This is a genomic window from Umezakia ovalisporum Ak1311 (assembly GCF_029891685.1).
Classification (GTDB): Bacteria; Cyanobacteriota; Cyanobacteriia; order Cyanobacteriales; family Nostocaceae; genus Umezakia; species Umezakia ovalisporum.
Map to the genome: position 1 here is coordinate 57,672 of NZ_JANQDJ010000067.1, position 42,997 is coordinate 100,668.

A 42,997-nucleotide genomic window follows, 5' to 3' on the forward strand; every position below is an offset into this window, starting at 1 on the left:
AGTAGCCTTCGTCTTCCTCGGGAAGAAAGCCTGTGGGTATGGTGATATAGAGCCAAGCTGTCATTCCCAAGGCCACCATGAATAGTCCCATAATTATGTTTTTAAAGCGGACTAGAAAATTGAGCCATCGCCCATAGCTTCTACGTACTGAGTCCACCAACTGATTCATTTGATCAAAAACTCCACCCAACCAACCAGTAGGTTTTTGTCCTTGACGTAGCAGTAACGCACACAAAGAAGGTGTCAAGGTCAAGGCTAAAAAGGTAGAAATGACAATAGAGAAAGCAATAGTTAGGGCAAATTGGCGATAAAGTGCGCCAGTAGTTCCCGGAAAAAACGCCACGGGGATAAATACTGCCATCAGCACCAAGGAAGTAGCAATCACTGCACTAAATAGTTCAGCCATTGATTCACTAGCTGCCCGGGGAGGACTCATGCCTTTATCCTGGATAAAACGGCTGATTTGCTCAACTATAACAATGGCATCGTCCACCACCATTCCCGATGCCAAAGTTAAACCAAATAAAGTCAAACTATTAATAGAAAAGTCAAAAATTTTCGCAAAAATAAATGTCCCAATGAGAGACAAAGGAACAGTTAACGCGGGAATTAAAGTTGTTCGCCAGTCCTGCAAAAAGACAAAAATTACAATTACAACTAGTAATACTGCTATCAATAGAGTCTTGATTACTTCTGACATCGACTCTTCCACAAAGCGTGTAGTGTCAAAGGCGACTTGATACTGCAATCCCGGCGGAAAATTGAGAGCTAATCGGGCCATTTCCTTTCTCACTCCCCGCGCCACCTCCAAAGCATTGCTCCCAGGAAGTTGATAAATACCTAAACCCACAGCATCTTTGGCGCGATATCGCAAAAATGAGTTATAGTTCTGTGCCCCCATTTCTATTTTACCGACATCTTTGAGCTTAATTAAGCTGCCATCATTATTAGTTTTCAGGATAATTTCCGCAAATTCCGATGAATCTGAAAGTCTACTGACAGCGCGTACATCAATTTGATACCTTTGTCCTTCCGGGGCAGGCTCTTGACCAATGCTTCCACCACCGACCTGCAAATTTTGTTCCGATAAAGCATTGACTACATCCTGAGTGGTCAGCTGCCGACTAGCCAGGCGATTCGGGTCTAGCCATATACGCATTGCATAACGACGTTCGCCAAAGATTCTCACATTACCAACACCTTTAACTCTTTTTAAGGCATCTCCTAAGTAAAGGTCAGCATAATTGCTTAAAAATACATTGTCATAGTCATCATTTTCAGCGAATAAACCAATTGCTAAGAGTAGATTGTTAGATTGTTTGGTTACCCTAACACCTGTGCGCTGTACAGATTCTGGTAGTTGCGGTTGAGCAACAGCAACACGGTTCTGCACATCCACAGCCGCAATATCTGGATTTCGGGATGAATTGAAGGTAGCTGTAATGTTAGTGGAGCCATCGTTACTACTGCTGGAAGTAATATAGCGGATACCTTCAACCCCGTTGATTTCCCTTTCTAAGATGTTGGTAACACCGTTTTCTACGTCCTCAGCACTACCTCCGGTATAGTTGGCGGTAACGTTGATTTGAGTAGGTGCAATATCTGGGAAACGAGCTATTGGCAATGTGGGAATACTAATCAATCCCAACAACAGCACAATTAATGCACAGACCGTAGCAAATACTGGTCTCTTGATAAAGAAATCAATAAACATAGACTTAGAGAGGTGAATAAATATAAATTGGTAGTTAAGGATGAATCAACCAATTTGGGATTTGAGATTGAGGATTTTTGATTGACAGCACATTGAGATCCACAAGCAGGGAGGAAAAAGATTCCCATGACTGTAAAAGTGCTTTTATACCTAAAAATTACGAGTTAATAATTAAGGTTTCCCCTTACCCATTTGCTCAGGTGCAGGTATGATAGGTGCGCCATTGGTGAGATTGAGAATACCTGCAACAACAATTTTGTCCCCGGCTTTTAGTCCCTCAAGAACTTGATAATCGTTTCCTTGAATATTTCCTAACTTCACCGGTTTTTGTTGAGCTATTAAGTTCGCCATTCCTAGCTGAGATTTTCCCGACTCTTGAGCTACAAACACAAAAGTCTGGTTGCCCATGCGAGATATTGCTTCGGTAGGAATTAGGATTCCCTGACTTTCATCCCAGATGACATTGGCTTGGACGTTGAGGCGATTGAGTATTCGGTTTTGGGGATTAGCAAAGCTGGCTTTCGCCAATATATTCTGTGTATTTACATTAATATTGGGCGAAATAAAACTTACCTTACCTGCGAGGGTGGGTTTGTTTTCAGCATCTAGTATTTGTACAGGTAATCCCAGACGCAACCTTTCGGCTTCATTGACGGGAACAGCTAAATTTAATTCCAAAGTATCACTTTTAGTCACTGTGGTGAGTTCATTTCCCTTACTAACAAAATCTCCCACTTTCACCGATATGTTACCGAGAATACCAGTGACAGGAGCTACAATTGTGATGTGTTGCTGCTGTGCTTCTGCTAACTGGACTTGAGCGGCTGCTTCCATAACTTGAGAACGGCCTTGGGCAATTTCTTCTGGGCGGGAACCGTTCTCTAGTTCTCTGAGACTTTGTTGTTCTAGTTCTACGGTTGCCACTAGTTCATCAATATCAAAACTTCTGCTTTTGCGGAATTCCTCGAGTCGTTTTTGGGCTGCTTGCAATCTAGCTTCAGCACTTCTTTGTTCTGAGAGAAATCCTTCTAGTTCATCTTGGGAAACAGCACCTTGTTTTCTTAATTGTTGGTATCTCTGAGCTCTTGATTGGGCTAATTGGAAATCAGATTGAGCTACCTTAATTTGAGCTTCAGCTTGGGCAATTGCTTCTGGACGTGCTCCACTCTGGGCATTTTTCAGGCGAGTTTCCACTTGAGCTAATCTAGCTTTGGCTTGAGCAATTGCTTCTGGACGTGTACCTGCTTTAAGTTCTGCTAGTCGGGCTTGGGTACGGTCTAATAATGCTTTTGCTTGTCGTAAGCGGGCTTGAGTCTCATCACTCTGCAAGCGCATTATAACTTGTCCTTGTTGAACACTATCGCCTTCCTTAAATAAAATTTCACTGATTCGCCCGTCAATTTCTGGCCTCAGTGCTACTGCGCCAGGAGCTTCTAAAAAGCCGTTAATAACCGAACTTTCTTTTATGGTTGCGGTTTTTACAGTGGCTAACTTCACAGGAATTCCCATGGGTGAACCAGCTGCTGTATTACCCGGAGCTCCATGACCAGCAAAGCTATTTTGCCACCAGCGCCAACCACAGCCGCCTGCAATCAACAGAGTTATACCTAAAATTAAAGGCCAACGTCCCTTTTGATTTGGCTTCAATGTTCCTTTTTGTTCTTCAATCTGATGAAAATCAGTTTCAGCACAAACTTCAGACTCAGGGAATTCAGAATTGAGCATTTTTGTTTTCTCATCTTATGGACAGATTGGGAAGTTGCTTATCTACTCTTCTGTTTCTGGTCAAACTGGATCTAGATTTGTTTAAGACAGTTCATCGGTGTATCTAATCACCCCTATCAATATTCTGCTTGCTGTTAAGAAATCAATTAAGAATGAAGCAATTGCTGACAAGGAAATTTGATCTCTTGCTTGAATTATATGCACTCAGCGAGACAATTTCTAAAAATCAGAAGGATTTGATAGCGATCGCATAAAAATGTGCAACTATAATTTAGTTAATGATATTTATGGGCAAAAATATAAGTTTTAGTTATTAATATTAGCCGGGGAAGGCTCCTGTGTGAGTCACAAATGAAGTATTTAATTTTGCAACCAACTAATTGCGTAAAATTTCGGTAAAGGTTTATGTCATGGAAGTTTTATCATCAAACTTCATGAATTATACTTTGGTAAGCCTTTAATGTTTCTTTAGCAGTTCTTTGCCAAGAAAATATTTTTGCTCTTTCTCTACCTTTGTTAATTAATTGTTGACGTAACTGAGAATCAATAATTACTTGTATAATAGCCTCAGCTAATTGCATCGGGTCATTGGGGTCAATTAATATAGCTGCATCTCCTGCAACTTCTGGGAGGGAGGAAGTATTGGCAGCTACCACAGCTGCGCCTAAAGTCATTGCTTCTAACAGAGGTAACCCGAATCCTTCATAATGGGATGGATAGACGAAGACATCAGCTTGGGAGTAAAATAATCCTAATAATTGGTTATTCAGGTATTCTAAATGGTGAATTTTGTTTTGCCAAGGTGAATTTTCAATAGCTGCAAATATTGGCTTGTAGTTCCATCCTTTTTTACCTATTAAGACTAATTGATGAGGAATTTTATATTTTTTGTTTAAAAAATTAAATGCAGTAATGATGTTCTCAATGTTTTTTCTGGGTTCTATGGTGCTGACAAACAAAATATAAGGTTGAGAAAAATCATATTTAATTTTTGTTTTTAATTGTTGAATATTTCCTGGTTCTAAGAAGGATGGATGATAGCGACTAGCTAAGGGAGTTACATAAATTTTTTCTGCTGCTACCTGCAAATATTCGATAATATCTTGTTTAGAGCTTTCGGAAATTGTTAATACTAAATCTGTCCACTGTAAACAGCGCCGTACTCTTTGTGTATATGTTTTGACAACTGCATCTACATACTGAGGATATTTGATAAATGTCAAATCATATATATTCATTACCTTGAGGCTATTTTGACAAGGATAGACTGAGTAATTAGTACCGTGTAAGATATCTGGAGAATCAAAATATTTTTCCCAGTAAGATAAACCAGGTCTAAACTCTGAAGCTAAGAGTAAATTTGATAGTCTTACCGGTAAAGGAAATACATGACTATGGGGGTAATGTTTCAGAGCATCAGGAAGGCGCAAATCACCCCGTAACCACTTTTTTAAACCTGGTTGATAAACTATCCCTAACTCAAAATTATCTGCTGTTTGTATTGCACTCAGAGCAGATATTAAATTAGCTACATAAAACCCAATCCCCCTCGGTTGGGGTTCTACTGGGGTAGCATCAATGAGGATTTTCACCATGAAAATTATCAGATTTTATCAAATTAATCGGTCATTTTTGCCAAACTACTAACTGGGTTTTAACCATTCAATTCAAAAACATTGAAACTGCACTCATTTATCAGAAATTCATAGATAAATTCGCCACCATTTCATCTCTCTGTCATTATGGAAAGCAATAATATCCAAGGATGAGAGTATAGTATTGGGCAGAAGTGTTGAATCCTGCAATAAAAATTTACAATTTTTGCGTTTTACCCAGATAAACTTCATTGTCTATTAAGAATAGAGTCATTAATTGCTCAAATTTTGTATCATCGGCGCACAACTTGGACAGTCAACAGTCAACATTTCTGAATATTGGGGCTATATTTCTCAATTTTTTCAGAATGTTTATCATATCTTTGATAAATTCCTTCATAGTGATCATCCTAAAAACTTCAAATAAAAATCATCAACTTTTACATTATATTTTTTCATCCCTCGGAGAAAGTTTTCCCGAAAACCCGGAGTATTTTTGTAGTGAGACTCACTTAAAAACAGTTCTCGGTATCTTTCTGGGTGTTTTTGCATCAATAAAACATCTTTCTCAAAAAATCGGTTTCTTTCTTCCAGACTTTCACCCTTATTAGTGCGGAGATGAGGAGGGTGAAAAACACAAACATCATGAGCGAAAGGAATTTTACCATACTGGGCAATTCTCCAACCTAAGTCAGTATCTTCACGAAAATGTGGATTATCAAAACGTTCATCAAATCCATCAACAGCCATAAATACTTCACGTCTAACTAGTAAATTTGCTGTCATAAACCCGATTCCTTCAAATCCTAAATTTGTTACAGGACGGTAATTTATATCGTTAACTTTATCAGAAATAATCAATCCTTCTACACCAACTACATCCAGAGATTCAAAGTATTTTATGCTATTTATCAGCCAATCGGAACTAGGTTGACAATCATCATCAGTGAAAGCTAAAATTTTTCCTCTAGCGTAGTAAGCTGCTGTATTTCTAGCTATTACTGCTCCTTTAATATTAGTATGGATATAAACAATGTCTAAATTAGAATAATCGTCTTTTTCCTTCCATGATGTTCTACTTTGGTCAACTATAATAATTTCAAATTCTTTGTATTTCTGATTTTGCAGTATCTCTAATAATTTTGCTAATTTAGCATGTCTTTCATAGGTAGGAACAATGACACTAAAAAAGGGGGTATTTTTACTTAGATTTGACCTATTTCTATGAAGCAAAAAACCTAAGTCGTGGGAGATTTTTTGCCAAGAATACTTTTTTTCTACTACACTTCTGGCTGCTGTACCCAGAACATTGCTATAGGCTTTATCTTGAATAATTACTGGGATAGTACTCCTAAAATCTTCTGCTGTGCAAATATGGATGGCTGTTTCTGAACCTTGAAAAATACCCCTAGCTCCCATTGGTGTTGAAATAACAGGTAACCCAGCAGCCATAAAGTCAAACATCTTAATATTTGTACCTGAACCCGAAAACATAGGGTTAATGGCTAGATCAGATGCAGCTAAATAGTTAAGTTTTTCACTTTCCTTCAAAAACCCTGTTAGAATTACATTAGTAATGTCTCTTTTTTGTAGTTCTCCTTGACTGAATTGATCACAGACACCGCCACAGATGGCAAACTGTATATTAGGTAAAGCTGGAGCTAATTCATCAATAATAAACCTGGCTGCTTCAATGTTGGGTAGATAAGAGCTACCCATAAAAATAGCCAGTGGAGTATCTCCTAAATTTAATTTTTTCTTGGCTATTTTTTTCTGACTACCACTTACATAGGGAATTTTATCTGTAAATACACCATTGGGAACAATGGCTATTTTACTAAAGGGAATATTATATAACTTATTAAATAATTCTCTATCTTCCTGGGAACAAGCCAGAATTAAATCGCAGGTATGACACAGAGCATATTCTATGGTAACTACATTTTGAGCAATTTCAGTTCCTAACCCACCATCATCTAATAAACTTGTTCTTAATAAACCTTCTACATTATGAGAATCGTAAACCACAAGCTGGGGACAGTGTCGTAGTGAATCCTTGACTAAGGGGTAAACCCAGGGATGAGAGAAAATAACAATATCTGATTCAGCGACTTTGCTGTTTGCTGTTTCGACAAATTTACCAGAATAATGCCCTAGCAAATTAAAGCAAGAATCTATAATTGTCTTACCACCCAAGCGGGACTGCAATTTAGCACATTCAACAAAGTGTTGCTCACTCAAAGGAATATCAATTTCCTCTAAATTTTTACTCAACCGATGATGTCGATATTTTTCTCCTTCCCAGTCATAGGACCCGATATATGTAGTAGGAAGACAGTCACCCATGCCGTGATATAGTCCTAGTAAGCGTAGCCTCCCACCCCCAATAGGTGGATCAATGGGTTGCATATCTAAAACAGTCACTCGGGAAATTTGTTTTTGCGTCATTTTGATTAACTTTTCTTATTCATTGTTATTTTGCAAAACACTTAATAACCTCTGAGATATATTTGACCAGTTAATGTGACTAATGGCAATTTTTCCCCGCTCACCCATGATTTTAGCTTGTTCTGGGTTGTTAATGAAGTATTCTATGGCTCTAGCGATTTCCTTGGGTTTAGGCGAAACTACTAGACCATTTATACCGTCTTTAACAAACTGTAAAGATTCTCCAGAATCTTGGCAAGTAATCACTGGTTTAAAATGAGAAAAAGCCTCTAAAGTCACATACCCATAATCTTCTCTTATAGGTACAAAGGGTACTACTAAGGCATTGGCATATAAGTTCAACAGTTCTTCATCGGAAACTCGACCCAAAAATTCTATCCGCTCATCCGTCTCACTGAGTCTACGTAATTCTTGCTCCTGTTCTCCCGTACCGACAATTTTGAGGTTCATGGGGTATCGGAGGTGAGCCATTGCTTTAATCACTAAATCTACGCGCTTCCAGCGGTGTAGCCTTCCTGGTAAAAATATATGGTCATATTTCCCCCTGGTAAAATTATTTAATACCAGTGCTGGATGTAAAACTTCACTCTTTACACCGTTCCACTGCATTAGTCTTTGACTAACTTCGTTACCAATAGTAAAAACTTTTTTAGTTCTTGGAGGTCGTAAGGCTCCTGTGTCTAGTTTTTGAATAGTTTCTCTTTGAGTTGTTAAAACTTGATTCCCCTTACCAAATTCCTGCTCAAACATATCATAAAATACTCTGATTGTATGAACCAAATAGCATATATGATTAGGATGACGCAGCAAAAAAGTAGGAGCTTTGGTAGAAATTACTCCATCATAAGCAGAAACGTCTAAATCATAGCAACGTAAATATGATTCTTGTATGCTTTCAAAGCTAGATTCATCAATTAAGACTTCAACAATATCGGCGGATGTAGTTGTGGTATTGAGAGAATTGACGAGACCTGTAAAAAATCTTTCTGCTCCTCCAGTTTCCCGATTGAGCATACGTGGTACTACAACTGCAATTTTATAGCTACTCATGTTTATAACCTACAATTGCATAATCTTGGCAACCATAAAAGTAATGATTAAAGCGTTGGGCTAAATCTTCACCTTTGACTTGTTGATTCTCTGGATATGGATGTAATTTCATCACTTGGATATTACATAAACCAGATATTTCAGCCATAAACCGAATTGTAGCGCTAGGTAATGGATGGTGATGGGTGGGATCTAAATAAAAATTATTGCTACCTACCAAAATGTTCTCAGGATTGGGAGTTTCAAAAATTACTAACCCCTGGGGTTTCAACACCCTGACTGTTTCTGCAAATAACCGCATCAATACTTTAAAGGGTAAATGCTCAATAATATGAAATCCTGTGATAGCACCTAAACTGTTTTCTGGTAAAGTTTGTAAATAATCGATGGCATCTGCGGCCATAACATCCAAGGCTCTGGCTTGACATTGCTCTATCATCACTCTATTGATATCTATACCTTTAGATATATATCCAGAGTCCCTGAGTAATTCTAACCATTCACCCCGGCCACAGCCTACATCTAAAATAGGTGCGTCTGGTGTACCAACATTGCCTTGTTCAATCAGAGGTAAATATACTTTTAATCTATTCAATATATCTTCATGGCTACCCCGGAAATAATCTTCAAAAGCAACATAGAAAGCATCTAACAAATGTTCATCTTCATTGACAAAGGTTTGCATCTGTTCTTGATCAAAGGGTGCGGGTAATCGTCGCCGTGCTTCGTCGAAAAATAATCCTATTAACCGCTTCTGCTGCATGAGATCATTTTTCACATAGCTGTCATTTCTGATATAATTCTCACGGGTGGTTTGTAATTGAGTATCTACTGTTTGTAGGCGCTCATGGGTGGTTTGTAATTGAGTATCTACTGTTTGTAAATGTTCATTAAGTTGTGTTTTTAAGCTAGAGATTTCTGCTATTAATTGTCCGTTAATAAATACAGATTCTCTGAGAGCTTGGAGCAAATTAAAATTTATTTCTCTTTGGTCTTTAAAGAGAAAATTTAATAACTTTAAAGTGGCTTTTTGGAACTTTTTGCTCAGATTAAAAGGAAAGCGGTTGAGTTTATCAGGCCACTTGGTGCGGGTATATGCCCTATCCTCAGCATTTTTGAGGAAAGATTCAACATAACTCAAGTGTAATGTCAGATTACTTGTATCTGTATTAGATGATTTGATCACTCGTTGAGGTTGACCCTTGGGTTTAGCCACCTCATGGCGGATCTTGGCCATTAATTCATCAACGTTAATTTCGGGATTGTTTTCTCCGATCATGGCTCAAAGGTTGTTTTATAACTTTATTAGAGAAGTAACACCGGAACGGTGAGTAAAGGGGAAAGCAGCAAAATCAATTTTCCTCCTCTTCCAAGGGGAGGGTTAGGGTGGGGTCAAACGATATTTTATACAGTAATCATAATTTTTAAAACATCCTTCTTTCAACAGATATAACTAAATTAGGATGTATTCTATCATCACATAAACAGTGGCTAACAGTGTTTAAAAACTAGTTCTAGCTTTCCCTTAAAGATAGCTGTAGTTTGACTGTATCATTTCTGGGTAAAATTTCAGCAATTTTGGGTAAATTTTGGCAGCATTTAAGTATTATTCTCAACCATCACCATGGCCTTTGACTGGACTTAAGTGATGAGAAGGTTAATTTAATTCCCCCCCAGGGCTTCATGGTAATCTGTAAACAATACATCCCCAGCCCATTGGCTTAACACTGTAGCTAAAATATCCAAAAACCACCCGTGAGACGGGACTCTTTTTTTTTACAAGTTATTTAAGCAAGTTACTGGTTTATTGTTTGAACTAGTGGAACCACCCCCAGGAGCTACTAATTACCAATTTGAGCCTGTGGAAGTCAAAGAAACTTCCTTCCCCATTGATAGAGTATTTCTACCCACCCACGATGATGTAGATTATCAGGTAGTATTTTTAGCTGAGGTAAAGTTTCAAAAAGATGAAGATTTGTATTTTGGTTTCTTTTCAGAATTATCTCTGTTTTTGTACCGTCACCCCATTCGTTATGATGACTGGGTAGGGATGATTATTTTTGGCTCTCGCAATTTAGAAACCAGTAATTTAAACATTCATCGTTCCCTGCTGTTGGGAGGATAAATACACCGAATTTATTTAACAGAAGCCATAGACACCGCCAGGTTTTTACTCACACAAGCACAGCAATAGTCACAAACAGCCATAATAGATTTAGTCACAACAATTATTATTTACAAGTTTAAAAACTTAAGTAGAGAGTAAATTGTCTCTATGTTGGGATTGGATTTGGTGGAACCTGGAGGTATACGGGAAGCTAAGGAAGAAGGTTTGGAACAGGGTCTGGGAGGGGGAAGCTTAAAGGAAGCTTTATCCTTGGTGATGGGGTTATTAAATCGTCCCTTGGGTGAGGTTTCCCCCCAGTGTGTATCACAGATACAGGGGTTATCTTTGTCACAGATTGAGACTTTGGGTGAGGACTTGCTAGACTTTACCACTGTGGCTGATTTGCAAATATGGTTACAGTGTCATGTGTAGTTGACCAGTCACATACCGGATTTTTATGAGAAATCCGGTGTTTTGGGCATTATAATCAGAAAACGCTATTAGTAATCAGTTGTGAGTGAGGATTAATTAGTGGGAATTATGGGACACCCAGGGAAGCTGAGGAGTATACTGCCAATAAATCAGCAGTTAAGGGCTAAGTTCGATTTACTCAGAACCCTAGTCAGGCGAGATTTAGAAGCCCGGTATAAGGGGTCAATCCTGGGGAATTTGTGGCCCTTGGTGAATCAGCTTTCACAGTTACTAATTTATACTTACGTATTTGCCATTGTCCTGAGAGTTAAGTTAACCCTCACCAGCCTACCGGAAAATAATTTTACCTTTGGATTGTGGTTATTTGCGGGCTTGCTTCCTTGGATTGCTTTTTCTGGAGGACTCATCCAGTCCTCTGGTTGCGTGGTAGGACAGCCAAATTTAGTTAAAAAGGTAGTGTTTCCCCTGGCTTTATTACCCTTGGTACCAGTTTTATCCACGTTTATTGAAAGTTCTTTTGGTTTAATGGCGCTGATTGTATTTGTAGCTATTCAAACTCACACATTACATCCTACCCTGGCGCTGTTACCCTTAGTTTGGTTAACCCAGTTGCTGCTTACTACTGGTTTGGGTTACTTAGCTGCGGGGTTGACGGTTTTTTTGCGTGATGTTCCCCAAACCCTGGGGGTAGTTTTAAATATCTGGTTGTATCTAACACCAATTATTTATCCCGCTACTTCAATTCCCCAAGGGTGGCGCAATTGGGTATTTTGGTTAAATCCCCTCACCCCCATCGCCGAGGTATATCGTGATTTAATTTTAGTGGGAAAGGTGCAACATTGGGGAGAATGGGGAATTGCTAGTGTAGTCGCCTTGATTATATTTGGTTTTGGGTTTACCGTTTATAAAAAGCTGCGTCCGGCTTTTGCTGATGTCCTGTAGCAAAGTTTTTACCAATTAATTAGGATGGTATGGGTGAGGAAATTGCCATTTCACTAAAGAACATCTCCAAGTCTTACAAGCGTTATCCTCGTCCAGTAGATAAGCTCAAGGAAATTTTACTACCCAATAAAAACTACGCCCAGGAATTTTGGGCGCTCCGGGATATTAACTTACAGGTTCCCCAGGGGGAAACTCTAGGAATTATTGGTCAAAATGGTTCTGGTAAAAGTACACTCTTACAAATTATCGCCGGAACCCTCACCCCCACTACAGGTGAAGTATTTGTGAATGGTAGGGTATCCGCCCTCCTAGAACTAGGTAGCGGGTTTAACCCAGAGTTTACTGGGAGACAAAACGTATTTTTTAACGGTCAAATTTTAGGCTTAAGTCGAGAAGAAATAACAGCTAAGTTTGATAACATAGAAGCTTTTGCGGAAATTGGGGATTTTATTGACCATCCTGTGAAGACTTATTCTAGTGGGATGGTGGTCAGGTTAGCTTTTGCGGTGGTGGCTCATACAGAACCCAGTATTTTAATAGTAGATGAAGCTTTAGCCGTGGGGGATGCAAAGTTTCAAGCTCGCTGTATGAAGCGAATTCGTCAACTCAAAGAACAGGGCGTAACTATATTATTTGTTTCCCATGATGCCAGTAGTGTGAAAATGTTATGTCATAGCGCTATGTTGATGAATTGTGGCAGGATGCTAGAAATAGGTACTCCTAATGATGTAGTTAACCATTATATTGCCTTATTAAGCGCAGATGATGAGCCGGAAATAGAAACAAGAATCACCCAGACATGCCAATTAGTTGACAATCCTGATAATATAAGTCAAAATAATCACTATAAAAATCTAAGTAGGCATGGTAATCAGCTAGCAGTCATTCAAGAGGTAACTATTCTGGATTACCAGGGTGAAACAGTCACCAAGTTAGAAACAGGTAAGAGTTTTGAAATTAATATATTAATTCTAGCCCAAGCAGAACTTTCTGATTTAGTTGTTGGTATATCCTTAAGAAATCTCATGGGTTTAGTAATTTATGGCACTAACACCCACTTACAGCAGACTAAATTACCGAATATTCCACAACATCAACAATTACAAGTAGTGTTTCAACTTCCCTGCTTAATGAATAAGGGAGTTTATACCATTACCGTGGGTATACATTCCGAAACAGGAGTAAGTTATGACTGGGTGGATGAACTAATAGTTTTTGAAGTCTATAACGGTAGTTCCTGTGATGGCTTCATAGATTTAAAATCTTGTATTAAATTCAATCTTTGCCAAAACTCTGTAAATCCAGGAAAGAAAGAATAGTTACAGTGTCAAATATTATTTGACCCCTCCCTCACCCTGGGGAGGGTGAGGGAAAATGTCATGAGAATTAGCGCTGAAAACTAATCAAACAACCTGTGATATTCATCCTTCTTGATTACATCAAGAAGGATTTTCCTTTTTTTTATCGGGTAAATTATGACTAGGAGTGTTAGAAAGTCTATCTAGAGATAGATGACAAATGACAAAAAATAATATTTTACTCCCTTACTAAGAAAAGCATTATTGTCTAATATCCATATTTTACCTAGGTTTCGGGAATTTTGAATCCCGATCCATGGACATAGGCATCCGATCACGAGTATTCAATGAATATCCATCTAAAGATGGATGACAAGAGCCAATACAAATTTAAATATATCTCTTTAGATGGATGAAAAAAAAAGCAAAATGTTTGATGATGTCCCATGGCAGCATTTTATACTCATCCACAAATAGTGCTGTGGCATTATTTAACATAAGCTGTATGTAGCCTATGTAAAGCTAAGTATGTTTTCTTACAGGTGTGATGTTGTGTTTTATCCAACTTCAAAGGAGTGAAAATCCAAACTTATGACAGTCGAAAATATCAATAATATCCAGAGCCTGTATGTTGCCCTCCTTGGTAGAGAAGCAGAACCAGAAGCCTTTGCTTTTTGGACAAGGCGGTTAAATCTCGGTCTATCTTCTCTCACAACGTTGGCCACGGAGCTGACTAATTCACCAGCAGTACAAGCAAGAATTGCTAGTTTTACCTCTGGTGAATTTATTGAGTTTATCTACAGCAACGCCTTTGGTCGAGTAGCAGATTCAGGTGGTAAAGCTTTTTGGGTCGGGAGATTAGGCGCATCACCCACCGTAGATACACAAGCTCAAGTAGTTCGTGATATTATTGCTTCAGCAGCATCTGCTGATAAAGAAGCTCTAAATCGTCGAGTTGAGACTGCTAAGAATGATACCTATCGCTCACTTGTGCAATCCCTTTATGTAACATTGCTCGGTAGAGCAGCAGATGCAGGGGGTCAGGCTTTTTGGGTTTCTCAGCTGAATGAAGGTAAATCTATCGCTGATATCACCGCCAGTATTATCGGTTCAGAAGAAGCGCAACAAAGATATACTGGGCTGATTAACCGTGAATTTGTCGAGTTGCTCTACAGTAGTGCTTTCGGACGCGTTGCAGACGAGGGAGGTAGGAATTTTTGGGTTGAAAGAATCAACAATTCCTCCAGAGCGGAAGTTGTTCTAGAAATATTAGAGGCTGCTGCTCCCAATAGTCGAGATCGGGAGGTTTTGAACAATAAGGTAGCCGTTGCTCAAGGTCTGACTGATAACTTCCAAACACCCTTTACCCTAACCACCAGTTCTGATGAAAATCTTGTAGGTACTGCTGGTAGTGACGTGTTCATTGGAGACAATGGGAACCAATTTTTCGCCACTGTTCAAGTAGGGGATAAGATTGATGGTGATGCTGGTACAGATACTTTCGAGTACTATTACGCTAATAGGGTTTTACCCACTCTCCGAGGTATTGAAAACGTTGAATTAATCAACGCTCAAGGCGGAAATATTGACTTTAGCTCTCTGGCTGGTTCAGGTCTAGAAAGAGTTACTGTCAAGTTTAATCCGGGTTTTAATTTGACCGTTACCGGACTGCGGGATGTTGAACTTGGTATTGATAATGTCACTAATGGTCCTATCACTGGTAACTTTGGTAATGGAACGGTTGCGGCTGTTTCTATGACTGATTTTTCAACAAGCCTGACAATACAAGGTAATCGGGTCGAGACTGTTAATCTGAGGTCGGAAAGTGAATTTGACGATGGGGTTAATACAATTGATGGTGGAAGTCTACCAAACGATGCAACCCCAGCAGATATACCCGTCAGAAACATCAATATTAGCGGGGATGCAGGGCTAGAAGTTGTCACCCAAATTACTTTAAACCCCACTGCACAGACAACTGTTAATGCCTCTGCTAACAGTGGCGGTGTAGAATTAACCTTTAATAACGGTAGGGTTAACTTCACAGGTAGTTCCGGTGATGACACTATTGGGTTTGTGCTTGCCAACTTTGATACTCAGGACAGAGTTAGTGGTGGTAATGGTACAGATACATTACTATTGAGGGGTGATTTTAATGTTGTTATGAACAACACCAACGCTCCTTTACTCAATGCTGTTAACGCAGCTCAGAACACTGAAATCTTGCGCTTGCAAGGAAATATAGTTGTTAACGCACCTACTGTAACAGTAGACGCTAGCAGAATTACTGCTGTTGACAGATATGAGTTTGCCGCTAACACGGTTGACCTCAGCAATGCTGCTGCTAATGATAGGTTCACCCTAGATGGTACAGGAAGATTAAACCTCCGAGGAGCAGCACAAGCAAGTGTTGATTTGACCTTAGAAAATTCACCTCCAATTCTGGGTTTAACCTCTGACAGATTTAATAATGCTACTGTTGCCGGTAGAAATGTTATCACCAGACTAGTATCTGATGTTGATGGGTTAACAATTAACGTTTTAACAAGTCCAACAGGGGCTGATGCTTTGGGAACTCAAGAGAGAGCTTTAACCATCGGGGGAATTGAGCTTCCAGAAGATGCTGAAAACGGTGTTACTATTGATGCTAGAATCTTCACTGCGGACTTGAATGCCACTGGTACTGCCTTAGATGACACATTCATATTCAATGCAGGGCGATTCTTTGGGCGCAACGGAACTTTCCAAGGTGGGGACGGAACAGATACCTTAGAACTTGTAGGCGCTAACATTGCAGCTGATTTGACAGCTACAGGTAATGCTCAACTACCCGATAATGTCGCTGTCATCAATAACCGTGCTCAAGGTATTGAAATCCTGCGCTTGAATGGAACTACATTGACCGCAGATGCTGGGCAAATCACCGGTATTAACCGCTTTGAATTTGTAACTCCAGCAGCTCCAGCAGGTAATGTTACCCTCCGAGGTGCTGATCAAAATGATCGAATTAGCTTGGATAATACAGGGACATTAACCCTTCAAGGAGCACAGCAACGGGTTAACTTAACCTTAGATCAAAACATCCCAACTCTGACTTTATTCTCTGACCGGAATAATAATACCAGTGTAAGCACCACTCCCAATCGAATTGATACCCTAGAATATGGTAACGAGGCGTTAATTATCAATGTTATCAGATCAAGAAGTGAGCCAGGTAGAGATGGATTGGGAAATCAGGACAGAAACCTGATCATAGCAGCCCCCACACTGCCGGAAAATGCTCGCCAAGGTATCACAATTGATGGGTCTGGTGTTGGTGAACCTGCCTATACTGGACAGTTAACAGTTACTGGTACTGCTCTTAATGATACTTTAACAGGTGGTGATGGTAATGACACCTTAAGAGGTGGTGCTGGTAATGACACCTTAACAGGTGGTGCTGGTAATGACACCTTAACAGGTGGTGGTGGTAATGACACCTTAACAGGTGGTGTTGGTAATGACACCTTCATTTATACATCTGCTGCTGACTCGAACAGACAAACTTTTGATACTATTGCTGGCTTTACGGTAGCAATCCCGGGAGTAGGAGGAGCTGCAGCAACACGACAAGACCAGATTGACCTGAGAGCATTAAACCTTACTGCAGATGACTTTGCAGGACAAGTTGATGTTGATGTCCCCCCTGCGGGTCCGATAGCGGATGCTGCAAATAATGCAGCCACTCTCATAGGTGCTGATAGGTTTGGTTACTTTAATTTGGGAGGTAACACTTTCATCCTGGCTGCTAATGCAACACCTGATCTCACAGATGATTTATTCATTCAACTCAATGGTGACTTGGCTCTAAGCACAGCAGATTTCATTCTTGCGTAGATGAATAGGAACATACCTTTTTCATAAGTTTTTCTAGGGCATAATCAACTTATGCCCTTTTTTTTGTCAGAATTAGTACTCATATCCCCGAGTTCTGACTATGATCTTATTAGGTAGTGATAAATTTTCGTAGAAGTCGGGGATATTACCCAGCAGAGTCAACATCCCCAGTGAACACCCATCGCCGCCATCGCCCCTACCACAAAGTGCCATCGCCCACCCCGCCAGGGGTTAGAAACCCCTGTTTAATAGCTTAAGTCGGATTTATCGGACTGAGTGTTAAATACTCATATCCCCGAGTTCTGACTATAATCTTGTTAGATAGTCATAAATTTTTGTAGAAGTAGGGGATATTTTCCGTAGGAAAACTCACCCAAATAGGTCAATCATGGCTCAAGCACTCCTGAAAACCAAACCAGTAACTTTTCGAGAGTTTATAGATTGGAAACCAGCAGTAAACCGCTATGAACTAGATAATGGGGTCATAGTTGAAATGAATCAACCCCAGGGAAACATGAAGATATAACTTGTTTTTTAAATGAAAAAATTACTGCTGAATATCTGCGTTTAAACTTACCCTATGGTATACCCAAGACTGCTTTAGTCAAAGCATTCGCGAGTGAATCAGCTTAGTTTCCCGATGTTTTGGTGTTGAATCGTTCCAACTTAGTCAATGAACCATTATGGGAAACACAATCAACAGTTACTCAATCTCCAGAAGTGTTGAATCCTGCAATAAAAATTTACAATTTTTGCGTTTTACCCAGATAAAGTTCATTGTCTATTAAGAATAGAGTCATTAATTGCTCAAATTTTGTATCACCGATGCACAACTTGGACAGTCAACAGTGAACCTCAATCTCCATCTATATCTTTAGTATATGAGATTCCTGTGGGTTGGATTGTGACTTTTTATTGATTGTCAAAAGGAAACTCTTTTCCCTCATACCCCAAATTTATCACCCCAGGGACACCGATTCAGCTAAACTGAGACTTGGTTTATTGAATTGTGACTAAGTATGGAAATTGGACAAAAGGTTAAAGTTTTTCGTCTGCGGGACCGCGTACCTGCTACCATTGCCAAAAAACTGGGACAAATAGGCATTATTCAAGAGTACAAAGTCACCGATGGTAAGGGAATTGGTGTAGTGGTACTGTTTGACGACAATTCTTCCACTTGGTTCTTTGAAGATGAAATCAAACCAGTGTAATAGATCAAACTCAACGCGGAAGCTAAGAGTATTTGCCGAGTGCTAAGTTGGAGTTGAAAAGATTGGCGCTGAAAATAGGAATCAAGTAATGTCCCTGATATTGACATTTTTGGGCAAAGGCGGTGTAGAACACACAAAAATAGCGATCGCCGCCGCCAAGTTATTGGCAAGCCAAGGCAAGCGTGTGCTTCTAGCAGGGTTTGCAGAACCAGTTTTACCCATGTTACTGGAGCAAACCCTGAATCCTGACCCCCAGGAAATTGCTCCTAATTTAGAAGTTGTGCAATTTCAATCGTCTGTATTGCTAGAACGCAACTGGGAAGAAGTGAAAAAACTGGAGGCGCAATACCTCCGCACGCCCATTTTCAAAGATGTTTATGGTCAAGAACTGGTAGTATTGCCAGGGATGGACAGCGCCCTGTCCTTGAATGCTATCCGCGAATATGATGCCAGTGGCAAATATGACGCGATTATCTACCATGGCACAGGTGATTCCTTTACCCTGCGAATGTTAGGGATGCCAGAATCTCTCAGTTGGTATGTGCGGCGATTTCAGCAATTATTTGTCAACTCTGATTTAGGAAAGACTATTGCGGAATCGCCTTTAGTACAGACGATAGTTAACAGCTTGTTTAACATCAACTGGACAGCAGATAACTTTGCTCTCCCCACCAACCAAGTAAATAATTTTTTAGACAAGGGAAAAGCAGCCCTTGGAGATCCTCGTCGCATGGCCGCTTTCTTGGTGACCACAGCAGACCCCCTAGAAGTGGCAAATTCCCGTTATTTGTGGGGTAGCGCTCAACAAATCGGTTTAACTGTTGGTGGTGTGATTGTGGTGTCACCCACAGCCCAAGTCAACCTCAGCGAAGAATTTACACCTCTTCCTGTCAGTGTTGTTCTCCCATCTCCCAGGGGGGAATGGCAACCTTTGATAGATGCACTACCTAACTTTGTAGAACAAGCACTACAAGCTCCCAAACCAGTGGAAGTTGACGTCCACAATGGTCAAGTACGCTTATTTTTGCCGGGATTTGATAAAAAGCAAGTCAAACTCACCCAATATGGCCCAGAAGTTACAGTAGAAGCAGGAGACCATCGGCGTAATCTCTTCCTTCCTCCCGCACTAACTGGCAGACAGGTTAGTGGAGCGAAATTTCAGAATAATTATTTGATAATTTCTTTTTAAACACTAGGTACTGGGGATTGGGTACTGGGTACTCAAAAACATCTTTGCCCATTCCCTTTGCCTCCTCCCCACTTCCTACTTTCCATTCATAAGTCAGTCTGATGTCAGAATCAACTCCTACTAACCCTAATTCCCAACCAACAGAAGCTATGGCTTCTGTTTCACAGAATCAAGAAATCACCGCAGTTGACCACCGTAACGCCAAAACTCGCCAGTTGCTAGGCATGAAAGGAGCCGCACCAGGAGAAAAATCTATCTGGAAAATCCGCTTGCAACTGATGAAACCCATTACCTGGATTCCCCTGATTTGGGGTGTAGTGTGTGGTGCTGCTTCTTCGGGTAACTATACCTGGACTTGGGAAAATGTCTTGAAGGCAGCAGCTTGTATGCTTGTTTCTGGACCTTTACTCGCAGGTTATACCCAAACCTTAAACGAATATTATGACCGTGAAATTGATGCGGTCAATGAACCTTACCGCCCCATTCCCTCCGGCGCAATTCCCTTACCTCAAGTAACTACACAAATTTGGATTTTGTTAATCTTAGGAAATGTCGTAGCCTTCACATTAGATACTTGGGCAGGTAATCAATTTCCCACAATCACAACTATAGCTATACTGGGTTCATTTATTGCCTACATTTATTCAGCACCACCATTAAAGCTAAAACAAAACGGTTGGTTAGGTGGTTATGCTCTTGGTGCTAGCTATATGGCTTTTCCTTGGTGTACTGGTCATGCTTTGTTTGGCGAACTTAATTGGAAAATTGTGGTCATCACCGTGATTTATAGCTTGGCTGGTTTGGGTATTGCCATTGTCAATGATTTTAAAAGTGTCGAAGGCGATCGCCAGTTCGGATTAAAATCATTACCCGTAATGTTTGGTGTCACCACAGCAGCTTGGGTCTGTGCAGGGATGATTGATGTATTTCAAGCTGTGATTGCAGTTTATCTCATCACTATTCACGAAAACTTGTATGCAGCAATTTTGCTGTTGTTAATCATCCCACAAATCACTTTTCAGGATATGTATTTCCTGCGTGACCCTCTAAAAAATGATGTTAAATACCAAGCCAGCGCCCAACCATTCTTGGTCTTAGGAATGCTTGTAGCTGGTATAGCCATGGGTCATGCTGGCGTTTAACTAGATAGTCATGGTCCCTGAGTGGACTTACGCTATTCTTTAGAAAATACATCCCCACACCATGGGCCTTGCACCCAAGCTCAAATCAAAATAGCCCATGGAAAGGAGTTTTATTTTTTACAAACTATTTAAGCAATTTCCCGGTTTATTGTTTAAGCTAGTGGAACCCCTCCAGCAGCTACTAGTTACCAATTTGTTCCCATCATTCCAGAGAAAAGGGGTAAGGAACACAGTCTGCCAATTTGTCCCTCTGTAGTCAGAAGTTAGCAAGTAGGAGTTAGGAGTTAAGATACTTCTAACTCTGAATTTTAACTCTGAATTTTTATCAGGACTTACCGTGTTAGAATTGACAAATTTTTTCCTTCGTGGGACTCAACCATTATTAGTCCCTATTTGCTTTGTGACTGCTTGGACTGTAATTGTGCTCTTTGGTTGGAGTCTTTGGGTAGCAGCTCGAGATAGTGTCCACACAGCCAAGCAAATGCATCAAATTCCCTGTGCTAACTGCCAATTTTTTACTGACAACTACCGTTTGAAATGTACTGTACACCCATCTATTGCCAGCACAGAAGAAGCTATTGATTGTTCTGACTATCAACCAAAGACCAATCCTATGCTCTACTAGATAGGGAAGTTGAAAATTTTCAATCAAAAACCCACTGATGCTAGTTCAAAAACTTAACCACTGTCAAGAATTTATTGCTGGAGATAATACCATTCTGCGGGAACTGCTGCATCCCCATAAGCAGCCTCTGGCATTACGCTATAGCTTGGCTCATGCAACTTTACCTGTGGGGAAAACCTCTCAACCCCACTCACTTATTACTTCAGAAGTCTATTACATTCTGAGTGGACAGGGAGAAATGCACATCAACGACGAAGCTCAGACAGTTGAACCAGGAGACGCAGTGTATATTCCTCCCAATACACGGCAATTTATTCGCAATTCTGGTACCGAACCTCTGGTATTTATTTGTATTGTTGATCCCGCATGGCGTCAGGAAGATGAAACGGTTTATTAAAGTTTAACATCCCTTCCAAAAAAACAGACAAACCGACGAAGAACTGGGGCAGACTTAGTAGCCCCATCCTTTCATACTCTTTGTTTACTCAATATAATTAATTGATATTTTTTCTTAAACTTTCCAGAAACGGTGTAAACACTGCCACTAATTCCGGGCGACTCACCACAAGGGTGGGAAAAGAGCGATCGCTATAATCCTCCCCCGATAATAAAGGAAACGGTTCATTGTGGAGAGATATCCAACTACCACCAGCAGCCTGGACAATTACCCAAGCCCCGGCTATGTCCCAAACCTTCGGTGTGGCTTCAATACCACCTACCGCAGCTCCTGCCGCAACTGTGAGAAAGTTATAGCTAGCTACGCCCAGCATCCGAATTTTACAGGGAAAGCCCGGTTGAATCACTGAGGTGCTACGGGAACAGAGGTTAAAAAAGTGATTTTTACTGGGAGCATCACCACTGCTATGGATGAGCTTATGGTTAACAAATGCTCCTGAAGGCATTGTCAATCCTGATGAACCCACCCAGAAACCGTGAAAAGTTTGAGCCAGGGGTGGTACGTAAACATAACCAAAAACAGGAGTACCATGATACAGCAATCCCATAGAAATTGACCAAATGGGAAGACCCCTAGCAAAGTTGGTAGTGCCATCCAAAGGGTCTATGACCCAGCACCACTCAGTAACCGGAAAAACTTTGTTGCTTTCTTCGCTCAAAATGCCATGACCAGGAAAATGAGCGGTGATCCCCTCCTCAATTTCCTGATCTGCCCATTTATCAGCTTGTGTAACTAAACTACCATCAGCTTTTTGAGAAGCCTGCACTTGCCCAAAATCTTGCATCAGCTGCTGTGCCACTCTGGTGGTGGTTGTTTGGGCAAAGTCGAGAATTGTTGTCCAAAAATCATTCATGAATTAATTCTCGCCCAAAAGCGTTCCCTAACCAAGAAATCAATCTAAATCACTTTCTAACACAGAAGCCATCGCTTGTTTAGCACTGGTTTGAAATTCTTTAACGTTGACGCGGTTTAGGAACCAAATCGACACTACCATACCCACTGCTTCCAGAAAGAAAACCATTCCATAAGCTAGCTCTAAACTAGGTAAAAATTGACGGCCAACATCCAAAACAGTACCGCCCATCACTACAGCGATTCCCCTAGAGACAGATTGAGCTAATCCCCAAGCCCCAATAAAAGTACCTGCGGCCTCAGCTGCTGTGAGATCCAACATTAAACTAACGGCTGCAGTAGTTAAAAAACCGGTAGCTACACCAAACAATAACAAGCTGAATTTAAGAAAAGCTGGATTGGCTGTAAACCCTGATACGCCCAGCAATATTGCACATATCGCTACCATTACACAGCCTAGGCGTGCAGTTCTGCGCTTACCCAAATAAGGCACAACTAAAAAACCAGTGACAACATAGCCTATCAAGATACCCATACCGTAAAAAACATTCAATCTCGTGCTTTCCGCCAAAGACATCTTAAACACCTGACCACCATAAGGTTCCAAAATAGGGTCTTGCATAAATAAGCTGATGGTCATTACCAGCAAAAATGTGAAAAACAAACCTGTTTGCCGACTAGCTGTCAAAATTTTCCAAGCTCTACCCACACCAACGCTGTCTTCTCGATTCCTAGCGTCAGAACGACTAGAATATTGGGAATATTTTTTTTCTACACCTAATGTGGCAATGATTGCCAGGGCAAAAACCATAGCCGGAACCACAAAAAACAATCTGTTGACTGCTGTTTGTAAACTTTCTATGGGTCCTCCTGGAGTTAACTGTTTCAGTAAAATGGAACTAGTTATCCCCCCTACAATAATCCCCACCATCAGCATCGACCAAACAACACCAACGATTTGAGAACGGTTATTTTCTTGGGATATATCTACTAACAAAGCAGTAAAGGCCGTACTACTGGCACAAATTGCTAAACCATATATGGCAAAAATCAAAGATAGCAACCCTATCCAGCCGATTGTTTGGTTTGTCCATACCCAGCCGTTGTTGCTGTTAGCTGCTAAATTTAATTGCCACAATACTTGTATTGCTAAAAATGAAGCGATGGCAAATACTGCTGCTCCTACCCAAACATAAGCCGTACGATGGTAACCCCACATCGGTTTAAGGTCTGACATTTGACCGAACCAAATCCGGGCGGGTGAAACAAATGCAGGTAGTGCTAGTACTAAGGACACCAATGTTGCCGGAATTGCTATTTCTTGAATCATGACTCTGTTGATTACTCCCAGAATCAAGATTGACATCATGCTCAGTCCCATTTGAAACAAGCCCAACCGGAACATAGTGATTAAGTTCACTTGTACCACAGGCTGTAACTGACCTGATTCAGGATCGGGTAAAAAATTGCTAGTTGCCATTGCTACTTTAACCGCAAACACTACAGGATTTAGCCTTTAATTAACAATAAACCTTATCTTCACCAAGTCTGCCAATTTTCATGCAGTTAGCCAATGCCATAGCGATAAACTAGAAAAGTAAAGAAATGTAAATAAAATAAATATTCCCATATGGAAAGTATCGCAATAGGACAAAATGCCCTCACTGTTACACCCCTTTGTATTGGTACTTGGGCTTGGGGTGACAAAATATTTTGGAATTATGGCAATGGCTATGGTCAAGAACAATTACAAGAGGCTTTTGCAGCAGCATTAGAGGCTGGTATTACTTTCTTTGACACAGCAGAAATTTATGGTTTTGGGCTTTCAGAAGAATTATTAGGCAAATTCATGCAAACAGCCCAAAAACCTGTGCAAATGGCGACGAAATTTGGCCCTTTACCTTGGCGGTTTACAGGTCAATCTGTTTCAGATGCCTTAACCGAAAGTCTCAAACGCCTACAACGAGAACGCATTGAACTCTACCAAGTGCATTGGCCATTTGCCTTCTTTTTGAGTCAAGAAACCTTGATGAAAACCCTAGCCAATGAAGTGAAGCAGGGTAGAATTGCCACAGTAGGGGTGAGTAATTATTCAGCTACTCAAATGCGGGAAGCCCACCAAATATTGGCAGCCCAGGGAGTACCTTTAGCAGTGAACCAAGTGCGCTACTCCTTGCTGACCCGTCAAATTGAAAGCAATGGTATTTTGGCCACCGCTCGTGAGTTGGGTGTGACTATCTTGGCTTATAGTCCCTTGGCTCAAGGATTACTTACAGGTAAGTACACACCCGACCAAACTGAAATTCCCACTGGTGCGAGAACAATAGACCCGCGATTTAGTAAAGAAGGGTTACAAAAAATTGCCCCAGTAATTTCTTTACTCAATAGTTTGGGACAAAAGTACCAACGGACTCCTGCCCAAGTAGCCCTCAATTGGTTAATTGCTCAAGGGAATGTGATTCCCATTGTCGGGGTAAAAACTGCCGAACAGGTAAAACAAAATGCAGGCGCTTTGGGCTGGAGATTAAACAGCGACGAAATGGAGCAACTAGAACAAATTAGTGGTCCTTGGCTGAGTTGAAGTTATTAGTCATAAGTCTTTAGTAGATAGGTTTGACTAATAACTAATGACCAATGACTACCAACCAATGAGTTTATTCTCTAGCTGCATTTGAACCTAGCTTTTGATTGGTAGATGACACAGAAGCATCCCGGCGACTCCGGAGCTTAGGCTTTGGAGTACCTCGTCTGGTTTCATCTCCATCATTGCTGTCTGATTTGTTCCAAGAGGAACGGTTTCTGTCACCAGAAAGTTCTCCACTACGACGTTTGGCCAACTTGGGCTTGGAGGAGGGTGCATCGTCTTGGGGGTCTACCCCTGTTTGCAACCAAGCAGGACGAGTTTGATCATAAGCAATTTGTAATGCAGCAGCAGCGATGGCATGAGCATCATATTCTTGGCTCAGTTCACTGACTATGGACAAGAATGAAGCCAGGCGTTCCCCAGCTAAGGCTTCTTTGACCTGTCCTTGCAATTTTTGGATGTGTCGCGCTTCAATCTGAGCCCGTGTAGGAATTGACAGCAATTGCCAAGTTTGACGATTATGGCGCTCAAATGCTTGTTGTTTGCGCCGCTCAAAAGGTTGTACCAAAGAAATTGCTGTACCTTCTTTACCCGCACGACCAGTACGGCCAATGCGGTGAACATAGGTTTCGGCGCTATCTGGCAAATCGTAGTTAATTACATGAGAGAGTAGATCCACATCTAACCCCCGTGCAGCAATATCAGTAGCTACTACCCAGCGAACTTGACGATTACGGAACCGTGTCAATAGTCGCTCCCGTGCTTGTTGGGACAAGTCACCGTGGTATTCGTCAACGCTGTGACCAGCTGCTTGCAGTAGATTGGTGAGTTCTGCTGCTGTACGTCTCGTACGCACAAAGATTAAAGCTGTTTCTGGATCTTCCATTTCCAGAATTGGCTGTAATGCTTTAGCTTTTGTCCAGTGGCGGGGGATGAGATAAGCTACTTGGTTGATTTTGTTGGGTGTCGCTTTTGGCTGTTCAACGGTGACTGTTGCAGGGTTTCGCAAGAATTTATTCACAATCATGCGAATTGATGGTGGCATTGTCGCCGAGAATAAAGCGGTTTGCCGCTCTTTGGGGGCTTGAGATAAAATTTTAACTACATCATCAATAAAGCCCATGCTCAACATTTCATCGGCTTCATCTAAGACAAACCACTTTACTTGATCGAGTTTCAGACACCCCCGATCTAGTAAGTCGATCATCCGCCCTGGTGTACCCACAACCATGTGAACACCACGTTTGAGTTGCATCATTTGGCGTTCAATTGATTGACCACCATAAATTGCTAGAATCCGCAATCCCTCATTGCCTGCGAATTGGTTGATAGCATCGTGTACTTGAATTGCTAACTCACGGGTTGGAGCTAGTACCATTGCTTGTACGGCTTTTTGATTAACATCCAACCGCTCTAAAATTGGCAGGGAAAATGCTGCTGTTTTACCTGTTCCAGTTTGAGATTGACCCACCACATCCCGACCTGCTAGCAGTTGGGGAATGGCTTGAGCTTGAATATTAGTAGGTGTGGTAAAGCCGATTGTTTCTAATTGCTCAACACGTTTTTCTGAAATACCTAATTCTTGAAACGAAAGAGTCATTAATTCTCCTAGATTTTGTTTTTTTTAGTTTTAGATTTGTAAATCCGACGGCAGTTGCTTATAAACAGCACTTGCATTCAGTAGTCAGATTTAATGCCTGTGTGTGAAACCCTCGTCTGAGGAAGGGTCCCACGAGGAAAGAAAGTCAGCAATGCCCCAAGGGCTTGTCGTGACTTCTCTGTGGTGGAAACGCTGCGTCATAACTGGCGTGATGCAGGCATACGCAGTGCTTGGACTCACCCTGATGCCTCTACTTTGGGTAAGCATTGACAACTTGACCGTAGAGGTCGTATGTATCAGCTGTGTGGATCGCTACGGGCACGATGGTTCCTAATTTTGCCTCCCCATCGACATATACCTGACCATCCACTTCTGGGGAAAACCTAGCTGATCGACCTATGAGCTTTCCACTTTCAGGGTGTTCTTGTTCAATCAGGACTTCAACGGTTTTGCCGATTTCCTGTTGATTTTTTTTACCCGCAATTGGCCCTTGAAGCGCCATTAATCTATGCCAGCGCTCATCCATTAGTTCCTGGGGTAACTGATTGGGTAGCTTGTATGCGGGGGTTCCTTCTTCTGGTGAAAAGGTGAATACACCAACATGGTCAAATTCGTGTCGCTGGACAAATTGTAGTAGATGCTCAAAATGCTTTTCTGTTTCTCCAGGGAAACCAACTATAAATGTTGTCCTCAGTACGGCATTTGGTAGGGCTGCTTTGATGCGTTCAATAATCCCATCATTTACTCGTCCTTGCCAAGGACGATTCATGGCGCGAAGAATATCTGGATGAGAATGTTGCAGAGGCAAATCTAGATATGGTAAGACGTTATGGGTTTCTTTGATTGCCTCTATCACATCTGGGGTCAGCCCGGTGGGATATGCGTAGTGCATTCTTATCCACGGTACATCTACTCGACCCAGAGCATGAAGTAATTCGGCTAACTTTGGTTTACCATAGATATCTAAACCGTAATTAGTCGTAATTTGGGAAATTAAAATAATTTCCCGCACCCCTTCACTAGCTAGCTGCTCCGCTTCAGCAACTATAGATTCAATAGTACGCGATCGCTGGTTTCCTCGCAGATGGGGAATAATACAAAATGCACAACGATAATCACATCCTTCGGCCACCCGCAGATAGGCAACACCTTCGGTTGTAGTACGATAACGGGGTGTAGTTTCGTCGGCAATATAGGTTGGTTCTGAACTAACCTCTTTGACCTGTTCTCCTTTTTCTACACGCTCAATTACACTAACAATTTTGTGATAATCACCAGTACCTACTAATGCCACTGCTTCCGGCAACTCTTCCAATAACTGCTCTTGGAAGTGCTGCGCCATACAGCCAGTGATGACCACTTTTTTGTTCGCTTCTGCCAGTTCTACTAAAGTTCTGACAGATTCCTCTCTTGCTGCTTCTATAAAACTACAAGTATTAACTATAACGTAATCTGCTAACTCTTCATTTGTATCTACACCGTACCCTGCTTCTACAAGCAGTCCCAGCATATGTTCTGTATCAATTCGATTCTTCTCGCAGCCCAAGTGCGAAATTGCAATTGTTGGCTTTTCACCCATATTTTGAAAACATTTTCTGTTCTTTGTAGTCTGATATCCAAGCAGCTGCGATTTCGCTCCTTGTAATACACACCTTTATACAGTTAAGGCTAGAGTAACAGGTTTCAATTGCCAGCTACCACCTGGGGATCAATGACATGGGTGTTTTCCAGCCATGTTATGATATTTGTAGTATTTAGTCTATTTCCCAGGGTAAACTCAGTACCTTTCAGTACAATTGACACTTATATTTTTTTAACAAATTCTCTGTTGGTATTTTTCATTACCGCAGGGTGTCTGTTGTTAATTTACCCATCGGGAAGCTGCCCAAAGGGCTTGTTGTGAGAAGTCGCTACCCTCAGGGAAATCGCGCCCCCTGCGTGTATTTCTCCGCAGGAGTACGACACCACGCCGAATAAAGCAATAACGCTACCCTTATGCTTAGGCTTTGCCGACGAAGATACGCAGGGGATATGCCCAAGCCAGGGGAAGCTGCCTCGCCTCTTTTGAGTGGCAAACTCCTCTTCTAGCCTAGTTTTATCTTAACATATCTTAGGGGAGGTTTTACAATAATTTCCATCCCAAGGGAGAGGTAGTAAGACAACCAAGTTCAAACACATTGTGACTAGTTAGTTAAAAGTTAAGAGGATCCAGCACCACCAGCAGGTTCCCGGACTTGAGGTGACTGGCGTTCAATAGTCAATAGTCAAACAATTTTGAATTTTAGATTTGCGATTTTAGATTGACTGCACCTAGAAGGGAATACAAATTGCGGATTTTAAATTGAGGATTGTTGATTTGTGCCGCAGAAAAGCTGCGGGGCTTGAACCAAACAATGGCACAGTTAAACAAATTCTAGACTCTCGACTGGTGAACACTAGACCCCACAAAGCGGATTAAAGACGTGGACTTATATCAGGTATTTAAAACTCGATCACCGATTATTGGCGTGGTTCATCTACTTCCACTGCCCACCTCGCCCCGTTGGGGAGGAAATCTCAAAGCGGTAATTAACCGTGCCGAACAAGAAGCAGTAGCCCTAGCCAGTGGCGGGGTAGACGGCATTATTGTAGAAAACTTTTTTGACGCACCGTTTGCCAAAAACCAAGTAGACCCGGCAGTTGTAACTGCTATGACTGTGGTGGTACAAAGAATCCAAAATTTGGTGACTTTACCCATAGGTTTAAATGTTTTGCGGAACGATAGCAAAAGTGCAATGGCCATTGCAAGCTGCGTGCGAGCAGAGTTCATTCGTGTCAATGTTTTGACAGGGGTGATGGCCACTGACCAAGGATTAATTGAAGGAGAAGCCCATGAATTACTCCGTTATCGGCGAGAATTGGGCTGCGATGTCAAAATTATCGCTGATGTGTTGGTAAAACACGCTCGTCCGTTGAGTTCCCCAAATCTCACAGTTGCCGTGAAAGACACAATTGAAAGAGGTTTAGCAGATGCAATAATTTTGTCCGGATGGGCTACTGGTAGCCCCCCTAACCAAGAAGACTTGGAACTAGCTTGTGGTGCGGCAAATGGAACTCCAGTTTTCATTGGTAGTGGGGCTAATTGGGAAAATATTGCTACACTGATGCAGGCGGCCAATGGTGTAATTGTTTCTAGCTCGCTCAAACGCCACGGTCGAATTGAGCAACCAATTGACCCGATTCGCGTCAGTCAATTTGTGGAAGCCGCCCGTAGTCGTGGAAATTCTCCAGGTGAGATTCAGTCTGTTTCTGGCCCTATGAAAATACATTCCTAGGGGACTGAACAAGTCAAAAGTCAAAGAAGTACAGTCTTGGCAATGACTAATGACTAATGACCAATGACCAATGACCAATAGTAATTTATGATTCGCCGCCGTTCTACTCCTTGGATTCACAAATGGTCGCGTCCATTGATTGCCGCGATCGCAGGATTTGGTGCCTTAACAACAGGTTATATCACCGTACAAAAGCTCACAGGAGGTAGTGCAGCTTGTGTGGCCGAAGCCGGCGCTAAAAGCTGTAATGATGTACTTTCCAGTCCTTGGGCAACCATACCAATTTTTGGCGGTCAGCCACTAGCTTTGTTTGGGTTTTTGGCCTATGTGAGTATGATGATTTTGGCTGTTGTTCCCTTAGTATGGAAACCCAGTGACAAAAATAGCCTTAAACAACTGGAAAACTCGACTTGGTGGTTGCTGTTGATAGGATCCATGGCCATGTCTGTTTTCAGTGGCTATTTAATGTACTTGCTGGCATTTCAAATCCAAGCCTTCTGTTATTACTGTATTGCATCTGCTTTTTTCTCTGTAAGTCTTTTAGTCTTGACGATTATCGGTCGTCTTTGGGAAGACATCGGGCAAATCTTTTTTACCGCTATTATTGTCGGGATGATCACCCTAATTGGTACTTTAGGTGTCTATGCTGGGGTCAATCCATCAGGTGCGACATCAGACTCAACTCCTGGAGAACCTCAAAAAATTAACTTTACTGCCAAAGAACAACCCAATCCTGCCTTTGGTTGGGAAATTACCACCACTTCCGGTGAAGCAGAAATTGAACTAGCACGCCATCTGTCCACCACGGATGCTAAGGAATATGTTGCCTATTGGTGTCCTCACTGCCACGAACAAAAACAACTCTTTGGTAAAGAAGCTTACCAGATTCTTCAAGACAATCAGATTACGGTGGAGTGTGCTGCTGATAGCCCTAAAGGTCAACCAAAAGTTTGTCAAGCAGCGAATATTACAGGCTTCCCCACTTGGATTATTAATGGTAAATCCTATAGCGGAGTCCAAAACCTTGACCAACTAGCAAAAATTTCTGGTTATACAGGTTCCAGAAACTTCAAGTATTTCAAATAATTACTGACAATTAGTCTTGTTTTCCATTAAAACTCGCGTTCAACATAGTCAACTGGTTGAGCTGTGGCCATATCATCTCCCAGTTGACTTTTTTTGCTATGGAATCCCAGTTACTTTGTGTCTTCGGTTGGAGGTGCGCCACATAGAAGATTTGTAAAGGCAAGATATTTTTTCTCTAGGTAGCTATTGATACGACAACAAGATTGTATTGAAATGTAACCTCTTTAGGAAGTTAATTTTTTAAAATCAGAGATTTCTGCCAGTGGCCTTTTTGTACCAAGGTGTGGAGTTGCCAATCAGGATCTGGTTGAGGATAGTCTAGGCGATAATGTCCCCCACGGCTTTCAGTTCTAAACGCCGCACTTTTGAGAATTAAATACCCTACATCAAGTAAATTACGGGTTTCTGCCCAGAGTCGCAATTGCCGTTCTACATCTGGTATGTCTAAACTAACTGGTTCCTTAGGACTTAAATCGAGTAAAAATTGACTCAAAGGCAAAGCGGAAAAATCTTGTTGCCAAGATTCAACAGTAGCTATCGCATCTGCCAAACCTGACTGTTCCCGACAAATCCCCGCACTTTGCCAAACTAAACGCGGTAACTTGTCTCTAATTTTTTCTAACTGCGTTTTTTGGGTTTGCCATTCATCAACATCCGCACTAAATTGTCTGAATGGCAATGTTTGTATTTCTGAGGTTCCCATGGTGTCTGGAACAGATGGTGTTATGTCTGGCAGTTCAATATTAGCCATCTGTGCTCCAAACACAATACATTCCAGCAAAGAGTTACTGGCCAAACGATTAGCCCCATGCACTCCAGTGCTGGCGGTTTCTCCCACTGCGTATAAACCGGCAATACTCGTGCGATTCATCAAATCAGCAACAATACCACCCATCCAGTAATGGGCAGCAGGGGCCACAGGAATGGGTTCATGGAAGACATCAATACCCCAATGTTGACAAACTTTAACAATGTTGGGAAAGCGATGACTAATTCTCTCAGGGGGTATGGGGCGCATATCCAGCCAGACATGGGCAGTGGCAAGATCCATGGCGGTGCGTTTGAGATGGCTAAAAATAGCTCTACTAACTACATCTCTCGGCGCTAGTTCACCGGCAGGATGATAGTCAAAAGCAAAGCGCCGCCCTGTGTCATCAACAAGGTGTGCGCCTTCGCCGCGTACAGCTTCACTAATCAGAAAATGGTCTGCACCAGGTTTAGTCAGGGAAGTGGGATGAAATTGCACAAATTCTAAATCTCGGAGAATAGCCCCTGCTCGATGGGCGATGGCTACTCCATCACCCGTACTGACAGCTGGGTTAGTGGTTTGGGCAAATACCTGACCACCTCCACCGGTGGCTAAAACCACGGCAGAGCTTCTAATCCATGTGATTTTACCTTGATAAAATAAACTGATTCCCTGACATCTTCCTGTTTGGGGTTCTAGCCATAAATTCAAAGCCAAAGCTTGCTGGATAACTTGAATGTTTGGGCGGCGCAGTACTTGTGCTGCCAGGGTAGTGGTAACTTCTCTACCTGTAGTATCGGCAGTGTGGAGAACGCGATGACGAGAATGAGCGGCTTCCAAGGTTAAAGCTAAACCTTGACCGTTACGGTCAAAAGCTACTCCCAAGTTAACCAGGGATTGAATACACCGCGGGGCTTGTTGGGCTAGGAACTCTACCGCCTGGCCATCGCATAAACCCGCCCCTGCTTTCAATGTATCTTCAATGTGTAATGAAGGCGAGTCTTCTGGGGCTACGGCCGCAGCAATGCCTCCTTGGGCCCAATCACTGGCGGACAAAGACAAAGTTTCTTTGGTGATCAAGCCGACTCGCAAGTTTTCTGGTAGACACAGTGCTGTGTAAAGTCCAGCAGCGCCAGCACCGACTACTAACACATCAAATTCACTAGAAATATCTATTTGAGCCAATGTCAAACTATTTTGAATTTTGGATTTTTGATTTTGCTAAGACTCCACCAATAAATCTCACAGATGTTAGCATCAACGAACTATTGGTGATTGGGCTATGGATGGACAAGGGGATCATCCCCCATTGCCCCATGCCCAATTTACTTGTTATTTATCTGTAGATACCGTTGTTAAAGCGATCATCCCCTTCGTTAAAAACAGTTTCTGATTTGGTCACAGCGAAGTTCTCGAAGTTACCTTTCAAAGTTTCTTTTTGGCGATCGCTTAATCCGGGGATTTCCAAGACATCCTCTACTTTGCTATAAGGAGCATTGAGTATAATTTTCCTCGCTAAAGTGGGGTATAGCCCTGGGTACTGTTGAAAAGCTCGGATGTTGGTATTATTCAAATCAATTTTTTTACCGAATTCTGTTCCTAACTTAGCGTCAGCTCTATTCTGTCGCGAAATTTCCGAAACTGGAACTTCTGCAAAAGTAATACTGTTGATACTGGCTGCTGTGGCTATGTGAGTTGTTCCCAGCCATCCCCAACAACCCAGCACCAAGCTAAATACTGTTAATAAACGCACCAATGTTTTCACGATTTTTCTCCTTGTTTCTATAAGACTGAAATCATGACGTTAAGCCAAATACTATCAACTCTAAGCTGAATTGACACTAATGAGGTAAAGCACACCCATCAACACTGTGAACTTCTATTTAGTTTTTCCCTGAAAAAGAACAAGTTGAGTGTGACTACATCCCGGCTTCTTCACCTTGAGTTAATTGCTGATAGCTTAGTCAACACACAGCAGTGATCAAAAACTAATATACAGCGTATCAATACCCACAATGTTTGCTGGTTATGGGTTTGATACTATTTTTACAAAAAGTTATCTCTTCACAGCAGATAGTTGAGAAAAATTATTTATTACGTATTTTTTTCATACCATACTTATGTTGATTCAATTTTTAGGCTGCACTTGCAGCTATCAAGAACAGGCTATCTACCAAAATTGTACTTAATACTGCACCACTAAATGCGTACCAATGTTTTGATTTTGTACGTAAAGGTAATACTCCTGCCGTTAACAGCAATATGCCCAAAACTACTCCCCATCCTTGCCCCCATGGTGTTTGTACTTGCATTAAAGCAGATTGTAAAATTGGTGACACACTATCAGGTTCTACTTGCATAATTTGCCGCCAATAGGGCATCAAGTTTACTAGATAAAAATATACATCTGTCAAAACTGTACCGAGTAAAGAACCTAAATAAAACCAGTTACCAACTTTGCCCCAATTCCTAAGGAGACACCAACAAGCAAATGGTAGACCAATAGACTCTATCGGTAAATGCCACAAAGGTTCCCAACGTAGCCAACCCCAGTAAATCGCTCCTGCTAACCAACTCCAGCTAAAACCAAAGAGTATATCTCCCCAAATATAAGTTTTAGGACTGGACATTAAGGTAAAACTCAGCCAAACCCACAATACTGTGCTCACCACACTCAGAACTGGTAGCGAGCGCACCAATGGCGCTTCTATAAATACTGGTACTGATACCAGAAACACCGCCGCCGCAAATACTAACCAAATTTGTCGTGCATCTGTAGATATGGCTATGGAAGGAGATAAGGCAAGAAGTGTAGATTCTAATTCCCTAATGTTCTTTGGCTTAACTTCTGGTGCGGGTAAATCAGTGTTGATCACAGTAGTAGCAGTGGTGTGGGAAGACAAAATGTTATTAATCAAAGATTTTAATATTTGTTACTAAAGTTTACTTTATTTAAGATATCACACTTAAAATCCCCCCCAGGGGCATTTTTATTTTACTGAGATTTTGCCTAGAGTGGGGACTGGTAGAGAAAAATTTTCTTTATCTATGTCCATACCAACCGGGTAGTTTCTGAGGTTATTTTCCTGGAAGATCATCCAGAGGGGTGTTTGTGTAATTGGTTGTAGTCGAAGCGATCGCAGGTTAATTAAATGGCTTTATCAAAACGTCAATGGTTCATACTTTTAAGCACAGCATCTGCTATTTGCTCAATTGCAGCAGTTCCTACAAAAGTTTTAAGCAGTGAACCTCATCCAGGTTTGGACGAGGTACAGCAACAAATGAATATCTTGCAAGCTATTTTTTTAGGCTTTGTGCAAGGAATGACTGAATTTCTCCCCATTAGCAGTTCAGCACATTTAAAAGTTGTGCCGGTAATGCTGGGTTGGGGCGATCCGGGGGTAGGTTTCACGGCCATTATTCAGCTCGGTAGTATTGTCGCTGTGCTGTGGTATTTCTGGGATGACATGACACAAATTATCAAAGGAGCAATAAAAGCCATCACCCTGAAAGACTACGAAAGCCATGACTTCCAGCTATTTCTGGGAATTATTTTGGGAACAATGCCCATAATTATCTTTGGACTCTTAATTAAAAGATTTATCCCGGACTACGATAATTCACCCCTAAGAAGCCTAGCAGCCATCGCCATTGCGTCTATATTCATGTCCCTACTATTGGGATTAGCAGAAAAAATCGGCAACCGTCAACGAGACTTTCAGCATCTTTCCCTCAAAGATGGGCTATGGATGGGGTTAGCCCAATCATTGGCATTAATCCCTGGTGTATCTCGTTCAGGTTCTACTATCACAGGTGGGCTATTTATGAGCTTAGAACGAGAAACAGCCGCAAGATTTTCGTTTTTGTTAGGAATTCCCGCCATAACCATAGCAGGATTAGTAGAGTTAAAAGATTTCTTAGAAATAGGCGTAGCTAATGTAGCTATGGTTCCTATGGTTGTGGGAGTAATTTCATCTGGGATATTTTCATATATGGCGATCGCTGGGTTGATACAATTTCTCAAAACCCAAAGCACATGGGTATTTATTTGGTATCGTCTAATTTTTGGTGTAGTCATCTTAGGTGCTATCAGCACCGGGTTGTTGAAAAATAGTTAATAGTCATTGGTCATTGGTTTTCCTCATTCCCCAGTTGTCAGTTACTTCTTATGTCTACCATCCATCCTGCTCAAATTACTAAAGTATTACCCGATTCCATAGCTGCAGAAATAGGCTTTGAACCTGGGGATGCTATAGTTGCCATTAACGGCACAAAACCCCGTGATTTAATTGATTATCAATTTTTATGTGCAGATGAATTTCTGGAACTAGAAGTTTTAGACACGGCTGGTAAAACTCATCATATTGAAATTGAAAAAGATTATGACGAAGACCTGGGGCTAGAATTTGCCACAGCCCTATTTGATGCTTTAATTCAATGTAATAACCGTTGTCCATTTTGCTTTATTGACCAGCAGCCACCAGGTAAGCGTTTTAGCTTGTACTTAAAAGACGATGATTACCGTCTCAGCTTTTTATATGGTTCGTACTTAACTCTGACTAATTTGTCTGCAAGAGAATGGGAGCGTATTGAACAAATGCGCTTATCTCCCTTGTTTGTTTCTATTCATGCTACAGAACCTGAAATCAGAATTAGACTGCTGAAAAATCAACGTGCAGGACAAATCTTGCAACAAATTAAATGGTTTCAAGACCGAAGACTGCAAATTCACGCCCAAGTAGTCCTTTGTCCCGGTATAAATGATGGTCAACACCTAGAACAAACCCTCAAAGATTTAGCCTCTTTTCATTGTGGTGAAGTACCTGCTGTTGCATCAGTAGCGGTAGTTCCAGTAGGCTTAACAAGATTTCGTCCACAAGAAGACGAACTCATCCCTGTAACTAGGGAAAAAGCTCAAGAAGTTATTTCCCAGGTGAAAACTATCTCCCAGGAATTTCGCCAAAAATTCGGTTCCGGTTTTGCTTGGTTAGCCGATGAATGGTTTTTGATTGCAGGTGAAGAATTGCCCGGGGAAGCGGAATATGAAGAATATCCGCAAATCGATAACGGTGTAGGTTCTATTCGTTTATTTATTAAGCAATTTACATCTATAGCCTCAGAATTATTACCGGCAAAGCTTAATTATCCAAAAAAATTAACTTGGGTAGTTGGTAATGCGGTAGAAAAAGCATTTCAACCCATTGTACAACGTCTAAATGTTGTTGCGGGCTTACAAGTAAATATGGAGGCTTTATATAGTGATTACTGGGGGCAAAATATTACTGTTACTGGTTTAATTACAGGGCATGATTTACTTTTCCATCTCCAAGGAAAAGATTTAGGAGATGGAATTTTGTTGCCAAAAGTTATGCTAAAACATGGTGAATTAGTATTTTTGGATGATATGAGTGTTGCAGAAGTAGCTCAAAAACTCAAGACAGAAATCTTCCCAGTTGCTGGCATTGAAGAGTTGATAAATACTTGTATTTCTGAAGTTTTTATTGCTTAATTGGCATCAAAAAAGCTGGATTATTAATTTTAAATAGGCTAAATTACTATTTGATATTGATAGTTATCTAGTTGAGAAACTTATGTCTCATAATAAAAATAATATTCAATCGAATATTAATAAATCTTCTTCACGTTCAGGAGAAACATACTGGGGTAATGTAGAGGTTATGAAAGAGGGGGAAAGCTACAGAATTAGTCCTGTAGAAATCAAGCCTAGACATGCCATTAGACCACAAATCCATTATCACCGCAATGAACATTGGGTTGTGGTCTCTGGTGTAGCAAAAATAACTTGTGGAACAGAAGAAAAGTTACTGAATCGAAATGAATCAACTTTTGTTCCCACAGCTACTCTCCACAAGGTGGAGAACCCAGGACAGATTCCTCTGGTTATTTTAGAAATTCAAAATGGTGAGTATTTGGGTGAGGATGATACCGAAAGACTCTATGAACTGAATGTAGTCAAGCCTGGAAGGGACACTAAAAAAGTTTAACAACATCGGCGCAAGTCCCCATCTATAAGAATGTTGGGTGATGCTCAAGGGGGATGTTTCAGCAGCTTATTTGCAGTAGTTCACAACCATCCTTCTTGTTCTAGAGTTTCAATCAACTGCAAACCACGAGGATCACCTACGCCTAATAAGGAAGCTTTGGAGTCTTCCCGGACTCCCAAATCTTTGTCTTCGGCAAAGGCTTGAATGAGGGCATCGATGGCTGTGGCATAAACTATATTAGATGGCAATTCTCGGCACAATTGCCCAATTGTCCAAGCGCAGTTACTCCGCACAGCTGCCACTGGATCTTGAACTAAGGCTTCAATTAGTGGTGGTATAGCTCTCACAACAGCTTCATAACCCACATATGCCATCTGCGCTAAGGCACTAGCAGACCATAAGCGCACTGCGGAAATATCGGTTCTTAAAGCATCTGCTAAGGGCGCTAGAGAACGGCGATCGCGACAGTTTCCTAAAGCCCAAACTACACCCTTACGCACATAGCCATTCCAGTCTTTGTTTAGTTGCACAATTAAGGGTTCTACTGCCTCCAGGCTGGGATTGCGTCCAATTGCATAGGCAGCACTTACCCTCACCAAGGGACAGTTATCAGTTAACAGGCGAATTAAATTGGGGATAGCCCGTGTATCTTGAATATCACAAAAAGCACGAGCGGCTAGCATCCGTTGCTGGGGTTGATGATTTTCCAAAAGAGCTAGCATCACCTCTGGATCAGGCTTTGCCACTTCAGATTCAGCATTTACGGCTGCTATGTTATCTAGGGGGCTTTCTAGCTCCACCTCGGCATCAAGTAAGCTTAACTCTTCTTCGTCATACATATATCATTTAAATACCCTAGTGGGATTTAATTGAACCCCCATGCTAATCAATCAGAAACTGATAAACATTAGCTAAACTATTGTACACTTAATCGACACTGGAGATTCCTAGCTCGGAAGTGTGAGGATATTTATCTGTTATTGATGTTGGGGCAAAAAAAATAGTTTATGTATCACCTGATTGATTCCTATGCAAGGATTTCACCATCCATAAAGATTGGGTTTGATAACCTAAGTGATTGTAAAGATTTAAGGCTCCTGGGTTAGATGTAAAAACTTGCAAGCCAATTTGGCCATCGCCTCTTTCAATTGCCCAATTTTCCACATAGTTCATCAAGGCCGTACCAATCCCCCGCCGCCTATGTTCTGGCACAACGTAAAGGAGAAAAATGTGAGCATGGCGATAGCCCTGTACTTGGTCTATGGCATTTCCTACCCAAACACAGGCCACGGGGCTCTTGGGGGAATCTCTCTCACCCAAAAGCTCTACCCACCACAGGGGCGTATCCTCGCAGAAATATTGCTCAACAGTGCGCGCTAGATGACTAAAATCTTGCCGTGGAAATAGATCCTGGTAAGTTCTTTGCATGAACTTTACTAGCAGGAATCGCTCTAGTATTGAACCGCGACGAATATGGTAGCCCGGTAGCAGTTGCTCAGACAAACTCTGTTTCCGTTTTCTTGTTATTTTGTCCCCAGGGTAAGCAAAGAGAAGGAGAGCGACCCAGGTTGTGCCAGGGAAAATAATTCTTCCTGCCCATCTCCCCATCTTCCTATGTCCGCATTTTCTTCAATGGGTGCCGGTGCTGCCATATCAGAGGGTAAAAAAATGCGGGCACTGACTGCCACTAGGGCTAATGAAAACACCAACACTGCTAGTAGTGGGGCAATGTATTGACGAATAATGACCATTATGAGTACTTGTGTGAGAATTTAGGTGAAGTTTTATAAACTTTTCTTGACTTATTTTAGCTACTTTTGAGCATTGTTAACGTTGATCGCGTTCCAAGTCATCGATTACTCTTTCGCAATACCAGTTTTCTGGCATTTCCGGATAGTTGACCTTTGCCTGATCAATTAATCGCTCGGCTGCTGCAATGTCACCTCCTAGCTTGGCAATTAGTTGGTTTTTCAGATGGTTATCGGGTATTTCCTCCTTGATTGGCTCCTGTACCTGCTTTGCTCTCTGTTGTGGTACTGCTTGTAATTGTTCTCTTCGTAGCTGCCAGAATAAAAGGTAGTAGAGTGTACCAAAAATTAAAATCAGGCTGAATGTGCCGAACAGAGCTACTCGGTTAAACGCTAAAAATCCTAAAACTAACTGTGAGAGAACATAGCCAAGTAACAAGCCAGTGATTAAGAGAATAAATGTGCCGACAATAATAACTACTTGGTTCCCCATAAATCCTCGTCGTCTTCTTCAAGTCCTGGTCTGGATATTGCCACTGGTTTAGGGTTCCAAGGGGCAAACAATGGTAATAGAAGTAGTCCAGGGATAGCAGCGACCATACTAATAATGAAAAATAAAGGCCAACCTGTGCTTTTTGCTAAAGTGCCTGCTGGGGCAACTAGAACGTCACGACTGACAGCCATAAAACTTGATAATAAAGCATATTGGGTGGCAGAAAAGCGCTGGTTACACATATTCATTAAAAATGCCAAAAATGCTGCTGTTCCCAAGCCACCACAAAAGTTTTCGATGTTGATTGTTATTACTAGAGCTTGGTAGTTTTGGCCCACGTTGGCTAACACATAATAAGCTAAATTACTCACTGCTTGCAAAGCACCAAATAACCAAAGTGAGCGATTGACACCAATTTTACTCAAAATCACGCCACCCGATAAAGTGCCAACAATGGTAGCAATTAGCCCCATACCACCTTGAATTGTCCCGATATCGGTTTGGCTGAATCCAGTTTGTAATAAGAACGGTGTAGACATATTGTTGACAAAGGCATCCCCCAGTTTATACAAGACGATAAACACCAGGATGAAAATGCCTTGGATGACACCCTGGCGCTGGAAAAATTCCCCAAAAGGTAAAATTACGGCAGCAGCTAAAGATTCTGGTGGGCTTGCTTCTTTGGGTTCCGGTGCAAATAACGTGCCCAGAATGCCAATAACCATGCCCAAGGACATCAATATATAAACAGATGGCCAAGGTAAATAGTCAGCCAAGATTAATGCCAAAGAACCTGTGAATAAAAGTGCTATGCGATAACCTAAGACGAAAACAGCCGCACCTGCTCCCAATTCTAATTTTTCTAGAACATCGGTGCGGTAGGCATCAGCAGCAATGTCTTGACTCGCACTTAAAAAGGCGATGGCCACAGCATTGATCGCTAGAAGTTCTAGTGCTTGTTTGGGTTGTTGACAAGCCATGAGAGCGATGGCAATCAATAGCCCAATTTGAAGGGTAAGTAACCAGCCCCGTCGCCTACCTAAAATTGGCACCGTAAACCTATCCAGCAAAGGCGACCAGATAAATTTTAAGGAGTAAGGTAAACCCACAAGGCTCAATAAGCCAATGGCGGTTAAATCCACCTGTTCTACAGTCATCCAAGCTTGCAGGGTTCTACTGGTCAAGAACAATGGCAGACCGGACGAAAAACCTATGAATGTCAAAGTTGCCATTTTGGGGCTAGCGAAAACTTTCAGCAGGGATTGCACTGGATTCATCTTGTCAAGGTTTCTTCTCAATCTTGTGAATTGCAGTTATCTTGCCATAACTGCTGTCACATTCTACGCAAAGATAGAAATTTGCCCAGGTTGTCGCCACTGAGATCATCAACAGTTATGGCCTCACGGCATAAGTAATTTCTTAATTTTCTTTCATTTGCTCAACCTGATGACCGTTAATTTTTACCCCGTGTGCAGCGAGACATTTTTCCCAACCAACACGAGTACCGATGTCACTTTTGTGTTTGAGTAGTCCTAATTGCTGTTCTTGTTGGGTGAGTTGAGCAAATTCTTTGTAAAGTGGGTAATTGGCAGTGACAAAATTTTCTTTGCGGTGCAAAATTGGCGGATTAGCTCTATCTGCATAATCACGGTGAGTTATGTATAAACTTTGTAAATTAACATTGATACTGGCTTTTAAAGCTGGATGGGGATCACTGTCAAATTCTGGGTAGAACAAATAGGATATTTGCGGTTTGTCAATGTGATACTTGATTAATGTAGCTCCATCTACCCGGCCAATGGTGCGGCTAGCACAGCTTTCATAAATCCGTAGTAAAGGGTCAAGTTCTGCTATTGCGGAAACATGAACGTAAAGTGCGCTAGGGGTATGTTTGCCAATTTTGCTTTTTTCACAAGCTGTTTGCACAACTTTGGGATTACCTAAGCTAAATAGCTTTTGGTCGGCTACTTCACAAGCTTCTTCATAGCTGCCGAAAAAGGCTTTGATGTCATAACGCATTTCTGGCGCTAGTTTCTGCCAAGTGGGACGTTGTTCAAAGTGGGTTAGTGCCAGATACACTTGGATATCTAGAGAGCGACGGTAAGCGATGGCATCCCATTCTGCTTCATCGGTAGCTTGTAAAACTACATTAAAAGCGCGGCGAAAGCTACCAAATTCACTCAGTAATTCTTGTTGATTTGTTAACTCACCTCTAACGGGTAGTCTACCACGTTTAGTAAAAAAATCCATCAGTGGTTGTAGTTGTTCTTGGTAGTCTTCAAACCGCTTGCTGGGGACACGAACTTTTGGTGTAGCAGTGCTAGAAAAAAAACGGATGGCTTTAAAACTTTCTTTGGCTGCATCATCACGGAAAACAAAATACACGCCTAGTGATACTGGTACTGCATCTACATTTAGTACTTTGTCTATGTAATTTTTTAGTTCTTCTTGTTCGTAATATTTCTGAAAAGTGTTGCGGCGAGTGACAATACCATCACTGTAAGCCAGTTGTGTCTTACTTGGGGCATTAATTAATACTTGTGCTGCAACAATTAAAACCTGTTGAGTCAGTTCCCAAGCATGAATGAGACTTTGCGAGCGTTCTTCTTGGTTTTATTAAACTAAGCCAGTCAGTCACCCAACGGACTCGTCTTCAAAACCGTACGTGAGACTTTCGCCTCATACGGCTCCTCAATGACATGGTTCTTGTCATGAATACCCCTTAGACTACCAGCATTGGCAGTCTTTTCGCCGTG

35 protein-coding genes and 2 pseudogenes (1 of these 37 running past the window's edge) are annotated in these 42,997 nt (G+C 41.5%); 18 read left to right on the forward strand and 19 right to left on the reverse strand.

What is annotated here, in order from left to right:
* The 6 genes from NWP25_RS12590 to NWP25_RS12615 all read right to left on the reverse strand — a co-directional run.
* A protein-coding gene (locus tag NWP25_RS12590) for an efflux RND transporter permease subunit (RefSeq protein ID WP_280651752.1) crosses the window boundary here: on the reverse strand, positions 1 to 1,714 show its 5' portion. It extends 1,436 nt beyond the left edge of the window; the window shows 1,714 of its 3,150 coding nt (coding positions 1-1,714); it begins with the start codon at positions 1,712 to 1,714; its stop codon lies off the left edge, out of view.
* A gap of 171 nt (positions 1,715 to 1,885) precedes the next feature.
* The gene (locus NWP25_RS12595; RefSeq protein ID WP_280699533.1) at positions 1,886 to 3,439 is read right to left on the reverse strand and encodes an efflux RND transporter periplasmic adaptor subunit; all 1,554 of its coding nucleotides are present in this window, start codon (positions 3,437 to 3,439) and stop codon (positions 1,886 to 1,888) included.
* Between the two features lie 425 nt (positions 3,440 to 3,864).
* Positions 3,865 to 5,034: a glycosyltransferase family 4 protein gene (locus tag NWP25_RS12600; protein ID WP_280686515.1), complete on the reverse strand. Its 1,170-nt coding sequence runs from the start codon at positions 5,032 to 5,034 to the stop codon at positions 3,865 to 3,867.
* A gap of 405 nt (positions 5,035 to 5,439) precedes the next feature.
* Positions 5,440 to 7,482, reverse strand: a complete 2,043-nt coding sequence (locus NWP25_RS12605) for a glycosyltransferase (protein ID WP_280699535.1) — start codon at positions 7,480 to 7,482, stop codon at positions 5,440 to 5,442.
* 15 nt (positions 7,483 to 7,497) lie between these two features.
* On the reverse strand, positions 7,498 to 8,532 hold the full coding sequence (locus NWP25_RS12610; RefSeq protein WP_280699537.1) for a glycosyltransferase family 4 protein: 1,035 nt from the start codon (positions 8,530 to 8,532) through the stop codon (positions 7,498 to 7,500).
* Positions 8,525 to 9,811, reverse strand: a complete 1,287-nt coding sequence (locus NWP25_RS12615; protein WP_280699539.1) for a class I SAM-dependent methyltransferase — start codon at positions 9,809 to 9,811, stop codon at positions 8,525 to 8,527. The genes NWP25_RS12610 and NWP25_RS12615 overlap by 8 nt, the downstream gene beginning before the upstream one ends.
* A gap of 540 nt (positions 9,812 to 10,351) precedes the next feature.
* On the opposite strand from NWP25_RS12615, the gene NWP25_RS18545 reads away from it, so the two are divergent.
* The 11 genes and pseudogenes from NWP25_RS18545 (at position 10,352) to NWP25_RS12665 (ending at position 21,751) form a co-directional block, all read left to right on the forward strand.
* Positions 10,352 to 10,657, forward strand: coding sequence for a DUF2887 domain-containing protein (locus NWP25_RS18545; protein ID WP_313959072.1), 306 nt, complete (start codon positions 10,352 to 10,354; stop codon positions 10,655 to 10,657).
* Positions 10,658 to 10,807: 150 nt separating this feature from the next.
* A complete protein-coding gene (locus NWP25_RS18550) occupies positions 10,808 to 11,071 on the forward strand; it encodes a DUF4351 domain-containing protein (RefSeq protein WP_313959073.1) in 264 nt (87 codons plus the stop codon).
* A gap of 108 nt (positions 11,072 to 11,179) precedes the next feature.
* Positions 11,180 to 12,013, forward strand: a complete 834-nt coding sequence (locus NWP25_RS12625; protein ID WP_280699548.1) for an ABC transporter permease — start codon at positions 11,180 to 11,182, stop codon at positions 12,011 to 12,013.
* Positions 12,014 to 12,042: 29 nt separating this feature from the next.
* Positions 12,043 to 13,332 (forward strand): ABC transporter ATP-binding protein, encoded by a 1,290-nt coding sequence (locus NWP25_RS12630; RefSeq protein ID WP_280657521.1) that lies wholly within the window; start codon positions 12,043 to 12,045, stop codon positions 13,330 to 13,332.
* Between the two features lie 570 nt (positions 13,333 to 13,902).
* Positions 13,903 to 17,187, forward strand: a complete 3,285-nt coding sequence (locus tag NWP25_RS12635; RefSeq protein WP_280699541.1) for a DUF4214 domain-containing protein — start codon at positions 13,903 to 13,905, stop codon at positions 17,185 to 17,187.
* 388 nt (positions 17,188 to 17,575) lie between these two features.
* Positions 17,576 to 17,910 (forward strand): annotated as a pseudogene (locus NWP25_RS12640) (Uma2 family endonuclease); the annotation flags it as partial.
* Positions 17,911 to 18,206: 296 nt separating this feature from the next.
* Positions 18,207 to 18,398 (forward strand): cytochrome b6f subunit PetP, encoded by a 192-nt coding sequence (petP, locus tag NWP25_RS12645; RefSeq protein WP_280649673.1) that lies wholly within the window; start codon positions 18,207 to 18,209, stop codon positions 18,396 to 18,398.
* A gap of 88 nt (positions 18,399 to 18,486) precedes the next feature.
* Positions 18,487 to 19,587 (forward strand): Get3/ArsA fold putative tail anchor-mediating ATPase NosAFP, encoded by a 1,101-nt coding sequence (locus NWP25_RS12650; protein ID WP_280649674.1) that lies wholly within the window; start codon positions 18,487 to 18,489, stop codon positions 19,585 to 19,587.
* Positions 19,588 to 19,688: 101 nt separating this feature from the next.
* A complete protein-coding gene (gene chlG, locus NWP25_RS12655) occupies positions 19,689 to 20,729 on the forward strand; it encodes a chlorophyll synthase ChlG (RefSeq protein ID WP_280649675.1) in 1,041 nt (346 codons plus the stop codon).
* A gap of 337 nt (positions 20,730 to 21,066) precedes the next feature.
* Positions 21,067 to 21,354: a hypothetical protein gene (locus NWP25_RS12660; protein ID WP_280699542.1), complete on the forward strand. Its 288-nt coding sequence runs from the start codon at positions 21,067 to 21,069 to the stop codon at positions 21,352 to 21,354.
* Positions 21,355 to 21,391: 37 nt separating this feature from the next.
* Complete coding sequence (locus NWP25_RS12665; RefSeq protein ID WP_280649677.1) at positions 21,392 to 21,751, forward strand: cupin domain-containing protein; 360 nt, start codon at positions 21,392 to 21,394, stop codon at positions 21,749 to 21,751.
* Between the two features lie 97 nt (positions 21,752 to 21,848).
* Here NWP25_RS12665 and NWP25_RS12670 read toward each other — a convergent pair whose 3' ends face one another.
* Together NWP25_RS12670 and NWP25_RS12675 are read right to left on the reverse strand one after the other, a co-directional pair.
* Positions 21,849 to 22,664, reverse strand: a complete 816-nt coding sequence (locus tag NWP25_RS12670; RefSeq protein WP_280649678.1) for an inositol monophosphatase family protein — start codon at positions 22,662 to 22,664, stop codon at positions 21,849 to 21,851.
* A gap of 39 nt (positions 22,665 to 22,703) precedes the next feature.
* Positions 22,704 to 24,143: a BCD family MFS transporter gene (locus NWP25_RS12675; protein WP_280649679.1), complete on the reverse strand. Its 1,440-nt coding sequence runs from the start codon at positions 24,141 to 24,143 to the stop codon at positions 22,704 to 22,706.
* Positions 24,144 to 24,293: 150 nt separating this feature from the next.
* On the opposite strand from NWP25_RS12675, the gene NWP25_RS12680 reads away from it, so the two are divergent.
* Positions 24,294 to 25,244, forward strand: coding sequence for an aldo/keto reductase (locus tag NWP25_RS12680; RefSeq protein WP_280649680.1), 951 nt, complete (start codon positions 24,294 to 24,296; stop codon positions 25,242 to 25,244).
* A 73-nt stretch (positions 25,245 to 25,317) separates the two neighbouring features.
* Here the strand turns inward: NWP25_RS12680 and NWP25_RS12685 are convergent, their stop codons facing one another.
* Together NWP25_RS12685 and rimO are read right to left on the reverse strand one after the other, a co-directional pair.
* A complete protein-coding gene (locus tag NWP25_RS12685; protein ID WP_280649681.1) occupies positions 25,318 to 26,847 on the reverse strand; it encodes a DEAD/DEAH box helicase in 1,530 nt (509 codons plus the stop codon).
* A gap of 250 nt (positions 26,848 to 27,097) precedes the next feature.
* Positions 27,098 to 28,426 (reverse strand): 30S ribosomal protein S12 methylthiotransferase RimO, encoded by a 1,329-nt coding sequence (gene rimO, locus NWP25_RS12690; RefSeq protein ID WP_280649682.1) that lies wholly within the window; start codon positions 28,424 to 28,426, stop codon positions 27,098 to 27,100.
* A gap of 883 nt (positions 28,427 to 29,309) precedes the next feature.
* Between rimO and btpA the strand changes: the two genes are divergently transcribed.
* Both btpA and NWP25_RS12700 read left to right on the forward strand, forming a co-directional pair.
* The gene (gene btpA / locus NWP25_RS12695) at positions 29,310 to 30,161 is read left to right on the forward strand and encodes a photosystem I biogenesis protein BtpA (protein ID WP_280649683.1); all 852 of its coding nucleotides are present in this window, start codon (positions 29,310 to 29,312) and stop codon (positions 30,159 to 30,161) included.
* 87 nt (positions 30,162 to 30,248) lie between these two features.
* A complete protein-coding gene (locus NWP25_RS12700; protein WP_280649684.1) occupies positions 30,249 to 31,247 on the forward strand; it encodes a vitamin K epoxide reductase family protein in 999 nt (332 codons plus the stop codon).
* A 232-nt stretch (positions 31,248 to 31,479) separates the two neighbouring features.
* Here the strand turns inward: NWP25_RS12700 and nadB are convergent, their stop codons facing one another.
* Entirely contained in the window at positions 31,480 to 33,180 is a 1,701-nt protein-coding gene (gene nadB / locus NWP25_RS12705) for an L-aspartate oxidase (RefSeq protein ID WP_280649685.1), read from the reverse strand.
* On the opposite strand from nadB, the gene NWP25_RS12710 reads away from it, so the two are divergent.
* Complete coding sequence (locus NWP25_RS12710) at positions 33,180 to 33,341, forward strand: hypothetical protein (RefSeq protein ID WP_280699544.1); 162 nt, start codon at positions 33,180 to 33,182, stop codon at positions 33,339 to 33,341. The two genes, nadB and NWP25_RS12710, sit on opposite strands and share 1 nt — an antisense overlap.
* On the opposite strand, the gene psbU is transcribed toward NWP25_RS12710, so the two are convergent.
* Positions 33,332 to 33,760 carry a photosystem II complex extrinsic protein PsbU gene (psbU, locus tag NWP25_RS12715; RefSeq protein WP_280649686.1) on the reverse strand — a complete coding sequence of 143 codons (429 nt, stop codon included), beginning with the start codon at positions 33,758 to 33,760 and terminating at the stop codon, positions 33,332 to 33,334. The genes NWP25_RS12710 and psbU overlap by 10 nt on opposite strands.
* A gap of 370 nt (positions 33,761 to 34,130) precedes the next feature.
* Positions 34,131 to 34,913, reverse strand: coding sequence for a DUF3120 domain-containing protein (locus NWP25_RS12720; protein WP_280699545.1), 783 nt, complete (start codon positions 34,911 to 34,913; stop codon positions 34,131 to 34,133).
* 234 nt (positions 34,914 to 35,147) lie between these two features.
* On the opposite strand from NWP25_RS12720, the gene NWP25_RS12725 reads away from it, so the two are divergent.
* The 3 genes from NWP25_RS12725 (at position 35,148) to NWP25_RS12735 (ending at position 38,000) form a co-directional block, all read left to right on the forward strand.
* The gene (locus NWP25_RS12725; RefSeq protein WP_280649688.1) at positions 35,148 to 36,113 is read left to right on the forward strand and encodes an undecaprenyl-diphosphate phosphatase; all 966 of its coding nucleotides are present in this window, start codon (positions 35,148 to 35,150) and stop codon (positions 36,111 to 36,113) included.
* A 50-nt stretch (positions 36,114 to 36,163) separates the two neighbouring features.
* Complete coding sequence (locus tag NWP25_RS12730) at positions 36,164 to 37,504, forward strand: TIGR03279 family radical SAM protein (RefSeq protein ID WP_280649689.1); 1,341 nt, start codon at positions 36,164 to 36,166, stop codon at positions 37,502 to 37,504.
* 82 nt (positions 37,505 to 37,586) lie between these two features.
* Positions 37,587 to 38,000 (forward strand): phosphomannose isomerase type II C-terminal cupin domain, encoded by a 414-nt coding sequence (locus tag NWP25_RS12735; RefSeq protein WP_280649690.1) that lies wholly within the window; start codon positions 37,587 to 37,589, stop codon positions 37,998 to 38,000.
* A gap of 80 nt (positions 38,001 to 38,080) precedes the next feature.
* Here the strand turns inward: NWP25_RS12735 and NWP25_RS12740 are convergent, their stop codons facing one another.
* From NWP25_RS12740 to NWP25_RS12765, 6 genes and pseudogenes are all read right to left on the reverse strand, one after another.
* Positions 38,081 to 38,839, reverse strand: a complete 759-nt coding sequence (locus NWP25_RS12740) for a HEAT repeat domain-containing protein (RefSeq protein WP_280649691.1) — start codon at positions 38,837 to 38,839, stop codon at positions 38,081 to 38,083.
* Between the two features lie 166 nt (positions 38,840 to 39,005).
* Positions 39,006 to 39,503 carry a GNAT family N-acetyltransferase gene (locus NWP25_RS12745; protein WP_374914771.1) on the reverse strand — a complete coding sequence of 166 codons (498 nt, stop codon included), beginning with the start codon at positions 39,501 to 39,503 and terminating at the stop codon, positions 39,006 to 39,008.
* Between the two features lie 20 nt (positions 39,504 to 39,523).
* Complete coding sequence (locus NWP25_RS12750; protein WP_280649692.1) at positions 39,524 to 39,751, reverse strand: hypothetical protein; 228 nt, start codon at positions 39,749 to 39,751, stop codon at positions 39,524 to 39,526.
* 76 nt (positions 39,752 to 39,827) lie between these two features.
* Positions 39,828 to 40,241 (reverse strand): ABC transporter permease, encoded by a 414-nt coding sequence (locus tag NWP25_RS12755; protein ID WP_280649693.1) that lies wholly within the window; start codon positions 40,239 to 40,241, stop codon positions 39,828 to 39,830.
* Complete coding sequence (locus NWP25_RS12760; RefSeq protein WP_280649694.1) at positions 40,226 to 41,518, reverse strand: AmpG family muropeptide MFS transporter; 1,293 nt, start codon at positions 41,516 to 41,518, stop codon at positions 40,226 to 40,228. The genes NWP25_RS12755 and NWP25_RS12760 overlap by 16 nt, the downstream gene beginning before the upstream one ends.
* 142 nt (positions 41,519 to 41,660) lie before the next feature.
* Positions 41,661 to 42,848: pseudogene (locus NWP25_RS12765) on the reverse strand (DNA phosphorothioation-associated putative methyltransferase); the annotation flags it as partial.
* Positions 42,849 to 42,997 lie beyond the last annotated feature (149 nt).

Coding starts and splice junctions, on each gene's coding strand:
- NWP25_RS12595 (WP_280699533.1), bottom strand. CDS start 3,439: ATGCTCAATTCTGAATTCCCTGAGTCTGAAGTTTGTGCTGAAACTGAT.
- NWP25_RS12600 (WP_280686515.1), bottom strand. CDS start 5,034: ATGGTGAAAATCCTCATTGATGCTACCCCAGTAGAACCCCAACCGAGG.
- NWP25_RS12605 (WP_280699535.1), bottom strand. CDS start 7,482: ATGACGCAAAAACAAATTTCCCGAGTGACTGTTTTAGATATGCAACCC.
- NWP25_RS12610 (WP_280699537.1), bottom strand. CDS start 8,532: ATGAGTAGCTATAAAATTGCAGTTGTAGTACCACGTATGCTCAATCGG.
- NWP25_RS12615 (WP_280699539.1), bottom strand. CDS start 9,811: ATGATCGGAGAAAACAATCCCGAAATTAACGTTGATGAATTAATGGCC.
- NWP25_RS18550 (WP_313959073.1), top strand. CDS start 10,808: ATGTTGGGATTGGATTTGGTGGAACCTGGAGGTATACGGGAAGCTAAG.
- NWP25_RS12625 (WP_280699548.1), top strand. CDS start 11,180: ATGGGACACCCAGGGAAGCTGAGGAGTATACTGCCAATAAATCAGCAG.
- NWP25_RS12630 (WP_280657521.1), top strand. CDS start 12,043: ATGGGTGAGGAAATTGCCATTTCACTAAAGAACATCTCCAAGTCTTAC.
- NWP25_RS12635 (WP_280699541.1), top strand. CDS start 13,903: ATGACAGTCGAAAATATCAATAATATCCAGAGCCTGTATGTTGCCCTC.
- petP (WP_280649673.1), top strand. CDS start 18,207: ATGGAAATTGGACAAAAGGTTAAAGTTTTTCGTCTGCGGGACCGCGTA.
- NWP25_RS12650 (WP_280649674.1), top strand. CDS start 18,487: ATGTCCCTGATATTGACATTTTTGGGCAAAGGCGGTGTAGAACACACA.
- chlG (WP_280649675.1), top strand. CDS start 19,689: ATGTCAGAATCAACTCCTACTAACCCTAATTCCCAACCAACAGAAGCT.
- NWP25_RS12665 (WP_280649677.1), top strand. CDS start 21,392: ATGCTAGTTCAAAAACTTAACCACTGTCAAGAATTTATTGCTGGAGAT.
- NWP25_RS12670 (WP_280649678.1), bottom strand. CDS start 22,664: ATGAATGATTTTTGGACAACAATTCTCGACTTTGCCCAAACAACCACC.
- NWP25_RS12675 (WP_280649679.1), bottom strand. CDS start 24,143: ATGGCAACTAGCAATTTTTTACCCGATCCTGAATCAGGTCAGTTACAG.
- NWP25_RS12680 (WP_280649680.1), top strand. CDS start 24,294: ATGGAAAGTATCGCAATAGGACAAAATGCCCTCACTGTTACACCCCTT.
- NWP25_RS12685 (WP_280649681.1), bottom strand. CDS start 26,847: ATGACTCTTTCGTTTCAAGAATTAGGTATTTCAGAAAAACGTGTTGAG.
- rimO (WP_280649682.1), bottom strand. CDS start 28,426: ATGGGTGAAAAGCCAACAATTGCAATTTCGCACTTGGGCTGCGAGAAG.
- NWP25_RS12700 (WP_280649684.1), top strand. CDS start 30,249: ATGATTCGCCGCCGTTCTACTCCTTGGATTCACAAATGGTCGCGTCCA.
- NWP25_RS12710 (WP_280699544.1), top strand. CDS start 33,180: ATGTCAAACTATTTTGAATTTTGGATTTTTGATTTTGCTAAGACTCCA.
- NWP25_RS12725 (WP_280649688.1), top strand. CDS start 35,148: ATGGCTTTATCAAAACGTCAATGGTTCATACTTTTAAGCACAGCATCT.
- NWP25_RS12730 (WP_280649689.1), top strand. CDS start 36,164: ATGTCTACCATCCATCCTGCTCAAATTACTAAAGTATTACCCGATTCC.
- NWP25_RS12735 (WP_280649690.1), top strand. CDS start 37,587: ATGTCTCATAATAAAAATAATATTCAATCGAATATTAATAAATCTTCT.
- NWP25_RS12740 (WP_280649691.1), bottom strand. CDS start 38,839: ATGTATGACGAAGAAGAGTTAAGCTTACTTGATGCCGAGGTGGAGCTA.
- NWP25_RS12750 (WP_280649692.1), bottom strand. CDS start 39,751: ATGGTCATTATTCGTCAATACATTGCCCCACTACTAGCAGTGTTGGTG.
- NWP25_RS12755 (WP_280649693.1), bottom strand. CDS start 40,241: ATGGGGAACCAAGTAGTTATTATTGTCGGCACATTTATTCTCTTAATC.
- NWP25_RS12760 (WP_280649694.1), bottom strand. CDS start 41,518: ATGAATCCAGTGCAATCCCTGCTGAAAGTTTTCGCTAGCCCCAAAATG.